This window comes from Streptomyces sp. NPDC111802 (genome assembly GCF_055634335.1).
In genome coordinates, this window is the sequence record NZ_JBVKCZ010000012.1 from 1 (window position 1) to 56,346 (window position 56,346).

Annotated in this window: 53 protein-coding genes and 1 pseudogene (1 of these 54 only partly in view); 36 read left to right on the forward strand and 18 right to left on the reverse strand. The window is 70.7% G+C overall.

What is annotated here, in order from left to right:
• Positions 1–164: 164 nt before the first annotated feature.
• Positions 165–398 (reverse strand): annotated as a pseudogene (locus ACZ7NC_RS14995) (VOC family protein); the annotation flags it as partial.
• Positions 399–668: 270 nt separating this feature from the next.
• Here ACZ7NC_RS14995 and ACZ7NC_RS15000 point away from each other — a divergent pair.
• On the forward strand, positions 669–923 hold the full coding sequence (locus ACZ7NC_RS15000) for a WhiB family transcriptional regulator (RefSeq protein WP_471488305.1): 255 nt from the start codon (positions 669–671) through the stop codon (positions 921–923).
• A gap of 141 nt (positions 924–1,064) precedes the next feature.
• Here the strand turns inward: ACZ7NC_RS15000 and ACZ7NC_RS15005 are convergent, their stop codons facing one another.
• The 5 genes from ACZ7NC_RS15005 to ssgD form a co-directional block, all read right to left on the reverse strand.
• Entirely contained in the window at positions 1,065–2,039 is a 975-nt protein-coding gene (locus tag ACZ7NC_RS15005; protein ID WP_471488306.1) for an acyl-ACP desaturase, read from the reverse strand.
• Positions 2,040–2,256: 217 nt separating this feature from the next.
• A complete protein-coding gene (gene ddaH / locus ACZ7NC_RS15010) occupies positions 2,257–3,033 on the reverse strand; it encodes a dimethylargininase (RefSeq protein WP_471488308.1) in 777 nt (258 codons plus the stop codon).
• A 218-nt stretch (positions 3,034–3,251) separates the two neighbouring features.
• The gene (locus ACZ7NC_RS15015) at positions 3,252–4,142 is read right to left on the reverse strand and encodes a LysR family transcriptional regulator (protein ID WP_471488652.1); all 891 of its coding nucleotides are present in this window, start codon (positions 4,140–4,142) and stop codon (positions 3,252–3,254) included.
• Positions 4,143–4,358: 216 nt separating this feature from the next.
• On the reverse strand, positions 4,359–5,996 hold the full coding sequence (locus ACZ7NC_RS15020; protein ID WP_471488309.1) for an ABC-F family ATP-binding cassette domain-containing protein: 1,638 nt from the start codon (positions 5,994–5,996) through the stop codon (positions 4,359–4,361).
• A gap of 371 nt (positions 5,997–6,367) precedes the next feature.
• A complete protein-coding gene (gene ssgD / locus ACZ7NC_RS15025) occupies positions 6,368–6,784 on the reverse strand; it encodes a spore wall synthesis regulator SsgD (protein WP_471488311.1) in 417 nt (138 codons plus the stop codon).
• 239 nt (positions 6,785–7,023) lie between these two features.
• Between ssgD and ACZ7NC_RS15030 the strand changes: the two genes are divergently transcribed.
• Positions 7,024–8,109, forward strand: a complete 1,086-nt coding sequence (locus ACZ7NC_RS15030) for a WD40/YVTN/BNR-like repeat-containing protein (RefSeq protein ID WP_471488654.1) — start codon at positions 7,024–7,026, stop codon at positions 8,107–8,109.
• Between the two features lie 47 nt (positions 8,110–8,156).
• The gene (locus ACZ7NC_RS15035; protein ID WP_471488312.1) at positions 8,157–8,480 is read left to right on the forward strand and encodes a plasmid stabilization protein; all 324 of its coding nucleotides are present in this window, start codon (positions 8,157–8,159) and stop codon (positions 8,478–8,480) included.
• A 12-nt stretch (positions 8,481–8,492) separates the two neighbouring features.
• Here ACZ7NC_RS15035 and ACZ7NC_RS15040 read toward each other — a convergent pair whose 3' ends face one another.
• Entirely contained in the window at positions 8,493–8,789 is a 297-nt protein-coding gene (locus ACZ7NC_RS15040; protein ID WP_471488313.1) for a YciI family protein, read from the reverse strand.
• Between the two features lie 62 nt (positions 8,790–8,851).
• Here ACZ7NC_RS15040 and ACZ7NC_RS15045 point away from each other — a divergent pair, with 62 nt between their 5' ends.
• The 3 genes from ACZ7NC_RS15045 (at position 8,852) to mmpA (ending at position 10,166) form a co-directional block, all read left to right on the forward strand.
• On the forward strand, positions 8,852–9,589 hold the full coding sequence (locus ACZ7NC_RS15045; protein ID WP_471488315.1) for an endonuclease V: 738 nt from the start codon (positions 8,852–8,854) through the stop codon (positions 9,587–9,589).
• A 14-nt stretch (positions 9,590–9,603) separates the two neighbouring features.
• Positions 9,604–9,957 (forward strand): hypothetical protein, encoded by a 354-nt coding sequence (locus ACZ7NC_RS15050; RefSeq protein ID WP_471488316.1) that lies wholly within the window; start codon positions 9,604–9,606, stop codon positions 9,955–9,957.
• 62 nt (positions 9,958–10,019) lie between these two features.
• On the forward strand, positions 10,020–10,166 hold the full coding sequence (gene mmpA / locus ACZ7NC_RS15055; protein ID WP_471488317.1) for a morphogenic membrane protein MmpA: 147 nt from the start codon (positions 10,020–10,022) through the stop codon (positions 10,164–10,166).
• A 20-nt stretch (positions 10,167–10,186) separates the two neighbouring features.
• Here mmpA and ACZ7NC_RS15060 read toward each other — a convergent pair whose 3' ends face one another.
• Complete coding sequence (locus ACZ7NC_RS15060; RefSeq protein WP_471488318.1) at positions 10,187–11,365, reverse strand: saccharopine dehydrogenase family protein; 1,179 nt, start codon at positions 11,363–11,365, stop codon at positions 10,187–10,189.
• A 91-nt stretch (positions 11,366–11,456) separates the two neighbouring features.
• Here ACZ7NC_RS15060 and ACZ7NC_RS15065 point away from each other — a divergent pair, with 91 nt between their 5' ends.
• From ACZ7NC_RS15065 to ACZ7NC_RS15085, 5 genes are all read left to right on the forward strand, one after another.
• A complete protein-coding gene (locus ACZ7NC_RS15065) occupies positions 11,457–11,837 on the forward strand; it encodes an MmcQ/YjbR family DNA-binding protein (RefSeq protein WP_471488319.1) in 381 nt (126 codons plus the stop codon).
• Positions 11,838–11,966: 129 nt separating this feature from the next.
• Positions 11,967–13,121, forward strand: a complete 1,155-nt coding sequence (locus tag ACZ7NC_RS15070) for a CaiB/BaiF CoA transferase family protein (RefSeq protein ID WP_471488320.1) — start codon at positions 11,967–11,969, stop codon at positions 13,119–13,121.
• Positions 13,118–14,260, forward strand: coding sequence for an acyl-CoA dehydrogenase family protein (locus ACZ7NC_RS15075; protein WP_471488322.1), 1,143 nt, complete (start codon positions 13,118–13,120; stop codon positions 14,258–14,260). The genes ACZ7NC_RS15070 and ACZ7NC_RS15075 overlap by 4 nt, the downstream gene beginning before the upstream one ends.
• A gap of 23 nt (positions 14,261–14,283) precedes the next feature.
• Complete coding sequence (locus ACZ7NC_RS15080) at positions 14,284–15,498, forward strand: acetyl-CoA C-acetyltransferase (RefSeq protein WP_471488324.1); 1,215 nt, start codon at positions 14,284–14,286, stop codon at positions 15,496–15,498.
• 35 nt (positions 15,499–15,533) lie between these two features.
• Entirely contained in the window at positions 15,534–17,714 is a 2,181-nt protein-coding gene (locus ACZ7NC_RS15085) for a 3-hydroxyacyl-CoA dehydrogenase NAD-binding domain-containing protein (RefSeq protein ID WP_471488326.1), read from the forward strand.
• 164 nt (positions 17,715–17,878) lie between these two features.
• Here ACZ7NC_RS15085 and ACZ7NC_RS15090 read toward each other — a convergent pair whose 3' ends face one another.
• Positions 17,879–18,610, reverse strand: coding sequence for a MerR family transcriptional regulator (locus ACZ7NC_RS15090; RefSeq protein ID WP_471488327.1), 732 nt, complete (start codon positions 18,608–18,610; stop codon positions 17,879–17,881).
• A gap of 221 nt (positions 18,611–18,831) precedes the next feature.
• On the opposite strand from ACZ7NC_RS15090, the gene ACZ7NC_RS15095 reads away from it, so the two are divergent.
• From ACZ7NC_RS15095 to ACZ7NC_RS15105, 3 genes are read left to right on the forward strand one after another with little or no spacing between them, the layout of a single operon-like run.
• On the forward strand, positions 18,832–20,298 hold the full coding sequence (locus tag ACZ7NC_RS15095) for an amino acid permease (RefSeq protein WP_471488328.1): 1,467 nt from the start codon (positions 18,832–18,834) through the stop codon (positions 20,296–20,298).
• A gap of 40 nt (positions 20,299–20,338) precedes the next feature.
• Complete coding sequence (locus ACZ7NC_RS15100; protein ID WP_471488330.1) at positions 20,339–20,827, forward strand: macro domain-containing protein; 489 nt, start codon at positions 20,339–20,341, stop codon at positions 20,825–20,827.
• Positions 20,824–21,726 (forward strand): PfkB family carbohydrate kinase, encoded by a 903-nt coding sequence (locus ACZ7NC_RS15105; RefSeq protein ID WP_471488331.1) that lies wholly within the window; start codon positions 20,824–20,826, stop codon positions 21,724–21,726. Before ACZ7NC_RS15100 ends, ACZ7NC_RS15105 begins: the two co-directional genes overlap by 4 nt.
• Positions 21,727–21,735: 9 nt before the next feature.
• On the opposite strand, the gene ACZ7NC_RS15110 is transcribed toward ACZ7NC_RS15105, so the two are convergent.
• Entirely contained in the window at positions 21,736–23,235 is a 1,500-nt protein-coding gene (locus ACZ7NC_RS15110; RefSeq protein ID WP_471488333.1) for a M1 family metallopeptidase, read from the reverse strand.
• A gap of 226 nt (positions 23,236–23,461) precedes the next feature.
• On the opposite strand from ACZ7NC_RS15110, the gene ACZ7NC_RS15115 reads away from it, so the two are divergent.
• The 5 genes from ACZ7NC_RS15115 (at position 23,462) to ACZ7NC_RS15135 (ending at position 31,309) form a co-directional block, all read left to right on the forward strand.
• Positions 23,462–25,420, forward strand: a complete 1,959-nt coding sequence (locus ACZ7NC_RS15115) for a Xaa-Pro dipeptidyl-peptidase (RefSeq protein ID WP_471488334.1) — start codon at positions 23,462–23,464, stop codon at positions 25,418–25,420.
• Complete coding sequence (locus ACZ7NC_RS15120; RefSeq protein ID WP_471488335.1) at positions 25,417–26,676, forward strand: M14 family metallopeptidase; 1,260 nt, start codon at positions 25,417–25,419, stop codon at positions 26,674–26,676. Before ACZ7NC_RS15115 ends, ACZ7NC_RS15120 begins: the two co-directional genes overlap by 4 nt.
• Before the next feature lie 89 nt (positions 26,677–26,765).
• The gene (locus tag ACZ7NC_RS15125) at positions 26,766–28,469 is read left to right on the forward strand and encodes a BCCT family transporter (RefSeq protein ID WP_471488337.1); all 1,704 of its coding nucleotides are present in this window, start codon (positions 26,766–26,768) and stop codon (positions 28,467–28,469) included.
• A 91-nt stretch (positions 28,470–28,560) separates the two neighbouring features.
• The gene (locus ACZ7NC_RS15130; protein ID WP_471488338.1) at positions 28,561–29,583 is read left to right on the forward strand and encodes an oxidoreductase; all 1,023 of its coding nucleotides are present in this window, start codon (positions 28,561–28,563) and stop codon (positions 29,581–29,583) included.
• 85 nt (positions 29,584–29,668) lie between these two features.
• A complete protein-coding gene (locus ACZ7NC_RS15135) occupies positions 29,669–31,309 on the forward strand; it encodes an ABC-F family ATP-binding cassette domain-containing protein (protein ID WP_471488340.1) in 1,641 nt (546 codons plus the stop codon).
• A 21-nt stretch (positions 31,310–31,330) separates the two neighbouring features.
• Here ACZ7NC_RS15135 and ACZ7NC_RS15140 read toward each other — a convergent pair whose 3' ends face one another.
• From ACZ7NC_RS15140 to ACZ7NC_RS15155, 4 genes are all read right to left on the reverse strand, one after another.
• Positions 31,331–31,882 (reverse strand): putative glycolipid-binding domain-containing protein, encoded by a 552-nt coding sequence (locus ACZ7NC_RS15140; RefSeq protein ID WP_471488342.1) that lies wholly within the window; start codon positions 31,880–31,882, stop codon positions 31,331–31,333.
• 99 nt (positions 31,883–31,981) lie between these two features.
• A complete protein-coding gene (locus tag ACZ7NC_RS15145; protein ID WP_471488344.1) occupies positions 31,982–34,354 on the reverse strand; it encodes a Tex family protein in 2,373 nt (790 codons plus the stop codon).
• Between the two features lie 103 nt (positions 34,355–34,457).
• Entirely contained in the window at positions 34,458–34,589 is a 132-nt protein-coding gene (locus ACZ7NC_RS15150) for an LPFR motif small protein (RefSeq protein WP_010042827.1), read from the reverse strand.
• Between the two features lie 107 nt (positions 34,590–34,696).
• The gene (locus ACZ7NC_RS15155; RefSeq protein WP_471488346.1) at positions 34,697–35,566 is read right to left on the reverse strand and encodes an SCO6745 family protein; all 870 of its coding nucleotides are present in this window, start codon (positions 35,564–35,566) and stop codon (positions 34,697–34,699) included.
• Positions 35,567–35,678: 112 nt separating this feature from the next.
• Between ACZ7NC_RS15155 and ACZ7NC_RS15160 the strand changes: the two genes are divergently transcribed.
• Positions 35,679–36,638 (forward strand): GlxA family transcriptional regulator, encoded by a 960-nt coding sequence (locus ACZ7NC_RS15160; RefSeq protein ID WP_471488347.1) that lies wholly within the window; start codon positions 35,679–35,681, stop codon positions 36,636–36,638.
• A gap of 65 nt (positions 36,639–36,703) precedes the next feature.
• The gene (locus ACZ7NC_RS15165; protein ID WP_471488348.1) at positions 36,704–37,339 is read left to right on the forward strand and encodes a DJ-1/PfpI family protein; all 636 of its coding nucleotides are present in this window, start codon (positions 36,704–36,706) and stop codon (positions 37,337–37,339) included.
• Here ACZ7NC_RS15165 and ACZ7NC_RS15170 read toward each other — a convergent pair.
• The gene (locus ACZ7NC_RS15170; RefSeq protein WP_471488350.1) at positions 37,326–38,081 is read right to left on the reverse strand and encodes an enoyl-CoA hydratase/isomerase family protein; all 756 of its coding nucleotides are present in this window, start codon (positions 38,079–38,081) and stop codon (positions 37,326–37,328) included. The two genes, ACZ7NC_RS15165 and ACZ7NC_RS15170, sit on opposite strands and share 14 nt — an antisense overlap.
• Positions 38,082–38,342: 261 nt before the next feature.
• Here ACZ7NC_RS15170 and ACZ7NC_RS15175 point away from each other — a divergent pair, with 261 nt between their 5' ends.
• The gene (locus tag ACZ7NC_RS15175; RefSeq protein WP_471488656.1) at positions 38,343–38,852 is read left to right on the forward strand and encodes an ATP-binding protein; all 510 of its coding nucleotides are present in this window, start codon (positions 38,343–38,345) and stop codon (positions 38,850–38,852) included.
• Positions 38,853–38,882: 30 nt separating this feature from the next.
• Here ACZ7NC_RS15175 and idi read toward each other — a convergent pair whose 3' ends face one another.
• The 3 genes from idi to galE all read right to left on the reverse strand — a co-directional run bounded on the left by idi (position 38,883) and on the right by galE (position 41,761).
• Entirely contained in the window at positions 38,883–39,476 is a 594-nt protein-coding gene (idi, locus tag ACZ7NC_RS15180) for an isopentenyl-diphosphate Delta-isomerase (protein ID WP_471488352.1), read from the reverse strand.
• A 213-nt stretch (positions 39,477–39,689) separates the two neighbouring features.
• Complete coding sequence (locus tag ACZ7NC_RS15185; protein ID WP_471488658.1) at positions 39,690–40,625, reverse strand: cation diffusion facilitator family transporter; 936 nt, start codon at positions 40,623–40,625, stop codon at positions 39,690–39,692.
• A gap of 164 nt (positions 40,626–40,789) precedes the next feature.
• Positions 40,790–41,761, reverse strand: a complete 972-nt coding sequence (galE, locus tag ACZ7NC_RS15190) for a UDP-glucose 4-epimerase GalE (protein ID WP_471488354.1) — start codon at positions 41,759–41,761, stop codon at positions 40,790–40,792.
• A 315-nt stretch (positions 41,762–42,076) separates the two neighbouring features.
• Here galE and ACZ7NC_RS15195 point away from each other — a divergent pair, with 315 nt between their 5' ends.
• The 14 genes from ACZ7NC_RS15195 to ACZ7NC_RS15260 form a co-directional block, all read left to right on the forward strand.
• The gene (locus ACZ7NC_RS15195; protein ID WP_471488355.1) at positions 42,077–43,894 is read left to right on the forward strand and encodes a DUF5941 domain-containing protein; all 1,818 of its coding nucleotides are present in this window, start codon (positions 42,077–42,079) and stop codon (positions 43,892–43,894) included.
• Positions 43,891–44,643, forward strand: coding sequence for a phosphocholine cytidylyltransferase family protein (locus tag ACZ7NC_RS15200; protein WP_471488357.1), 753 nt, complete (start codon positions 43,891–43,893; stop codon positions 44,641–44,643). Before ACZ7NC_RS15195 ends, ACZ7NC_RS15200 begins: the two co-directional genes overlap by 4 nt.
• Entirely contained in the window at positions 44,631–45,692 is a 1,062-nt protein-coding gene (locus ACZ7NC_RS15205) for an iron-containing alcohol dehydrogenase family protein (protein ID WP_471488359.1), read from the forward strand. Before ACZ7NC_RS15200 ends, ACZ7NC_RS15205 begins: the two co-directional genes overlap by 13 nt.
• The gene (locus ACZ7NC_RS15210; RefSeq protein WP_471488361.1) at positions 45,670–46,449 is read left to right on the forward strand and encodes a CDP-alcohol phosphatidyltransferase family protein; all 780 of its coding nucleotides are present in this window, start codon (positions 45,670–45,672) and stop codon (positions 46,447–46,449) included. The genes ACZ7NC_RS15205 and ACZ7NC_RS15210 overlap by 23 nt, the downstream gene beginning before the upstream one ends.
• Before the next feature lie 32 nt (positions 46,450–46,481).
• Positions 46,482–47,327, forward strand: a complete 846-nt coding sequence (locus tag ACZ7NC_RS15215) for a glycosyltransferase family 2 protein (RefSeq protein ID WP_471488660.1) — start codon at positions 46,482–46,484, stop codon at positions 47,325–47,327.
• 96 nt (positions 47,328–47,423) lie between these two features.
• Complete coding sequence (locus ACZ7NC_RS15220) at positions 47,424–48,353, forward strand: ABC transporter permease (RefSeq protein ID WP_471488363.1); 930 nt, start codon at positions 47,424–47,426, stop codon at positions 48,351–48,353.
• On the forward strand, positions 48,346–49,134 hold the full coding sequence (locus ACZ7NC_RS15225; protein ID WP_471488365.1) for an ABC transporter ATP-binding protein: 789 nt from the start codon (positions 48,346–48,348) through the stop codon (positions 49,132–49,134). Before ACZ7NC_RS15220 ends, ACZ7NC_RS15225 begins: the two co-directional genes overlap by 8 nt.
• Positions 49,135–49,524: 390 nt before the next feature.
• Positions 49,525–50,424: a squalene synthase HpnC gene (hpnC, locus tag ACZ7NC_RS15230; RefSeq protein ID WP_471488367.1), complete on the forward strand. Its 900-nt coding sequence runs from the start codon at positions 49,525–49,527 to the stop codon at positions 50,422–50,424.
• The gene (hpnD, locus tag ACZ7NC_RS15235; RefSeq protein ID WP_471488369.1) at positions 50,421–51,371 is read left to right on the forward strand and encodes a presqualene diphosphate synthase HpnD; all 951 of its coding nucleotides are present in this window, start codon (positions 50,421–50,423) and stop codon (positions 51,369–51,371) included. Before hpnC ends, hpnD begins: the two co-directional genes overlap by 4 nt.
• Positions 51,371–51,514: a DUF6380 family protein gene (locus ACZ7NC_RS15240; RefSeq protein ID WP_471488371.1), complete on the forward strand. Its 144-nt coding sequence runs from the start codon at positions 51,371–51,373 to the stop codon at positions 51,512–51,514. The genes hpnD and ACZ7NC_RS15240 overlap by 1 nt, the downstream gene beginning before the upstream one ends.
• Positions 51,511–52,938 (forward strand): hydroxysqualene dehydroxylase HpnE, encoded by a 1,428-nt coding sequence (gene hpnE / locus ACZ7NC_RS15245; protein ID WP_471488372.1) that lies wholly within the window; start codon positions 51,511–51,513, stop codon positions 52,936–52,938. Before ACZ7NC_RS15240 ends, hpnE begins: the two co-directional genes overlap by 4 nt.
• Entirely contained in the window at positions 52,938–54,074 is a 1,137-nt protein-coding gene (locus tag ACZ7NC_RS15250; protein ID WP_471488374.1) for a polyprenyl synthetase family protein, read from the forward strand. Before hpnE ends, ACZ7NC_RS15250 begins: the two co-directional genes overlap by 1 nt.
• 143 nt (positions 54,075–54,217) lie before the next feature.
• Entirely contained in the window at positions 54,218–56,224 is a 2,007-nt protein-coding gene (gene shc, locus ACZ7NC_RS15255) for a squalene--hopene cyclase (protein WP_471488376.1), read from the forward strand.
• A protein-coding gene (locus tag ACZ7NC_RS15260; protein ID WP_471488378.1) for a phosphorylase family protein crosses the window boundary here: on the forward strand, positions 56,224–56,346 show its start. The gene runs 519 nt beyond the window's last position; 123 of the gene's 642 nt are visible here — the first part of the coding sequence; it begins with the start codon at positions 56,224–56,226; its stop codon lies off the right edge, out of view. The genes shc and ACZ7NC_RS15260 overlap by 1 nt, the downstream gene beginning before the upstream one ends.

The window sequence follows — 56,346 nt, forward strand, 5'->3', positions numbered from 1 at the left end:
CTGACCAATATCGACGCCCCGACGAGCACCGGGAGGAGGACACCCCGCAGTCCACCGGGTCCGTGGAACCCGGCGCCACCGGCACGACAGCCGACACGCGAACCTGCCGGACCAACGCCCCCGACAGGAACGAACACGACATCACGGGCGCACGATCAACCGCTCGGCGTCGTGAAACAACGAGGCCAGGAGGGCGGGCCCTGCTCCTCGGTGGTCTGCATACCGCCGGCCACCGTCTTCCCGTCGAGCTGGAAGAGGCCGTAACCGCCGGTCTCGGGCCCGCCCGGCTGGAACCGCCAGCCGAACAGACCGCCGTAGAAGGAACCGGCGCCCTCGATGTCGGGTGTGCCGACGTCGATCCAGTTCGGCGCGCCGGTGACGAAACGGGTGGTGAGCATCATCGCCCTCCTCGGAAGGGTCCCGCTGTCTGCACTGCCGAGTCTTGCACCGCCCACTGACAATCGCTGCCGGAACGCCGCCGTCCAGCGGGGCGACCGTCGCCATTACCGTGGGTGACCGACTCGGCCCTCCCTGTTTTCACGGGTTTCCGCGCGCCGCCGTGCGCCGCGGCACCCCGAGGGAGACGATCGAGTCGGCCGGGGGGCCTGCGGCGCGGCGTTGATCCCGCGTTGATCGAACGTTTTTCGCCGACCGGCACCATCCTGGGCATGCACACCGACACGATCACAACGATCACCTCGCCCGACCTGGCCTGGCAGGAGGGGGCGTTGTGCGCACAGACCGGGGCGGACTTCTTCTTCCCCGAACCAGGAAGTTCCGTCCGGGAGGCGAAGCGGATCTGCGGCATGTGCTCGATCCGCTCCGCCTGCCTGGAGTACGCCCTGGACAACGACGAACGCTTCGGCGTCTGGGGCGGTCTGTCGGAGAAGGAACGCCTGGAGCTCAGGCGTACGTCACACTGAACCGCCGGGTCCTGACCGAACGACGAACCGGTGAGGTCGGGTGGTCGGATACCGCAGCGGCCAGGAGAAGCCGGCCGCCTTCAAACGTACGGCCGGCCCGCGGACCCGCGGACCGGCTGCAGATCACCGTGAGAACCGCGGTCAGCCCGCGGCGCGAGCCGCCATCCGGGCCTTGCGGGCCGCCAGCTTCTCGTCGAACTTCAGGGCTTCCGCGTCCAGGCCGCCCATGAACAGCCCCAGTTCCTCCTGCGCCTTCTGCCCCTCCGGGCCGAGACCGTCGATCTCCAGGACCTTCAGGAAGCGCAGGACGGGCTGCAGGACGTCGTCGTGGTGGATGCGCATGTTGTAGACCTCGCCGATGGCCATCTGGGCCGCGGCGCGCTCGAAGCCGGGGATGCCGTGGCCGGGCATGCGGAAGTTGACCACCACGTCCCGCACGGCCTGCATGGTCAGGTCGGGGGCGAGCTCGAAGGCCGCCTTCAGCAGGTTCCGGTAGAAGACCATGTGGAGGTTCTCGTCGGTCGCGATGCGCGCCAGCATGCGGTCGCAGATCGGGTCACCGGACTGGTGGCCGGTGTTGCGGTGCGAGATGCGGGTCGCGAGCTCCTGGAAGGCGACGTAGGCGATCGAGTGCAGCATCGAGTGCCGGTTGTCCGACTCGAAGCCCTCGCTCATGTGGGACATGCGGAACTGCTCCAGCTTGTCCGGGTCCACCGCGCGCGAGGTGAGCAGATAGTCGCGCATCACGATGCCGTGCCGCCCCTCCTCCGCGGTCCAGCGGTGCACCCAGGTGCCCCAGGCGCCGTCACGGCCGAAGAGCGAGGCGATCTCGTGGTGGTAGCTGGGCAGGTTGTCCTCGGTGAGGAGGTTCACGACCAGGGCGATCCGGCCGATCTCGGTGACCTTGGACTGCTCCTTGTCCCAGGCCTCGCCGTCCTCGAAGAGGCCGGGGAAGTTACGGCCGTCCGTCCACGGCACGTACTCGTGCGGCATCCAGTCCTTCGCGACCTGCAGATGCCGGTTGAGTTCCTTCTCGACCACTTCCTCCAGCGCGTACAACAACCGGGCGTCGGTCCAGACGGCAGTGCTGCCGAGGTTGGGGGAAGTAATCGTCACGGGAACTCCAGGGGGACGCGCAACACAGAAACATGACCGGCGAGCGGTTGCCGGAACCTACGGAATCGTAGGCTACGAGTCCGTAGGTTACGAAGCCGTAGGTTAAGGACGCCGTAAAGACTGCTGATCAGCAGCCGTTTCGCCAGGAGTTCACCGGTATGCGAAAAGCCCCAGGACCCGCAGGTCCCGGGGCCGATAGCGCGATCCGTTCAGCCGGTCAGGCGTACAGCTCCCGCATCCGCACCGAGAGACATGTCACACATCCTTCCAGCTTCTCGAACTCGCTGATGTCCACCAGCACGGGTTCATGGCCGAGGTCGGTGAGCAGTTCCGCCGTCTTCGGCGCGCTCGCCGCCATGAGCAGCTTGTCCCCGCCGAGCAGCACCACATGCGCCCCCGACTCCTCCGGCACCGGCAGGAAGCGCGGGAACAGCGACGGGACGTCCAGCTGCGGGATACGGCCCAGAATCGTTCCGTCGGGCAGCGCCGTGATCGCCGACTTCAGGTGCAGCACCTTGCTCACCGGTACGGCGACGACCCGCGCCCCCAGCGGCTCGAAGGCGGCCCGCAGCTGCTGGACGCCGGCCCCGTTGGTACGGCCGCCCCGGCCGACGTAGATCGTGTCGCCGACCTTGAGGACGTCGCCGCCGTCGAGCGTGCCCGGCTCCCAGATCCAGTTCACGGAGCAGCCGAGCGAGGCGACGGCCTCCTCGACGCCCGCGGTCTCGTCGCGCCGCGACTCGGCGCCGGGCCGGGCGATCAGCGCGACGTTGCGGTACATGACGACCGTGTCCTCGACGAACACCGAGTCGGGGCAGTCGTCGGCCGGGTCCACCTCGATCGTCTCCCAGCCGTGCGTGCGCAGGGCCTCCGCGTACGCCTCCCACTGCTCGACCGCGAGATCGACGTCGACCTTCTCCCGCTCGATGTGCGTGACCAGCCCTTCGGCGAGGCGCGGGCTCGGGCGGCGGATGAGGGCCTTCTTGCTGGGCACGACGGGATCTCCGGATCGGTGGCAGTGTTCGGCGCCCATGATGCATGGGCCACCGACCCGCCATGATGCAGTGCCTACCCGCCCGTACAAAACCCTCGCGGTCAGGCTGTGGCCCTCCTGAGATGCGCCGCGGTGAAGGAGTCGCGGACATCGGGGAGGTCTCGGGGGGCTCCCTGTCGGCGTGCGCCACCACCCGGCGCTCATGCGCCCGTTGCACGTCAGGTCGACGCGCCGACCGCTGCGCTGTCGCGCAGGAAGCCCGCGAAAGCCTGGGCGGCAGGAGTGAGGACGTGGTCGCTCATGCGGACGAGGAGGATGCGGCGCACCGGGGCGGGGGGTTGCAGCGGCAGGACGCTGACCCCGCCTCGGATGCCTTCCAGGGCGAGCGTGGGGGCGAGGGCGACGCCGATGCCGGCGGCGACCATGGCCTGGGCCTCCTGGTAGTCGTGGGCCTCGTAGGCGATCTGCGGCTCGAACCCGGCCGCGTGGCAGCTGCGGGCCAGAGCCTCGGCCACCGGGTGGTTCTCGGCACGGGTGATCCAGGGGTCGTTCGCGAAGTCGGCGAGGGCGGCCAGGGGCCGGCCGGCGAGCGGGTGGTCGTTGCTGACGAGGAGGGCCGGTGGGTCGTCGGCGAGTGAGGTGACGACGATGTCCTCGCGGTCGATGCGGTTCCAGTCGTAGTCCCACATCAGGGACATCTCGACCTCCCGGTTCTCCAGCATCGCCCACAGGCCCGCGATACGTGCGCTGCGCACCGTCAGCCGTACGTCCGGGTGTGCTTCCCGGAAGGCGATCACGGCCCGCGGGAGGAGGGAGGCGCCGACGGTGGGGAAGGTGCCGACCCGGAGAGTGCCCGCACGCAGTCCCGCGAAGTCGGCGAGCTCGTTCTCCGCGGCCGTCAGCTCGCGCTCGATCCGCTCCCCGCGCTCGGCCAGGGCGCGTCCCGCGTCGGTGAGCGTGACACCCCGCGCGTGACGCTCGAGCAGGGGCTGCCCGGCCTCCGCCTCCAAGCGGCTGACCTGCTGGGAGACCGCTGACGGCGTGTAGTTGAGGGCCCGTGCGGTCGCGGTGACGGAGCCCCGGCGGGCGACCTCGGTGAAGAGCAGGATGCGCCGCCTCCGAGACCGACCGCGTCCATGAGGCGCAGGGTGATCCGAAGCCGCAGACCGCCCCCGCACCCGGCGCGAACCTCGAAGAGACCGAAGCGGCCGACCCGAAGTCAGCGGCCGAATCGGACCGCGCCCCCGTGCCCACCGCGGGCTGACGCCACACACACCCACGCAGCCGGTCCGGGGCCTGTGCTCCGGACCGGCCCCTTCTCGCGATCAGACACCAGCGGAGGGGGACGCCCTCGAGGCCTCGGGCGTGGTTTCCTTCAGCTCTCCGTCCTCCACCATCAGCCAGCGCGTGATGCCGATCGACTCCAGGAACGGCAGGTCGTGGCTGGCCACGATCAGCGCCCCCTCGTACGACTCCAGGGCCGTGGTGAGCTGCCGTACGCTCGCCATGTCCAGGTTGTTCGTCGGCTCGTCCAGCATCAGCAACTGGGGCGCGGGTTCCGCCAGCATCAGCGCGGCCAGCGCCGCCCGGAAGCGCTCGCCGCCGGACAGCGTCGCCGCCTTCTGGTCGGCGCGGGCGCCCCGGAACAGGAAGCGGGCCAGCCGCGCCCGGATCCGGTTGTTGGTGGCACCCGGCGCGAATCGGGCCACGTTCTCGGCGACCGACAGCTCGCCGTCGAGGACGTCCAGCCGCTGCGGCAGGAACCGCAGCGGGACATGCGCCGTCGCCTCGCCCGCCACCGGCTCCAGCTCCCCGGCGATCGTCCGCAGCAGCGTCGTCTTGCCCGCGCCGTTGCGCCCGATCAGCGCGATCCGCTCCGGACCGTGCAGATCGAGGCCACGGGCCACGCGTGCGCCGTACGCCAGTTCCAGGTCGCGCAGCGTAAGCACGCTACGGCCCGGCGGTACGGCCGTGTACGGCAGGTCGACGCGGATCTCGTCGTCGTCCCGTACGGCCTCCACCGCCTCGTCGAGCCGGCCCTTGGCCTCGGCGAGCTTCTCCTCGTGCATGATCCGGTGCTTGCCCGCCGACTCCTGCGCCGCCCGTTTGCGCGCACCCATGACGATCTTCGGCTCACGCTTCTGGTCCCACATCTTCTGCCCGTACCGCTTGCGGCGGGCCAACTTGGCCTGGGCATCGACGAGGTCGCGCTTCTGCTTCCTCAGGTCGGCCTCGGCGACCCGCACCATGCGCTCGGCCGCCTCCTGCTCGGTGGCGAGCGCCTCCTCGTAGGCCGAGTAGTTGCCGCCGTACCAGGTGATCTCCCCCGAACGCAGATCGGCGATCTGGTCGACGAGGTCGAGGAGTTCACGGTCGTGACTGATGATGACCATCATCCCGGGCCAGGATTCGACGGCCGAGTACAGCCGCCTGCGTGCGTACAGGTCGAGGTTGTTGGTGGGCTCGTCCAGCAGCAGGACGTCCGGGCGGCGCAGCAGCAGCGCGGCGAGGCGCAGCAGCACGGACTCGCCGCCCGACACCTCGCCGATCGTGCGGTCCAACTCGATGTGGCCGAGCCCGAGTTCGCCGAGGGTGGCGAGGGCTCGCTCCTCCACGTCCCAGTCGTCGCCGACGGTCTCGAAGTGCTCCTCCGCCGGGTCGCCCGCCTCGATGGCGTGCAGCGCGGCTCGCTGGGCGGCGATGCCGAGGGCCTCGTCGACCTTCAGGTCGGTGTCGAGAGTGACGTTCTGCGGGAGACAGCCGACCTCGCCCATGACGCGCAGCTCGCCGTCGGACGGGGTGAGCTCACCGGCGATGAGCTTCAACAGGGTTGATTTTCCTGACCCGTTGACGCCGACGAGCCCGGTCCTGCCGGGGCCGAACGCGACGTCCAGGTCCTCGAAGACGGCACTGCCGTCGGGCCAGGTGAAGGAAAGGGAGGTACAGGTGATGGAAGTAGGCATGAAGGCGCCTCCGCGGTTGCTCGAAACGATCAGGGGCAAACGCGTATCGAGACACCGGGCGACCGGCGCGGAGGCATCGAGAGGCACGGGGGCATGAGAAAAGCCCTGCACCGTAGGGCGGCTCGAACGCCGAGGTCGCACGCAGCGCACACACACTTCAGGTGTGACGCGGTGTCTCAGGACCTCAGACGAGCAACGTCCTTCTCCAATCGGCGGCAACAGGACCGCCGTCAAACGTACGGGAGGAGTGGGAGGGCGTCAACGTAATTTGTCGTGGCTGCGGCCGGGCGGGCGGACATGACTACGGCGAGCTCAACTCGCTGCTGGGGCAGGCGCGTTGGCGGAACGCGACCGTGGCCGTGCGGGACGCTTCAGCAGGCGTCCCGCATCAGTTCCGCCAGGTCGCGGTCCAGGTCGAGCTGGAGGTGCTCCAGGCCGAGGGGCACCAGCTCGCTCGTGGACTGCAGGAAGCGGCGGACCTCGCCCGAGCGGATGTGCACGACGGCGGTGCCCTCGGGGGCGTGGAACTCCAGGACCGTACGGTCGAAACCGTACGGCCGCACCCGGACGTCGCCATGGCCCTCGGGACCCTCCAGGCCGGCGAGGAGCAGCTCGCGGCTGAAGGTCCAGCAGACCTCGACGCCCTCCAGGGTGGCCGCGGCCGGGAAGGTCATCCGGACGGCGAACGGGTCGCTCCGGTCGTAGTGAAGGGCCGCGGGAATGCTCGGCATCCGCGGCGCCGCGGCGACGAGACGGGCCTCAACGGGCTGCTCGATGACGGTGGACAACGCCTTGCTCCCTTGTGACGGCTGGACGAACATCCGGGTGGACGAGACCGGGCACTGATAGAGACGACGGAATCGGCCAATCCGTGCACACGGATGCCGAGTGACCTCTGTCACCGCCTTCATGCACGGGAGTGGGGCGTTCGTCCTCCCGTGACCGGATGGTCACCTGTGGTCGGCGGGCATCTGGACGGCACGGGGGCGGTGGACTAGCTTCGCCCGCCATGAGGCGTTCGGGGAGCATGCGACGGGCGGGGCATACGTTTCGGACACTGGCCGCGGGGGTGGCGTGCGGCGCGGCGCTGGTCGCGCTGACGGCCGTACCCGCGCAGGCGCACGAGCCGGAGCGGCGGGTGCCGCACTGGGAGGCGAAGGACAGCGGCACGCCCGACGTGCGGTTCCGGGGTCTGGCGGCGGTCAGCCGGCACACGGCGTGGCTCGCCGGAACCAAGGGCACCGTGCTGCGGACCACCGACGGCGGGGCGAGCTGGCGTAACGTCTCGCCGCCCGGCGCCGCCGGGCTGGAGTTCCGCGATGTCGAGGCGTTCGACGCGCGGCGGGCCGTGGTGCTGGCGATCGGCGAGGGCGAGGCCTCGCGCGTGTACCGCACCGAGGACGGCGGCGCGACCTGGGCCGAGTCCTTCCGCAACACCGACGCGCGTGCCTTCTACGACTGCCTCACCTTCTTCGACCGCCGCCACGGCCTGGCGATGAGCGACCCGGTCGACGGCAGGTTCCGCATCCTGTCGACCAGTGACGGCGGGCGTTCCTGGAAGGTGCTGCCCAGCGACGGGATGCCCGCCGCACAGGAGGGCGAGGCCGGTTTCGCGGCGAGCGGGCAGTGCCTGGTCGCCGCCGGACCGAAGGACGTCTGGCTGGCCACCGGCGGGGCGGCACGCGCGCGTGTCCTGCACTCCGCCGACCGGGGGCTGACCTGGACGGCCACCGACACGCCGATCCCGGCGGGCGACCCGGCCCGCGGTGTCTTCGCGCTCGCCTTCCGGGACCGTACGCACGGCCTCGCGGTCGGCGGCGACTACCGCGCCGACCAGACCTCGCCGCGGGCGGCGGCACGCACGGTCGACGCGGGGCGCGGCTGGACGCCGGCCAACACACCGCCACCCGCCTACCGCTCCGGCGTCGCCTGGCTCCCGCACAGCCGCACCGCCGCCCTGGCGGTCGGACCCACCGGGACCGACCTGACGACCGACGGCGGACGTACCTGGCGGACGGTCGACAACGGTTCGTACGACACGGTGGACTGCGCGCGTGATCTGGGCTGCTGGGCCGCGGGGGAGAAGGGCAGGGTCGCGCGGTCGGAGAGGTGAACCGGAATGTGGGTACTCGGACGCCGACTGCGAGAGGAGTGACTCACATGCCAGCCGGTTCCAGCCCGAAGAGGGAACGCCAGTACGAGCACATCAAGAAGAGCGCCCAGGACCGGGGCGAGAGCGCCTCGCGCGCCAAGGAGATCGCGTCCCGGACGGTGAACAAGGAACGCGCCCGGTCCGGCGAGTCGAAGTCCGCCAGCCGTACGTCCACCCAGGACATGTCCTCGGGCAAGCGGGGCGGGCAGCGGTCGGGTCAGGGCTCCCAGGGCCCCACCAAGGATCAGCTGTACGAGGAGGCCAAGAAGCGCAACATCCACGGGCGTTCGGACATGAGCAAGAGCGAGCTCAAGCAGGCGCTGGGCAAGTGACCGACGCCTTCCTCAGCCGAGGGTCTCGCGGTACCGCTCCAGCGCCGGTGCCGTCTTCGTCGCGATGAACTCGGTGACGCGGTACACACAGACCCCGGCCCGCACGAACGGATCCCCCGCGGCGATCTCCTCGATGTGTCTCCGGTCCCCCGCGACGGCGAGGATCACCCCGCCGTCGCGGGGGTTCTTACGTCCGGACGCGAGAAAGATCCCCTTCTCGTACTGCTCGTCGAGCCACGCCACATGCGCCTCCAGCACGGCGTCGACGTCCTCGATCGGTGCGGTGTAGGTCAGCTCCAGCACGAACATGATCGCGAGCCTACCCCTGGCCCGTCGCTGAACAGTCGTATCCCCGTACGCTCGTCCTCACCATGACGACCGTACGCATCCCGGCGGGCTGGCCCGCGACCGAGGAAGAGGCCCGCGCCGTCCAGGACGAACTGCGCGAGCGGGTGGTGCTCGACGAACCAGGGCCCCCGCCCGGTTCCGGGCATGTGACCGGCGTGGACGTGGCCTACGACGACGAGCGGGACGTGGTCGCGGCCGCGGCGGTCGTGCTGGACGAGGCGACCCTCGCGGTCGTCGCCGAGGCCACGGCCGTCGGCCGGATCTCCTTCCCGTACGTCCCCGGGCTCCTCGCCTTCCGCGAGATCCCCACCGTCCTGGCCGCCCTCGACGCCCTGCCCTGCCCACCCGGCCTGGTCGTCTGCGACGGCTACGGCAGGGCCCACCCCCGCCGCTTCGGCCTCGCCAGCCACCTCGGCGTCCTCACCGGCCTGCCCACGATCGGCGTCGCCAAGAACCCGTTCACCTTCACCTACGACGCCCCCGCCCAGCCCCGCGGCTCGTCCACGCCACTCATGGCCGGCGACGAGGAGGTCGGCCGAGCCGTGCGCACCCGGGACGCCGTGAAGCCGGTGTTCGTCTCGGTCGGCCACCGGGTGAGCTTGGACAACGCCTGCGCGCAGACGCTGGCGTTGACCCCGGAGTACCGGCTGCCCGAGACCACACGGCGTGCGGATTCCCTGTGCCGACAGGCGCTGAGGGACGCGACCGGTCCGAGACCGGAGCCGGCCGACCGGGCGGCGACGGACCCCACGCGTACCTGAGGACGGCCCCTGTCATGGAGCGCACGCAGGGGATCGAAGTCGTCCTGGAACTGGCCGCCGATCGCGATCGGTGGTGCCGGGGGCGCGAGGTGTTCGACCAGGTCCGCGGGAGCGGGACCGCGGACAGGGACGAGGTCACCGAGGAGCGGACCGCGCTGCTCCGCCTCGGTGAACTCGTCGCCAAGCTGGCCCACAACGCGGCCGGCCCGGCGCCGTACTTCGACCACCACAGGGGCTGGCAGGTCGGGCCCCTTGCCGTCCGCCTCGCCGCAGTCGCGCGCGATCCCGCCGCACGGCACCGGATCGCCGGCGCGCTGGGGGAGTGCCACCGGCCGGGGCCGACGACGCGCCCTGAACGGGCGGACTGAGTACGTCGGCTGAGTATCCGTACGGATGCGGCCGCTTCCCGGTGATCGGCAGGCTGGGCCGCATGACATCGCACCGTTCCCCCAAGCCCCTCGCCGACCCCGACCGCCCCGTCGAGCGTGCCGTGACGGCCGCGCTGATTGTCGCCACGCTCGCGGGGCTCGGCTGGATAGTCGGGATGATCTACACCATTGCGGGCTGGCCGCTCTAGGCAGCCGCTTCACCGACCTCTCAGCGAGTGGCGGCCACCCGGAAGGTGATGCCCGCCGTGCGCAGGCGGTCGATCAGGGCGTCGCCCATCGCGACCGCCGTGGTGACCTGGCCTGCCGTGTCCGGCAGGTCGTCGAAGGCCAGGGAGAGGGCCGACTCGGCGAACATCTTGGCCGTCTCGCCGTAGCCGGGGTCGCCGCCGGCCACCTCGGTGAACACCCGTCGGCCGCCGCCCTCGCCGACGAAGCGGACGGAGAACCAGCTCCGCGCGCGCTTCTCCGGGCCGGGGCCCTCGCCGGGCTTGAACCGGCCGGACAACCAGCGGCGGGCCGGCGGCAGTTGGGCGGCCGAGAAGAGCGCGCCCATCGCCGCGACCCCGCCGACCGCGACGGGAAGGTGCCGTACGGCGGCGTAGTGGCGGTAGCGGAAGTCGGGGCCGTAGCGCTGAAGGGCCCGCGCGGAGCGCTTGACGATCTGCGGGTCGATGGTCGGCAGCGGCAGCGCCCAGGCGCCGACCTCCTTGGCGAACCGGGGCACGCCCGTCGGCGCGGTCGCCCGGCGTCCCATCAGCCGAGGCTCGTGGCGCGCGCGGTCGCGCCCGGCGGCCAGCATCTGGCGCCCGCGCGCGAACTGGTTGAGCGCCGACGCGAACGTACCGCCCGAGAAGGTGGCGTCGGCCGTCACGAACCCGTCCACCGTCAGCGGCACGCCCTCGGGCAGCTGCTGAACGGTGAAGTACGCGCCCAGGTCGTGCGGGATCGAGTCGAAGCCGCACGCGTGCACCAGCCGCGCGCCCGTCTCACGCGCGCGTGCGTCGTGCCGGACGTACGTCAGGTCCACGAACTCCGGCTCACCGGAGAGGTCCAGATAGTCGGCGCCGGTGTCCGCGCAGGCCGCGACGAGATCCTCGCCGTACATCACATAGGGGCCCACCGTCGTGGCCACCACGCGCGCCTGTTCCGCGAGCCGGCGCATCGACGCCGGGTCGGCGACGTCCGCCTCCAGCACCCCGACCGCCTCACCACCGGGCAGCGACTCGCGCAGGCGCTCCAGTTTCCGCTTACTGCGGCCGGCGATCGCCCAGCGCAGCCCCTCGGGCGCGTGCTCGGCGAGATACTCCGCGGTGAGTACCCCGACGAAGCCCGTCGCTCCGAAGAGCACGATGTCGTACGGACGGTCCGTCCTGCTCAGCCTGCTCATGACACCCCTCGGTCCCGCACCACGCGCCGTTGTCGGTGGCCGAGGCTAGCGTGAGGTGTGCGGAGCCCGACGACGAGCCCGGAGGTATGCGGTGGCCGTGCCCAGGACTGCCCTGAAGAAGTGGGAAAAAGTACACGAGTTCGCCCTCGGGATGCCCGGTGCCGTCGAGGAGTTCCCCTGGGGTGAGACGGTCGCGAAGGTCAACAAGAAGGTGTTCGTCTTCCTCGGCGTCGACGACGGCAGCTACCCGATGGGCATCACCGTGAAGCTCAAGGACGAGTCGGCCCACGCGCACGCCCTGACCTGTCCGGGCGCCGAGCCCGCCGGATACGGCCTGGGCAAGTCGGGCTGGGTCGCCATCCCGCTGGAGCAGAAGGGCGCCCCGGCGGCGGAGCTGCTGTGCGACTGGGTGGAGGAGAGCTACCGCACGATCGCGCCGAAGCGGCTGATAGCGGAGCTGGACGTGCGCTGATTCCCTCTGCGCCGGTTCGCAGCCGGCCTTCCGGCGGGTAACTTTCCAAGCGCTTGCTCTTGTGTCCGCTGGAACACATTCTTAGCATCGCTGGTGTTACATCAGTTGTGTCACGCCAATGGGGGCTGGATGACAACGGCAACGACGCCCGGGCACGGCCCGCTCACCGGCGTGCGCGTGGTCGAGCTGGCCGGAATCGGGCCGGGCCCGTTCGCCGGCATGCTCCTCGCCGACCTCGGCGCCGACGTCGTCCGCGTGGACCGGCCCGGCGGCACGGGACTCGCCATCGACACCGCGTACGACGTCACCAACCGCAACAAGCGCTCGGTGATCGTCGACCTGAAGTCCCCCGACGGCCCCGCGCGCGTGCTCGACCTCGCCGCCCGCGCCGACATCCTCATCGAGGGCTACCGCCCCGGAGTCGCCGAGCGCCTAGGCGTCGGCCCCGGGGCCTGCCACGCCCGCAATCCCCGGCTCGTCTACGGCCGGATGACCGGCTGGGGCCAGGACGGACCGCTCGCCCACCGCGCCGGCCACGACATCGCGTACATCGCGCTCACCGGCACCCTCGGCATGATCGGCAGCCCCGACGAACCGCCCGCCGTCCCCGCCAACCTGGTCGGCGACTACGCCGGCGGCTCCCTCTACCTCGTCGTGGGCGTCCTCGCCGCCCTCCACCACGCCCGCGCCACCGGCACCGGCCAGGTCGTCGACGCCGCCATCGTCGACGGCACCTCCCATCTCTCCGCGATGATCCACGGCATGCTCGCCGCCGGCGGCTGGCAGGACCGGCGCGGCGCCAACCTCCTGGACGGCGGCTGCCCCTACTACGGCACCTATGAGACGGCCGACGGCAAGTACATGGCGGTCGGCGCCCTGGAACCGCAGTTCTACGACGAGTTCCTGGAGCTCCTCGGCATCGAGGACTTCGCGTCCGCCCGTAAGGACGTCTCGCGCTGGCGCGAGCTGCGCGAGCTGGTCGCGGCCCGCTTCAAGTCCCGTACGAGGGACGAGTGGACGGCCGTCTTCGAAGGCTCCGACGCCTGTGTGGCCCCCGTGCTGTCCCTGCGCGAGGCCCCGCGCCACCCGCACCTGGCCGCCCGCGGCACCTTCACCGACCACGGCGGCATCACCCAGCCCGCCCCGGCGCCCCGCTTCTCGGCGACCCCCACCGCCGTACGCGGCGGCCCCGCGCAACCGGGCGCCGACACCGCGGCGGTGGCCCGCGACTGGGGAGTACCCGACCTCGTGCAGCACCAGGAACCCACGAAGGGCCTCGCATGAAGCGGCAGATCTTCGCCCCCGAGCACGACGCGTTCCGCGCGACCGTGCGCAGCTTCCTGAAGCGGGAGGTGCTGCCGCACTACGAGCAGTGGGAGAAGGACGGCATCGTCTCCCGCGACGCCTGGCGCGCGGCCGGCAAGCAGGGCCTGCTCGGCATGGCGGTGTCCGAGGAGTACGGAGGTGGCGGCACCCCCGACTTCCGCTACAGCGCCGTCCTCGCCGAGGAGTTCACGCGCGCGGGTGCCCCGGGCCTCGCGCTCGGCCTGCACAACGACATCATCGGCCCGTATCTGACCGGCCTCGCCACCGACGAGCAGAAGCGCCGCTGGCTGCCCGGCTTCTGCGACGGTTCGCTGATCACCGCCATCGCGATGACCGAGCCCGGCGCCGGCTCCGACCTCCAGGGCGTCCGCACCCACGCCGAGGACCGCGGCGACCACTGGGTGCTGAACGGCTCCAAGACGTTCATCTCCAACGGCATCCTCGCCGACCTGGTGATCGTCGTCGCGCGGACGACCCCCGAGGGCGGCGCGCACGGGCTGTCGCTGCTCGTGGTCGAGCGCGGCATGGACGGCTTCGAACGCGGCCGCAACCTCCACAAGATCGGCCAGAAGGCGCAGGACACGGCCGAGCTGTTCTTCCACGACGTCCGCGTGCCCAAGAAGAACCTCCTCGGCGACCTCAACGGCGCCTTCGTGCACCTGATGACGAACCTCGCGCAGGAGCGCCTGAGCATCGCGGTCTCCGCCATAGCGGCGGCCGAGCACCTGCTGGAGATCACTACCGATTACGTCAAGGAGCGCGAGGCCTTCGGCCGGCCGCTGGCGACCAAGCAGCACATCCGCTTCGAGGTGGCCGAGATGGCCACCGAGTGCGCCGTCACCCGCACGTTCCTCGACCGCTGCATCGAGGATCACTCGAACGGGGAGCTCGACGCCGTCCACGCGTCGATGGCCAAGTGGTGGGCGACCGAGTTGCAGAAGCGGGTGGCGGACCGCTGTCTGCAACTGCACGGCGGGTACGGCTACATGAGCGAATACCCGGTCGCCCGTGCCTTCACCGACGGCCGTATCCAGACCATCTACGGCGGGACGACCGAGATCATGAAGGAGATCATCGGCCGTTCCCTGCTGGGCTGACCCTCACCTCGAAAGGCTTACCAGTGAGCACCGAAGCGTATGTGTACGACGCGATCCGCACCCCGCGCGGCCGCGGCAAGGCGAACGGCGCCCTGCACGGCACCAAGCCGATCGACCTGGTCGTCGGCCTCATCCACGAGCTCCGCGACCGCTTCCCCGGCCTCGACCCGGCCGCCATCGACGACATCGTGCTCGGCGTCGTCGGCCCGGTCGGCGACCAGGGCTCCGACATCGCGCGGATCGCGGCGATCGCCGCCGGGCTGCCGGACACCGTGGCGGGCGTGCAGGAGAACCGCTTCTGTGCGTCCGGCCTGGAGGCCGTCAACATGGCCGCCGCCAAGGTCCGCTCGGGATTCGAGGACCTCGTCCTCGCGGGCGGCGTGGAGTCCATGTCCCGGGTGCCGATGGCCTCGGACGGCGGCGCCTGGTTCAACGACCCGATGACCAACCTCGCCGTCAACTTCGTGCCGCAGGGCATCGGCGCCGACCTGATCGCCACCATCGAGGGCTTCTCCCGCCGCGACGTCGACGAGTACGCGGCGCTCTCGCAGGAGCGGGCGGCGACGGCCTGGAAGGAGGGCCGCTTCGACCGCTCCGTCGTCCCGGTCAAGGACCGCAGCGGCCTCGTCGTCCTCGACCACGACGAGCACATGCGCCCCGGCACCACCGCCGACTCCCTCGCCAAGCTGAAGGCGTCCTTCGCCGACATCGGCGACCTGGGCGGCTTCGATGCCGTCGCGCTGCAGAAGTACCACTGGGTCGAGAAGATCGACCACGTCCACCACGCGGGCAACTCCTCCGGCATCGTCGACGGCGCCTCCCTGGTCGCCATCGGCAACAAGGAGGTCGGCGAGCGCCACGGACTCACCCCGCGCGCCCGCATCATCTCGGCCGCCGTCTCCGGCTCCGAGCCCACCATCATGCTCACCGGCCCCGCGCCCGCCACCCGCAAGGCGCTCGCCAAGGCCGGACTGACCATCGACGACATCGACCTCGTCGAGATCAACGAGGCGTTCGCGGCGGTCGTGCTGCGCTTCGTACGGGACATGGGCCTGTCCCTGGACAAGGTCAACGTCAACGGCGGCGCCATCGCCCTCGGCCACCCCCTCGGCGCGACCGGCGCGATGATCCTCGGCTCGCTCGTCGACGAACTGGAGCGCCAGGACAGGCGGTACGGCCTCGCCACGCTGTGCGTGGGCGGCGGCATGGGCATCGCCACCATCGTCGAGCGCATCTGACCCCCCTCCCGACGGATCACACGGAGCACCTCCACATGAGCACTGAGTCCACCACCATCCGCTGGGAACAGGACCGCGAAGGCGTCGTCACCCTTGTCATCGACGACCCCGACCAGTCCGCGAACACCATGAACCAGGCGTTCCGCGACTCCCTCGCCGTGATCACCGACCGCCTGGAGGCCGAGAAGGACACCATCCGCGGTGTCATCATCACCTCCGCCAAGAAGACCTTCTTCGCGGGTGGCGACCTGCGCGACCTCATCCGCGTCACGCCGGAGACCGCGATGGAGCTGTTCGAGGGCGGCATGGCGATCAAGCGCCAGCTGCGCCGCATCGAGACCCTCGGCAAGCCGGTCGTCGCCGCGCTGAACGGCGCGGCCCTGGGCGGCGGCTACGAGATCGCGCTCGCCTGCCACCACCGCATCGCCCTCGACGCGCCCGGCTCGAAGATCGGCTGCCCCGAGGTCACCCTCGGCCTGCTGCCGGGCGGCGGCGGTGTCGTCCGCACCGTACGGCTCCTCGGGATCGCCGACGCCCTGCTGAAGGTGCTGCTCCAGGGCACCCAGTACAACCCGCGGCGCGCCCTGGACAACGGTCTGATCGACGACATCGCCACCACCCAGGAGGAGCTGCTCGCCAAGGCCCGCGCCTTCATCGAGGCCCACCCCGAGTCCCAGCAGCCCTGGGACCGGCCGGGCTACAGGATCCCCGGCGGCACGCCCGCCAACCCCAAGTTCGCGGCGAACCTGCCGGCCTTCCCGGCCGGCCTGCGCAAGCAGACGGGCGGCGCCCCCTACCCGGCCCCGCGCAACATCCTCGCGGCCGCTGTCGAGGGCGCCCAGGTCGACTTCGAGACCGCGCAGGTCATCGAGGCGCGCTACTTCGTGGAGCTGGCGGCGGGCCAGACGTCCAAGAACATGATCCAGGCGTTCTTCTTCGACCTCCAGGCCGTCAACTCCGGCGCGAACCGCCCCAAGGGCATCGAGCCGCGGAGGGTCCGCAAGGTCGCCGTGCTGGGCGCCGGGATGATGGGCGCGGGCATCGCCTACTCGTGCGCCCGCGCCGGCATCGAGGTCGTCCTGAAGGACGTGTCGCTCGAAGCCGCCCTCAAGGGCAAGGGCTACTCGGAGAAACTGTGCGCGAAGGCGGTCTCCCGGGGCCGTACGACCCAGGAGAAGGCCGACGCGCTGCTCGCCCGCATCACGCCGGCGGCGGACCCGCAGGACGTGGCCGGCTGCGACGCGGTCATCGAGGCCGTCTTCGAGAACCCCGAGCTCAAGCACAAGGTCTTCCAGGAGATCGAGTCCATCGTCGAGCCGGACGCGCTGCTGTGCTCCAACACCTCGACGCTGCCGATCACCGCCCTCGCCGAAGGCGTGGAGCGCCAGGCCGACTTCATCGGACTGCACTTCTTCTCACCGGTCGACAAGATGCCGCTCGTCGAGATCATCAAGGGCGAGCGGACGGGGGAGGAGGCGCTGGCCCGCGCCTTCGACCTGGTCCGGCAGATCAACAAGACGCCGATCGTCGTGAACGACTCGCGCGGCTTCTTCACCTCACGGGTCATCGGTCACTTCATCAACGAGGGCGTCGCGATGGTCGGCGAGGGCATCGAGCCCGCATCGGTGGAGCAGGCGGCCGCGCAGGCGGGCTACCCGGCGAAGGTCCTGTCCCTGATGGACGAACTGACCCTGACGCTCCCGCGCAAGATCCGCAACGAGTCGAAGCGGGCCGTGGAGGAGGCGGGCGGCACCTGGGCCGGGCACCCGGCCGAGGCCGTCATCGACCGCATGGTCGACGAGTTCGACCGCCCCGGGCGCAGTGGCGGCGCGGGCTTCTACGACTACGACGAGGACGGCAAGCGGACGACCCTGTGGCCGGGGCTGCGCGAGCACTTCACGCGTGAGGGCGCCGAGATCCCGTTCCGTGACATGCAGGAACGCATGCTGTTCTCCGAGGCGCTGGACACCGTCCGGCTGCTGGAGGAGGGCGTCCTGACGTCGGTCGCGGACGCCAACATCGGCTCCATCTTGGGCATCGGCTTCCCCGGCTGGACGGGCGGTGTCCTCCAGTACATCAACGGCTACGAGGGCGGTGTCGCCGGATTCGTGGCACGCGCGCGTGAGCTGGCGCAGACGTACGGGGAGCGGTTCGCGCCGCCCGCGCTGCTGGTCGAGAAGGCCGAGAAGGGGGAGACGTTCACGGACGGCCGCTGACGTATCCCTGAGCGACACACGGCTCTTGCCCTCCCGGGGCGGGGGCACCGACGCTGACCGGGCAAGCCGGCAGCCCGGCCCCCGCCCCACGAGGAACCCCGACGGATACGCGCGCGGCACCGGCCGCCCGCGTGACGGCAGGCGGGGGGCGGACCCTGAACGTGTCAGGCGGATCCGCCTTCATCTGACGCCGATGACTCCGGCATGGCGCTCAGCCACTCCCGCAGGTCCTCGCGCAGGGAGCGCTGAAACGTCGTCAGCAGGGCCTGCACCACCAGGGGTTGCATGTACGCGGAGAGTGATTTCACGTCCTGCGCCGCCCGCTCGGACACCTCGCCGCGGAAGAGCCGCGACAGTTCGTGCGCGGCGGAGCGCGAGTGGTCGATGAGGACGTTGCGCGCCGCGAGGATCGCCTCGTGCGACAGCGGTACGTCCAGCAGCCCTACCCCGAGCCGCAGCAGTCCGAGGTCGACGCGGTATCCGCCTTCGACGGCCCCGACGACACCCATCGCGACCAGCCGCGCCACGTCGTCGTCGCCGAGCGCCCGCCCCGCCCGTCGCTCCAGCTCCCCGCGCGTCACCGTCTCGACGGCGTCCGGCGCCCAGGAGGCCACCACGGCCCGGTGAACGGCGAGGTCATGGGCGTCCAGATCAGGCGGCAGCTGCTGCAGATACCGCTCGATGGCCGCCAGCGTCATGCCCTGCTGCTGAAGTTCCTCGATCAGCGCGAGCCGGGCCAGGTGCTCGCGCCCGTAGTGCCCCACCCGGCGCGGACCGATGACCGGAGGTGGCAGCAGCCCCTTGGTGCCGTAGAAGCGCACCGTGCGGACCGTCATCCCCGCCCGCGCGGCCAGCTCGTCGATCGTGAGGGTGGGTTCGTCGGTGCCGGTCGTCATGTGCAGCAGTATCGCTGTCCCACCACTGCTGTGACACCTTCCGCGACCGATGTGACGGCCGTGTGAGAAGTAACGCTCTGTGACGCACGCCACCGCATGGGCCGCATGCCGTGGGGGAAGGTGGCCCCTTGGTCTGTGCCTTTTACGGAGGGCGCAGGCCATACGTTCGTCCGGACACCCGAGCGCGACCCGCTCGGGCGCACCAGAGAGTGGTACCACCCGTGAGCAAGGACGCCGTGAACACGGCAGTGGCCGCATCCCGTACCGACGCGGCCCAGGTGCCCGCGGACGCGGGCGACGCCGGTTACAGCAAGGACCTCAAGGCCCGCCACGTCAACATGATCGCCATCGGCGGTGCCATCGGCACCGGCCTCTTCCTCGGCGCCGGCGGTCGCCTCCACGACGCGGGCCCCGCGCTGGCGATCGCCTATCTGGTCTGCGGCATCTTCGCCTTCTTCGTGGTCAGAGCCCTCGGTGAGCTGGTTCTCTACCGCCCCTCGTCCGGCTCCTTCGTGTCGTACGCGCGCGAGTTCCTCGGCGAGAAGGGCGCGTACGTCGCGGGCTGGATGTACTTCCTGAACTGGTCGACGACCGGTATCGCCGACATCACCGCGATCGCGCTCTACACGCACTACTGGAGCCTGTTCACCGACATCCCGCAGTGGACGCTCGCGCTGATCGCGCTGGCCGTGGTGCTGGCGGTGAACCTGATCTCGGTGAAGATCTTCGGCGAGATGGAGTTCTGGTTCGCGATCATCAAGGTCGCCACGCTCGTCGGCTTCATGTTCGTCGGCATCTTCCTGCTCGCCACCCAGCACGAGGTCGGCGGCCAGACCCCCGGGCTGAGCGTCATCACCGACAACGGCGGAGTGTTCCCGCACGGTCTGATGCCCGTCGTCCTGGTCATGCAGGGCGTGATCTTCGCGTACGCCGCGCTGGAGCTGGTCGGTGTCGCCGCGGGCGAGACCGCGGAGCCGGAGAAGGTCGTCCCGCGCGCGGTGAACTCGATCATGTGGCGCGTCGGCCTGTTCTACGTCGGCTCGGTCGTCCTCCTCGCCCTTCTGCTCCCCGGCTCGGTCTACTCGGCCGACCAGAGCCCCTTCGTCACGGTCCTGTCGAAGATCGGCGTCCCGGCGGCCGGCGACGTGATGAACCTGGTGGTCCTGACGGCCGCGATGTCCTCCCTCAACTCCGGCCTGTACTCCACGGGCCGCATCCTGCGCTCGATGGCGATGGCGGGCTCGGCCCCGAAGTTCACGGCCCGTATGAACCGCAGCCAGGTCCCCTACGGCGGCATCCTGCTCACCTGCGCGGTGTGTGTGCTCGGTGTCGGCCTGAACTACCTGATGCCCAGCCAGGCCTTCGAGATCGTGCTGAACGTGGCCTCCCTCGGCATCATCTCGACCTGGGTGATCATCATGGTCTGCCATCTGATCTTCGTCCGCCGCGCCAGGGCGGGCCTGGTGGACCGCCCCTCCTTCCGCCTCCCCGGCAGCCCGGTCACGGAGATCGCCACGATCGTCTTCCTGCTGGCCTGCCTCGGCATGATGTGGAACGACCCCGAGGTCGGCCGCAAGACGCTGCTGCTCATCCCGGCCATCGCCGTGATGCTGGTCGCCGGCTGGTACGCGGTCCGGCGCCGGGTCGCCCGGACGGAGGACCGGGAGCTGACCGAGCTCACGAAGTAATCAGCGGGCCGTTGTCAGTGGCGGCCTCTACGGTGGCGTCATGTCGGAGATCACTTACATCCGGGGTGACGCCACCGTTCCGTCGGTCAAGGGCGTCAAGGTGATCGCCCATGTCTGCAACGACATCGGGGGATGGGGGAAGGGCTTTGTCCTGGCCATATCGCGCCGCTGGCCGGAGCCGGAGAAGTCCTACCGGGCCTGGCACCGCGAGCGCGCGTTGAACGACTTCGCCCTGGGCGCGGTGCAGCTCGTCCAGGTCGAGCCCTGTGTCTGGGTGGCCAACATGGTCGGGCAGCGCGGCATCCGCACCGGCAGCAAGGGCGTTCCCGTGCGCTACGAGGCGATCGATGCCGCGCTGGAGAGCCTGGCGGAGAAGGCCGCCGACCTCGGCGCGTCGGTCCACATGCCCCGGATAGGGTGCGGACTGGCCGGTGGGAAGTGGTCCCGGGTGGAGCCGCTGGTCACTGAGCGGCTGGTGCGACACGGAATTGCCGTCACGGTCTACGACCATGGGGAGGCCGGGAGTTGAACCGCGACATCGACGTGCTCGTGCTGGGCGGCGCGGGCGTGGACACCATCGTGTACGTGCCGGAGCTACCGCTGCCGTACGCCGACAGCTACATGATCGACTCGGGGATCCGCACCCGCGCCGGTCAGACCGGCGACTTCGTGGCCGTCGCTCTGAGCGCCCTCGGCCTGCGCACCCACCATCTCGACATGCTCGGCGACGACCCGGAGGGCGACCTGGTCCGGGCCCTGCACAGCGAGAAGGGCATCGCGCTCACCGCGATCCCGCAGCCCGCGGGAACGAAGCGCGCCGTCAACCTCGTCGGCCCCGACGGCAGGCGGCTGTCTCTGTACGACACCAGCCGCGCCCACGCCGACGACCGCTTCCCGGAGGCCACGGTGCGTGCCCTGGCCGGGGCGAGCCGCCACGTCCACATCACCATCACCCAGCCCTGCGCCCATTCCCTGCCGCTCCTGCGGGAGTCCGGCGCGACACTGTCCACAGACCTGCACGACTGGGACGGCGAGAACGGGTACCACGAGCCGTTCGCGCACGCGGCGGACGTCGTCTTCCTGTCCGCTGCCGCCCTGGCCGACCCCGAGCGCACGATGCGCGGCATCGCCGATCGGGGCCGGGCCGAGGTGGTCGTGGCCACGGCAGGCGCGAAGGGCGCGTACGTACTGGCCGACGACGAGCTGACCCACGTACCCGCCGCGACACCGCCCGCGCCGGTGGTGGATTCCAACGGCGCGGGCGACGCCTTCGCCGCCGCGTTCCTCTACGCCTGGCTGAACCGCGAGACACCCCCGCGCAGCGCCTTGTACGGCACCATCGCCGGCGCCCACGCCTGCACGGTGCCTTCGACGGAGACGGATGCGATAGGGCGGGACGAACTGCTCCGGCTCGCTGCAACGCCCTGACGCGCGCGCCTAGTGCTCGTGCCCGTGCACATCGTTGGTCGCGGCGATCTTCTTCCACGACTTCGGCTGCGCGGGAGCCCCGGACACCTTCGCGATCGAAGCCGCCCGCGCAGTGGGCGCGCCCGGCTTCGACGGCTGGAACAGCCACGTGTCGAACAGCGCCGCCAGCGGCTTGCCGGACACCTCCTCGGCGTACCGCTCGAAGTCGGCGACCGACGCGTTGCCGTAGGAGTACTTCTGCGGCCAGCCCTTCAGAATGGCGAAGAACGCGTCGTCCCCGATCTCGTTGCGCAACGCCTGAAGGGCCAGCGCACCCCGGTCGTAGACGGCGATGTGGAACTGGTTGTCCGGCCCGGGGTCACCCGGCTCGACCGTCCAGAACGGATCGTCGGCCGACCGCGAGGCGTACACGTAGTCGGCGATCTCCTGCGCCGTCCCCTCGCCCTCGTGCTCGGACCACAGCCACTGCGCGTACCGCGCGAAGCCCTCGTTGATCCAGATGTCCTTCCACTCCTTGACGGACACCTGGTCGCCCCACCACTGATGGGCCAGCTCATGCACGACGACTGAGGTGTTCGACCCGTTCGCGAAGTTGGCGGGGCTGTAGAACGGCCGGGTCTGCGTCTCCAGCGCGTACCCCGTCTTCGTGTTCGGCACATACCCGCCGAGCGCGTTGTACGGATACGGCCCGAAGTACTCGCTCAGCCAGTCGGCGATCTCCCCGGTCCGCTCGATGCTCGCCCGCGCCGCCCCCGCGCGGTCGCCGAGATCCTTGCTGTAGGCGTTGATGACCGGAATTCCACTCTCGGACGTCCCCGTGGTGACGTCGAAGCGTCCCGCCGCGAACGTGGCCAGATATGTGGCCTGCGGCTTGTTGGAGCGCCAGTTGTAGCGGGTCCAACCCAATCGCGAACTCGTCGACTGGAGCGTTCCGTTGGAGATGAACTGCGTGCCGTCCGGCACCTGCACCGACACGTCGTAGGTCGCCTTGTCGAGCGGGTGGTCATTGCTCGGGTACCACCACCAGGACCCCTCGGGCTCTCCCGCGGCGACCCCGCCGTCCGGGGTGCGCAGCCAAGCGCTGAAGCCGTACGCCTTCTTGCTCGACGGCACGCCCCGGTAGCGCACGACGACGGTGACGGACGTGCCCTTGGCCAGCGGCTTCGTCGGCGTGATCTCCAGCTCGTGCTCGCCGGAGGTCGCGAACGAGGCCTTCGCGCCATTGACCCGGACCTCGCTGACATCCAGCAGGAAGTCCAGGTTGAAGCGGGACAGGTCCTGCGTGGTCTTCGCCAGCAGGGTCGCCGTACCCTCCAGCTGGTCCGTGGCCGGCTGGTACTTCAGCCGGAGGTCGTAGTGGGAGACGTCGTAGCCGCCGTTGCCGTAGGCCGGGTAGTAGGGGTCGCCGATGCCCGGAGCGCCGGGGGAGTAACTCGCCGCCGAAGCCGGGATCGCCAGCAACAGGGAGGCGGCCACGAGTGCGCCCGGCGCCATGATTCTGCGGTGCACGAAAGCTCCAAGTCGTAGGGGCCGAAGTCTGTCCGGAGCCTATTGAGTACCTGTGCCCTCTGCGTGTCCATGACCACCCCTGTCACACGATCGCCATTCGGCCGACATGAGTGGATCCGCCGCAAGAGTGTTTGTCGGCCACACGACACCTCATCGGCCACACGACACTTCATGTGCCGTCAGCCGCCCTCTTCTGCACGGGAGTTGACCGATGTACCGTCCGCGCATGCCGAACCGCATGCGCTTCACGATCTGGAGACCGCTCGCGACAGCGGCCGTGGCCGTCCTGATGGCCACGTTCCTCGCACCCGCGACGGCCCACGCCGGCCCACGGGAGAGCAAGCCCGTCTACTCCTACGACAACGCCGTCCGCGAGGCCGTATGGGTGGACACCGGACTCGACCTCGACCGCGACGGCGAGCACGACCGCGTCGCCGTCGACATCGTCCGGCCCCGCGAAGCGGCCGCACAGGGCCGCAAGGTGCCCGTCATCATGGACGCCAGCCCGTACTACTCCTGCTGCGGGCGCGGCAACGAGAGCCAGAAGAAGACGTACGACGCCGACGGCGACGTCGTCCAGATGCCGCTGTTCTACGACAACTACTTCGTGCCCCGCGGCTACGCCTTCGTAGGCGTCGACCTCGCCGGCACCAACCGCTCCGACGGCTGCGTCGACGTCGGCGGGCGCTCCGACATCCTCTCCGCGAAGGCCGTCATCGACTGGCTGAACGGCCGCGCCAAGGCGTACACCACCCGTACCGGCACCACCAGGGCCACCGCGAAGTGGACCAACGGCCGCACCGGAATGATCGGCAAGAGCTGGGACGGCACCATCGCCAACGGCGTCGCCGCGACCGGCGTCGAGGGCCTGAGGACCATCGTGCCGATCAGCGCCATCTCCTCCTGGTACGACTACTACTTCCAGCAGGGCGCCCCGCTGTATGACTCCGGCCCCGACTGGCTGTCGAACTACGTCGACAGCCCCGACGCCCGCGCCAACTGCGGCGCGGTCCAGCAGATGCTGGTCGACGGGGCCCCGCGCACCGGCGACTGGACGCCGCTGTGGACCGAACGTGACTATGTGAAGGACGCGCGCAAGGTGCGTGCCAGCGTCTTCGCGATCCACGGCATGCAGGACCTCAACGTTCGGATGAAGCACCTCGGCCAATGGTGGGACGCCCTCGCGAAGAACGGTGTCGAGCGCAAGATCTGGCTCTCCCAGACCGGTCACGTCGACCCCTTCGACTTCCGGCGCGCGGACTGGGTCGAGACCCTGCACCGCTGGTTCGACCACGAACTCCTCGGCTACGACAACGGCATCGACCGCGAGCCGATGGCCGACATCGAACGCCACCCCGACCAGTGGGCGACCTCGAAGGTCTGGCCGCCGCGCGGCACCGACACCACCACCCTGCGCCCGGCCAAGGGCACCGAGGCGGGCGTCGGCACCCTCGGCCTGAGCAAGGGCAAGGGCACCGAGACCTTCACCGACGACCCACAGCACAGCGAGACCGACTGGGCCGCGCACATCGACCGGTCCACCCCCGACAAGGCGGGCTTCGTGACCAAGCCGCTCGCCCGCGACCTGCGTCTGTCCGGCTCCTCCGAGGTCACCGTCACCGCCACCCCGACCACCTCGACGGCCCACCTCTCCGCCGTTCTGGTCGACCTCGGCCCCGACACCATCCGCGACTACGCGGTGAGCGGCGAGGGCATCAGCACCCTCACCGACCGCACCTGCTGGGGCGTCAGCACCACGGGTGACAGCGCCTGCTTCAAGGAGACGAAGGCCAGGACCACCGACGTCGACTACACCGTCGTCAGCCGCGGCTGGGCGGACCTCGGCAACCACGCCTCGGATCTGACGGGCCGACCGCTCACCCCGGGCAAGCCGTACACGATCACCCTCGACCTGGCGGCGACCGACCACGTCGTCCCGGCCGGCCACCGCCTCGCCCTGATCATCGCGGGCACGGACAAGGACCTGATCGATCCACCGTCGACCAAGCCGACGCTCACCCTCGACCTCTCCCGTACGAAGGCACGCGTCCCGCTGGTCGGCGGCGCCCCGGCCTTCGCTCGCGCCACGGCCGACGCGCCGTCAGCCGCCCCCGCGGCGGGGCTCCTCGACGGCGTGACGACCGCACCGCGCCCCGCTCACCGCATCCCGGAGGCAGGCCAGTGACCCGCATCCGAACCCTCACCGTGACCGCGGCGGCCCTCGCCGCGTCCCTCGTGTCCATACCCGCCCAGGCCGCCGACGCCCCGCCCCGCACCGGCTTCGAGGAGTCCAACGGCGCCCGCTGGACCAGCCGGCCCGAGGAGCAGCGGTTCCTCGCCGCAGTCGACAAGGCGAGCGACCGGGTGTCCGTCGCCGATATCGGGACGACGAAACAGGGCCGCCCACTCCAGCTCGTCCGCATCGGCACCCGGCCCACCCCGAACAAGGTGCTGCTCGTGTGCAGCCAGCACGGCGACGAACCCTCCGGCCGCGAGGCCTGTCTGTCCACGGTCCGCGACCTGGCCCACGCCAAGGACCCGCAGACCCTGCGCTTCCTGGAGCGCACCACCCTGCTCGTCGTACCCACCGCCAACCCCGACGGCCGGGCCGCCGACACCCGCGGCAACAGCGACGGGGTGGACATCAACCGCGACCACATCACGCTGGCGACCGCCGAAGGGCGTGCCATGGCCGCGGTCATCCGCGACCAGCGCCCCGACGTCATCTACGACCTGCACGAGTACGGCGCCACACCGCCGTACTACGACAAGGACCTGTTCGACCTGTGGCCGCGCAACCTCAACACCGACACGCATGTCCACGACGCCGCGCAGTCCCTGTCCCAGTCGTATGTGCGGCCCGCCGCTACGAACGCCGGCTACTCGACCGGTACGTACGGCATCTGGACCGATCCGGAGACGGGCGACCCGATCCGGCAGGTCGCCGGTGACGGCCAGGAGCGCATCCTGCGGAACATGTCCGGCGTCAAGCACTCGGTGGGCCTGCTCATCGAGAGCCGCGTCGACCCGCTCACCGACGCGGAGAAGGCGGACGAGGCCTTCAACAACCGGCGCCGGGTGCACTCCCAACTCGCCGCGCTGAAGGGCCTGTTCGACTTCACCGACGCCCGGCGCGGCCAGGTCGAGGCGGCGACCGGCCTGGCCCGTCTCACGGGCTACGCCGACACCGGCCCGGTCTACCTCGGCGGCGCCGACAACGACCCGCCCGAACCGGCCGAGGTGATCCAGGACCCGCCCTGCGGCTACCGGCTCACCGCGGAGCAGTACGCGCGGGTGAAGGACGAACTCGCCCTGCACGGGGTGCGGACCCACGGCACCTACGTCCCGCTCCGCCAGTCACTACGCGCGCTCGTCCCGCTGCTCCTCGACGAACGCGCTCCGTACCACCTCGCGGCAGGTGAGCCCGACACCGACTGCTGAAGCGGCTGCGATCGGCGGGATCTGTGGTAGGTCCTGGGAAACGACGTGGATACCGGCGTACCCACCGTTTCCAGGGGAAGGTGCCGCAGATGACTGACGATCTGAAGCAGAGGGGTGGCGGCCCGGAACATCCAGCGGATGCTTCCGGCCGCCACACCGACCAAGTCGTGTTCGGGGTCACCGCCGCCATCACGGTGGCCTTCGTGATCTGGGGCTGGGCGGCCACGGACTCGCTGGAGAGCGTGTCCACGAAGATGCTCAACGGCCTGATCCACAACGGCGGCTGGGCCTTCATGCTGGCCGCCTCGGGCTTCGTGGTCTTCGCGTTGTGGCTCGCCATCAGCCGCTACGGCCGTATCCACCTCGGCGCCGAGGGCGAGGAGCCCGAGTTCAAGACGGTGTCCTGGGTCGCGATGATGTTCAGCGCCGGCATGGGCATCGGCCTGATGTTCTACGGCGTGAGCGAGCCGCTCGCGCACTACACGACCCCGCCACCGGGCACGAACCCCGCCAACTCCGGCGAACGCATGGAGACGGCGATGGCCACCACCCTCTTCCACTGGACGCTGCACCCCTGGGCGATCTACGCGGTGGTCGGGCTCGGCATCGCCTACAGCACCTTCCGCAAACGCCGGCGCCAGACCATCAGCGCGGTCTTCACCCCGCTGATCGGGGAGAAGCACGCGAACGGCACCGCGGGCCGGGTGATCGACATCCTCGCGATCATCGCCACCGTCTTCGGCTCCGCGGCCTCCCTGGGCCTCGGCGCGCTCCAGATCGGCTCCGGTTTCCAGGAACTGGACTGGATGGACGACGTGAGCACCGGTCTGCTCGTCGCGATCATCGCCGTACTGACCCTTGCCTTCGTCGCCTCGGCCATCTCCGGCATCGAGCGGGGCATCCAGTGGCTGTCCAACATCAACATGGTGCTGGCCCTGGTCCTCGCGGTCTTCGTGTTCATCGCGGGCCCCACGATCATCGTCCTCGACCTGCTGCCCACCTCGGTCTTCGCCTACCTCGGCGACCTGCCCCAGCTCGCCGGCCGCACCGAGGCCAGCGGCGGCGAGGGCGTCGCGGACTGGCTCGGCAGCTGGACCGTCTTCTACTGGGCCTGGTGGATCTCCTGGACGCCCTTCGTCGGCATGTTCATCGCCCGCATCAGCCGGGGCCGCACCATCCGGCAGTTCGTCGGCGGCGTCATCCTCGTGCCCAGCACCGTCAGCCTCGTCTGGTTCGCGATCTTCGGCGGTACGGCGATGAAGGTGAAGGAAGGCGGCGGGCTCGGCGGCGAGGACACCCCCGAGGGCCAGCTCTTCGGCCTCCTCCAGGAGTACCCCGTCCCCACCGCCACCAGCCTGCTCGTGATGATCCTGGTCGGCATCTTCTTCGTGTCGGGAGCCGACGCCGCCTCCATCGTGATGGGCACGCTCTCCCAGAAGGGCGCCCTGGAACCCGGCCGCTTCGTCGTCGTGTTCTGGGGTGTGGTGACCGGAGCGGTCGCCGCCATCATGCTGCTGGTCGGCAGCGGCCAGGGCGACGCGCTCACCGGCCTGCAGAACCTCACGATCCTGGCCGCCGCGCCCTTCGTCCTGGTGATGATCGGGGCGTGCGTCGCCCTCATGCGCGACCTGCGCCGGGACCCGGTCATCGTGCGCGGCGAGATGGGCTCCGAGGCCGTCGAACTCGCCGTGATCGAAGGCCACAAGAAGTACGACGGCGAATTCGAGATCAGGATCGGACCGGGCGCCGGCACCGAGGCGGAGGGCGACCCGCTCGGCCACGACCACGCCTGAGCTTCGGTCATCTGTTCGCCGGCCAGGGCGGGACGTAGCGGAATATGTCATGCCGCGCTCATATCGGTCCCGCTCTGGGGATACTCACAGCATGTCTGCCGAGTACGCGACCTTCGGCCTGGCACCGGCGATGCGTGCCGGTGGCGTCCTCGCCAACGGTGACTACCAGGTGCACCGGGACTTCGTGGACTTCATCGTCGACGGACGCCCGCTGCTGTTCCAGCTGTCCGACCTCGACGCCGTCTCCCCGCTCGCCTCCGACGTCCCGCCCGCCATCTTCACCGCACAGGTCCGCAGCCTGCTCCTGGAAGCGGAAGCCCCGCTTCCAGGAGGCCGGTATGTCATCTACGGCTGCCCCGAGTGCGCCGACCTCGCCTGCGGCGCCGTCACCGCGGTCATCGACAAGGAGGGTGACGACTACATCTGGCGTGACTTCGCCTGGCAGACCGACGAACACGCCGACCTGGAGCTCAACGGCTACCACGGCATCGGGCCCTTCCGCTTCCACGGCACCGGGTACCGCGCGGCGCTGGGCTCCCTGCTCGGCCACGACGCCGATCCCCCACGCCGCCGGGTGCTCCTCATCGGCGCCCGCGTCGCCCTCCTGGCCAAGCTCGCCGCCGCGCTGCGCACCATCGGCGTCGGCGCCGAGATCACCGACGACGTCGACGGCGTCCTCGCCGACGAGCTGCGCACCTACGGCGCCGTCGCCTTCGGCCGCGGGGTCGGCGAGGACCAGCGTGCCGCCGTACGCCGCGCCTTCGACGAAGCCGGAGTCGATGTGACGTACGTCGACGGTCTCGCGCCGATCGTGCCGCTGCTGGTGGCGCAGATCGAACACGCCCTGGACCGCAGCCCGACCGAACAGCGCCGGCTGACCCGGCTGGTCGCCGCCGACGGCGAGGCGGGCGTCGAGGTCACCTCGCCCTGCCGGGTGCGCCTGACCGCGTACCGCCTCGACCGCCTGTACCGCACCCACACCCACGAGGTCTTCGACGGCATCCTGGAGGCGGGCCGCCATCGCATCGCGCTGGACGCGAAGGCGGTGAAGGGGGAGTCGTTCGTGGTGGCGCGGACTTCGGGGAGTGTGCTGGTGGAGCCGATGGCACGGTGATGACGGAGACTCCCGTGCCCGTGGCGGCGATGGCAGGCCGAACGGAGGTGCTCGCGACCTGGTACGGCCACTAGGATCGCCCTCTGTGACTGCCACCCTCGTCGTCAAGAACCTCGCCGCCGGCCACGGCGACCGTTCCCTGTTCAGCGGGCTCGACCTCGTCGTGGCCCCCGGAGACGTGATCGGCCTGGTCGGGGCGAACGGCGCGGGCAAGTCCACGCTGCTGCGCCTGCTCGCCGGGCTGATCGCGCCCGAGGAGGGCGAGCTGCGACTGTCCCCGCCGACGGCGACCGTCGGTCACCTCCCGCAGGAGCCCGAGCGGCGCCCCGGCGAGACCGTACGGGAGTTCCTGGCCCGCCGTACCGGAGTCGCCGAGGCCCAGCGGGTGATGGACGACGCGACACAGGCCCTCGTCGACGGGGCACCGGGCGCGGACGACGCCTACGCGACCAGCCTGGAGCGCTGGCTGGACCTGGGCGGCGCCGACCTCGACGAGCGAGCGGAGGAGATCGCCGACTCGCTCGGCCTGGCCGTGGACCTGGACCAGCCGATGACGTCCCTGTCCGGCGGACAGGCGGCCCGCGCCGGACTGGCCTCCCTGCTGCTCTCGCGCTACGACGTGTTCCTGCTGGACGAGCCGACGAACGACCTGGACCTCGACGGCCTGGAGCGCCTGGAACGCTTCGTCGGCGGCCTGCGCGCCGGCACCGTCGTCGTCAGCCACGACCGCGAGTTCCTCACCCGCACGGTCACCAAGGTCCTCGAACTCGACCTCGCCCAGCAGCAGATCAATCTGTACGGCGGCGGGTACCAGGCCTATCTGGAGGAGCGCGAGGTGGCCCGCCGGCACGCCCGCGACGACTACGAGGAGTACGCCGACAAGAAGTCCGCCCTCCAGGACCGCGCGCAGATGCAGCGCTCCTGGATGGACAAGGGCGTCAAGAACGCCCGCCGCAAGGCGAGCAACGACAACGACAAGATCGGCCGCAAGTTCCGCAGCGAGGCCAGCGAGAAGCAGGCCGCGAAGGCCCGTCAGACCCAGCGCATGATCGAGCGCCTGGACGTCGTCGAGGAACCGCGCAAGGAGTGGGAACTGCGCATGGAGATCGGCTCGGCGCCCCGCTCGGGCGCGGTGGTGTCGACCCTGCGGGACGCGGAGGTCCGACGCGGCGACTTCACCCTCGGCCCGGTGTCCCTCCAGATCGACTGGGCCGACCGCGTGGCCGTCACCGGCGCCAACGGCGCGGGCAAGTCCACGCTGCTGGGCGCCCTGCTGGGCCGCGTCCCGCTGAGCGGGGGCCAGGCAACGCTCGGCTCCGGCGTCCTGATCGGAGAGGTCGACCAGGCCCGCAAGCTGTTCCACGGCGAGGAATCCCTGCTGGACGCCTTCTGCGCGGCCGTCCCGGACACCGAACCGGCCGAAGTCCGCACCCTCCTGGCCAAGTTCGGCCTGAAGGCGGACCACGTCCTGCGCTCCGCCGCAACCCTCTCCCCGGGCGAACGCACCCGCGCCGCCCTCGCTCTCCTCCAGGGCAGGGGCGTCAACCTCCTGGTCCTGGACGAGCCCACCAACCACCTCGACCTGCCGGCCATCGAGCAACTGGAGTCGGCCCTGGACTCCTACGAGGGCACCCTCCTCCTGGTCACCCACGACCGGCGCATGCTCGACGCGGTGCACGTCACCCGCCGCCTGGAGGTCGCGGACGGCAAGGTCACCGAACGCTAGGCGCGCCGGGCAGACTCGGGCTCACGCGATCCGCCGCGCCAGCCCCGGGTAGTCGACGACGAGGCCGTCCTCGTCGAACTCGATGTCCCTGCGGAAGTCGCCGGAGACAAAGCGAACCCGGCCGGTACCGAGATGCGTGTACGTCTGCCGGGAGGCGACGACGGTCAGCTCCGGCACCGACACCCATGCCATCAGGAACTCCCGTTCCCCGGGCGCCCGATGGAGCCCGTGTCGCAGCACCGGCATCGTGTTGGTGAGCGGGCACAGGCCGAGATCGCAGTCCAGGGCGCCGTCGACCTCGGGCAGATGCGCACCGTAGGCCGTCCACCGCCCCGCCCCGTCGTGCCGTAGATCCAGCGTGCGCACTCCGGCCGCGGACTCCGCGGTGACATGCAGCCGACGCGTCACGAAGGCGTCGGCCGTGTCGAGTTCGTACGAGATCCAGTACGGCTCCGGATCCGTACCGACCGCTCGGCCTCGCCCCCGCAGGGCGTCGCCGTCGAGCTCGGTCCAGGCGGTCTCGATGCCCTTGCTCCCGGACACTTCCCAGGTGATGACTCGCGACGTCGGCATGCCGCCACCCTAGGGGCGAAGCGGGCCCGGACCCTCCGAGTCGTACCGGAGGGTCCGGGCCCGCGTGTCTCGTTGTCGACGGCCCTTGTCGGGGTCGGCTCAGCGCTTGCGCTGCTTCGGGTCCACCAGACCCGCCCGCCGCAGTGCGTCGGCCATCGCGCTGTTGGCCGGCGGCGGTGCCTGACGCGAACCGCCGCCACCACCGCCACGGCCCTGCCGCTGCTGCGGCGGACGCCCGCCGCGCTGCCGGCGCTCGCCGCCGCCCCCGCCCTGCTGGCCGCCCTGCGCGGCGGCCTCGTCGTCGAGCCGCAGCGTCAGGGAGATCCGCTTGCGCGGGATGTCGACGTCGAGGACCTTCACCTTGACGATGTCACCGGGCTTCACCACGTCGCGCGGGTCCTTGACGAAGGTCTTCGACATCGCGGAGACATGGACCAGCCCGTCCTGGTGGACACCGACGTCCACGAACGCGCCGAACGCCGCCACGTTCGTCACGACGCCCTCCAGGACCATGCCCGACGCCAGGTCGGAGATCTTCTCGACGCCCTCCTTGAAGGTGGCCGTCTTGAAGGCGGGACGAGGGTCGCGGCCCGGCTTCTCCAGCTCCTTCAGGATGTCCGTGACGGTCGGCAGACCGAATGTCTCGTCCACGAAGTCGTCCGGCTTCAGGGAGCGCAGCACGCTCGTGTTGCCGACGAGCGAGGCCACCTCCTGGCCCGACGTCTTCACCATCCGCCGGACGACCGGATAGGCCTCCGGGTGCACGCTGGACGCGTCCAGCGGGTCGTCGCCGCCGCGGATGCGCAGGAAGCCCGCGCACTGCTCGTAGGCCTTCGGGCCGAGCCGCGCGACGTTCTTCAGCTGCGAGCGGGACGTGAACGGGCCGTTGGCGTCCCGGTGGGACACGATGTTCTCGGCGAGGCCGGAGGTGATGCCGGAGACGCGCGCGAGCAGCGGCGCGGAGGCGGTGTTGACGTCGACACCGACGCCGTTCACACAGTCCTCGACCACCGCGTCCAGCGAGCGCGACAGCTTCACCTCGGACAGGTCGTGCTGGTACTGGCCGACGCCGATCGACTTCGGGTCGATCTTCACCAGCTCGGCCAGCGGGTCCTGCAGGCGGCGGGCGATCGACACCGCGCCGCGCAGCGACACGTCCATGTCGGGCAGCTCCTGCGAGGCGAAGGCGGAGGCCGAGTACACGGAGGCGCCGGCCTCGGACACCATCACCTTGGTGAGCTTCAACTCCGGGTGCTTGGTGATGAGTTCACCGGCGAGCTTGTCGGTCTCGCGGGACGCCGTGCCGTTGCCGATCGCGACCAGGTCGACCGAGTGGTCCTTCGCCAGCCGGGCCAGCTTGGCGATCGCCTCGTCCCACTTGTTCGCCGGGACGTGCGGATAGATGACATCGGTGGCGACGACCTTGCCGGTGGCGTCGACCACCGCGACCTTCACACCCGTACGGAACCCGGGGTCCAGGCCGAGCGTCGCGCGTGTGCCGGCCGGCGCGGCGAGCAGCAGGTCGCGCAGGTTGGCCGCGAAGACGCCCACGGCCTCGTCCTCGGCGGCCGTGCGCAGGCGCAGCCGCAGGTCGATGCCGAGGTGGACGAGGATGCGGGTGCGCCAGGCCCACCGGACCGTGTCCGTCAGCCACTTGTCGGCGGGGCGGCCGCGGTCGGCGATCTGGAACTTGTGGGCGACGATCCCCTCGTAGGAGGACGGGCCGTCCACCGGCTCCTCCGGCTCCAGGACGAGGTCGAGGACCTCCTCCTTCTCGCCGCGCAGCATCGCCAGGATCCGGTGCGAGGGGAGCTCGGTGAACGGCTCGGCGAAGTCGAAGTAGTCGGCGAACTTCGCGCCCGCCTCCTCCTTGCCCTCGCGCACCTTGGCGGCCAGCCGGCCGCGCACCCACATGCGCTCACGCAGCTCGCCGATCAGGTCGGCGTCCTCCGAGAACCGCTCCGTGAGGATCGCGCGGGCGCCCTCCAGGGCGGCCTGCGGATCGGCCACGCCCTTGTCGGCGTCCACGAACGCGGCGGCAGCGGCGAGCGGATCGGTGCCCGGGTCACCGAGCAGCCCCTCGGCGAGCGGCTCAAGACCCGCCTCGCGGGCGATCTGCGCCTTGGTCCGGCGCTTGGGCTTGTACGGCAGATAGATGTCCTCGAGCCGCGCCTTGGTCTCGGCGCCGCGGATCTGAGCCTGAAGCTCCTCGGTCAGCTTGCCCTGCTCACGCACCGAGTCGAGGATCGCCGCCCGCCGCTCCTCCAGCTCGCGCAGATAGCGCAGCCGCTCCTCGAGCGTGCGCAGCTGCGCGTCGTCGAGCATCTCGGTCGCTTCCTTGCGGTACCGGGCGATGAAGGGCACCGTCGAACCGCCGTCGAGCAGCTCCACGGCAGCCTTCACCTGCCGCTCCCGTACGCCGAGTTCCGCGGCGATCCTGCCTTCGATGGACCCTACGAGGGGTGTCGTCACGATCCCGTCCCGCCTTCTCACTGAGGTTGCGCGGCAATTGTGGCAGGTGACACCGACAACCGGGGATCAGGGCGGCCCCCCGGCCCGTCGCGGCGGTACGGAATCAGACCCGGCGGCTGCGTGTGCTGCTCGACGCGCCGCCGAACAGCCTGGCGAGCGCCCGGAAGGGCAACGTCACCACAGTGGCGATCGCGCCACCGATCTGCCGCAGAACATCTGCGATTGCACGGAACACGTGTTTCACCCTTTCCTCTCCCGGCCACAAGGGCCGACTGAGGTTCCGGGTACCGCGGTCCGGGCCCGCCATGCATCGCGGGCCCTTCGCAGGGGGTGCGGTGGATCTCAGGCCTTGCCGAGCAGATCCGCCGGGAACGCCCCCGCCGCCACCGCGGCCCGCGCGAATCCGGCACCGAGCTCCGTCAGCCGGGCGACTCCCTCCGTCCCGAGGTGCTCGTACGGCGCCCGGTCCAGGCGGTCCGTCTCGGCCTCCATCTCGTCGCGCAGGGCGGCACCCTTCGCCGTGAGGTCGCCCGAGCCGTCCAGGAGACCGCGCCCACGCAGCCGTTCGCAGGCCGCGTCCCAGTCCTCCTGGGCCCAGCCGCGCGTGGAGAAAACCCACTTCGGGGTCATGCCCTTGCCGGTCGCGGTGTGGGTCACCACCGCCTCGAGACCGTCGAGCCCCGCGGCCATCAGCACGGTGAGATGCCCGTCACCGCGGTGCTCGCGCAGCAGCGTCGTGGCGTGGAAGTACGCCAGGTGCGGCTCCTCGGGGACCGGCAGGTCCGCATGTGCCGAGTACAGCGGCCGGCCGCTGCGCGAACAGGCCTCGGTCGCCCGGAGCGCGAGCTGTGCGGCCTCCGCCATCTCCGCGGACGTCACCGCCTCCTCGCCGAGCAGCCGCCGCAGCGCCGCGTCGACCGCACGCGCGCGTGCCGCCAGCACGTCCTCGGGCGAGGCGATCGCCCAGACCGCGGGGACGTGCCGGGCGACCAGCTCGTGCTTGTAGTTGTAGAACGTCGCCGTCACCGCTCCCGCGCCCACCGGACCCAGCGCGGCGGCTCGTACCGCGAAGTTGACCGCCCTGGGGTGCGTGATCCCGACAGCGGCCAGTTCCCTGCCCAGCTCGGGTGCGAAGTAGGACGTCGAGTGCAGGGAGTTGAGCATGTTGTGGCAGCGGCGGCCGGCACGGGGCTCAAGGGCGGCAGTAGTCATGCCCGGCAGGTTACCAACCGCTTGGTACGCCGCCCATGCCCTTGCGGGCCATGGCAGGAAAGGTGGGGAGCTCGTCATTGCGGTCGTCCCGGCGGCCTCGAAGAATCGGAGCATGGCGCAGCGAACCGTTCTCTTCGTACTCTTCGACGCGGTGCAGAGCCTCGATGTCACCGGGCCGCTGGAGGTCTTCACGGGGGCCGAGGCGCACGCTCCGGGCACGTATCGCATCCGCACGGCCTCCCTGGACGGCGCTCCCGTACGCACCTCCAGCGGCCTGACCGTCGTACCGGACCGGGCCCTGGGCGACGGGCCCGCCGCGCACACCCTCGTCGTCCCGGGCGGCCAGGGCACCCGCACCCCGGACCCCGACCTGGTCGAGTGGCTGCGTGAGCACGGTCCGCGTGCCGAGCGACTGGTCTCCGTCTGCACCGGAGCGATCCTGCTCGCCGCGGCCGGCCTGCTGGACGGCCGCCGCGCCACGACCCACTGGGCGTACTGCGACAAGCTCGCCCGCGACCACCCGGCCGTCGAGGTCGACCCGGACCCGATCTATGTGCGCGACGGACATGTCGCCACCTCCGCCGGTGTGACCTCGGGCATCGACCTCGCCCTCGCCCTGGTCGAGGAGGACCTGGGCCGGGACGTGGCCCTCGGTATCGCCCGCCACCTGGTCGTCTTCCTGCGCCGACCCGGGAACCAGGCCCAGTTCAGCGCCCAGCTCGCCGCCCAGACCGCCCAGCGCGAGCCCCTGAGGGAAGTCCAGCGCTGGATCACCGAGCACCCCGACGCCGACCTGACCGTCGAGGCGCTCGCCGCCCGCGCGAGCCTCTCCCCGCGCCACTTCGCCCGTGCCTTCCAGACCGAGACCGGCATGACCCCCGGCCGCTACGTCGACCGGATCCGCCTCGAACACGCCCGGCGCCTCCTGGAGGACACCACCGACGGCGTCGAGGAGATCTCCCGGGCCAGCGGCTACGGCACTCCGGAGGCCATGCGGCGCGCCTTCGTCAAGGCACTCGGGGCGGCCCCGGCCGAGTACCGCCGCCGCTTCCGCCCCGCACCGGTCCGCTGACCGGACGACCGACCGGAACACGGAAGACCGACCGGGACACAGAAGACCGACCTGAAAGGAAGCCCATGCAGATCGCGATGGTCCTCTACGACCGCTTCACCGCCCTCGACATCGTGGGACCCTACGAGGCCCTGAGCCGCATCCCGGACGCGCGCGTCGACTTCGTAGCCGAGACCGCGGGACCCGTGCGCGCCGACACGGGGTTCCTGGCCCTCATGGCGGACAGAACCCTGGCCGACGTACCGCATCCCGACATCGTGGTGGTGCCCGGCGGGCCCGGAACCTTCGCCCAGATCGAGAACGAGGTCCTTCTGGACTGGCTCAGGACCGCCGACATCACGAGCACCTGGACGACCTCCGTGTGCAGCGGCTCGCTGCTGCTGGCCGCCGCGGGCCTCCTCGACGGCCGCCGCGCCACGACCCACTGGCTCACCCTGGACTTCCTGCCGCAGTACGGCGCCGAGCCCACGGGCGAGCGGGTCGTGTCCGACGGCAAGTACATCACCGCCGCCGGGGTCTCCTCCGGTATCGACATGGGTCTGACCCTGGTCGGGAAGATCGCCGGCGACGAACACGCACAGGCCGTACAGCTGCTGACCGAGTACGATCCGCAGCCGCCCTACGACGCCGGATCCCCGCAGAAGGCGCCCGCGCACCTGGTCGAGGAGTTCCGCACCAACAGCCGCTTCAGTCTGACGTAGGTACGTTCCAGGTGAAGCGCGGCTGCCTGCGCTCCAGGAACGCGGCGACCCCCTCCGCGGTGTCGCCGCTTCCGCGCGCCTGCTCCGCCCAGTGATCGTCACGGTCGGCGCGTCCGTTCGCGAACTCCTTCGCCGCGGCCTGCGTCAGCTGTGAGCGCGACGCCAGGATCCGGGTGAACTCCGTGACCCGCTTGCCGAGTTCGCCCTCGGGCAGCACCTCGTCCACCAGCCCCGTACGCAGCGCCCGCTCCGCGTCGATCAACTCGCCCGAGAACAGCAGGTACTTGGCGGCCGCCGGTCCCACCAGCGACACCAACCGCCGCGTGGAGGACGCCCCATACACGATCCCGAGCTTCGCCGGCGTCACCCCGAACAGCGACCCCTCCTCGGCGAACCGCAGATCGCAGGCCGCCGCCAGCTGCGACCCGCCACCCACACAGTGCCCCCGGACCGCCGCCAGCGTCGGCTTCGGGAAGGCGGCCAGCGCCTCCTCGGCGGCCACGGCCAGCGACTGCGCCTCCTGCGGCGACCCCTGGAGCGTGGAGATGTCGGCGCCCGCGCAGAACGTCCCGCCCTCGCCGGTCAGCACCAGCACCCGTACGGCGGGATCGGCGGCCAGCGTCTCCAGCAGCGGCGGCAGCGCGCGCCACATCGCGGCCGTCATGGCGTTGCGCTTGGCCGGATGGTGTATGACGACGGTGGCGACCGAGTCGGTGACACCGTGCAGCAGCTGGGGCTCCATGCGGCGGATGCTATCCGCTCGCGCCGAACGGCCGATCAGGAAGGTCCGCGTGATCGATGACGACGGCGCCCGTACAACCCGAATAGTTCGCCAAGTCGGCACGAGCGGGCACAGGACCGGTCTCACAACTGACCGTGTCATACGCCAACGATCAGAATCGCTCGATACCAGCTGACTTCTGTTCAGTTCTACGGCCCGGACCTGCGCGTTACCAACACTCGACATGTGGTGACAATCGAGCGCGAGGGTGGCGACCGGACGATGGAGAACCACGGGCGCGGGTCCGGCCCACGCCCAGCAGGCGGCGCGGACGAGTCCGTCGATCCACGGCCGCCGAGTCCACTGCCTTACGAGGGGGTCTGGCGGTTCACCGCCCCCGCCGTCGACGCGTCGGTCCCGCAGGCCCGGCACGCCGTCCGGGACCTGCTGTACCGCCAGGGCGTGCCGGTCTCGGACGACCTGGTGCAGGGCGTGCTGCTGATCGTGTCGGAGCTGGTGACGAACGCCGTACGGCACGCGGCGCTGCTGTCGCCGATGCTCGCCGTGGAGGTCGCCGTCGGGGCCGAGTGGCTGCGGGTGTCCGTGGAGGACAACCACCCCTACCGCCCCACCGCCCTGGAGGCCGACCACGGCCAGACCGGCGGCCGGGGGCTGCTCCTGGTGCGCGAGATCGCCAGGGAGGCGGGCGGTGTGTGCGACGTCGAGCACACGGCGAGCGGGGGCAAGGTGATCTGGGCCGCCGTCCCGCTCAAATCCGTGCACGTGCCGTAGGGCACGTCCGGCGGAGCGGGCCCGGGCCCGTCACCAGCCGGCCGACGGGCCCGTCAGCTCCCGCACGGCGGGACGTGCGGCGTCCAGCACGGTCATGAACCAGGACGAGAAGGTGTCCTTCGCGTGCCGCTCGGCCAGCTCGGCCGGGGTCACGAACGCCGTCTCGCCGACCTCCTCCGGGTCCGGCCGCAGCGGCGACTGCACCATGCCGACGAAGAGGTGGTTGTACTCCTGCTCCACCAGGCCCGAGTCCGGGTCCGGATGGTTGTAGCGGACCGTGCCCGCCTCGGCGAGCAGCGACGGGGAGACACCGAGCTCCTCGTACGTCCGCCGGGCCGCGGCCGCGAAGGGGGCCTCACCGGGGTAGGGATGGCCGCAGCAGGTGTTGGACCAGACGCCGGGGGAGTGGTACTTGCCGAGGGCACGCTGCTGGAGCAGCAGCCGACCCTGCTCGTCGAAGAGGAACACGGAGAACGCCCGGTGCAGCTGTCCCGGCGGCTGGTGGGCGGCGAGCTTCTCAGCGGTGCCGATCGTCACACCGTTCTCGTCGACGAGTTCCAGCAAAATCGCGTCAGCGGTGCCGTTCGACGGACTGTGCGTCGTGGTGGCAGGTGTGATCGGCATACCCATCCTTCACATCGGTCTTGCGCCCCAAGTGTGCCGTACGAATCCGGCACTCCCGGCAGTTGATCGTGCCCGGCGCGGCGGGCGCGGAACCGTCGGCGGGAGGGCTGTGAGCATGAGGACGCCATGGACCACCGGATCGCTGCATTCCGTCCGTACTGACGTCTTATCGGACCGTACGGTTGTTTCATTGACGCCGGTCCGGCCCCCGCTTCAGTGGCAGAGCCGCGCCTCGTGCTCGGCGTGTCCGACCGGCTCCAGCTGGAACGTGCAGTGCTCCACGTCGAAGTGGTCGCCGAGGCAGCCCTGGAGCTCGTGCAGCATCTTCTCGTGGCCGATCGCGTTCAGGACGTCGGAGCGCACCACCACATGGGCGGACAGCACCGGCATGCCGGACGTGATCGTCCAGGCGTGCAGATCGTGGACGTCCTCGACCCCGTCCAGGGCGAGTACGTGGGCCCGCACCTGGTTCATGTCGACGTCCTTGGGGGCCGACTCCAGCAGGACGTCGAGGGTCTCGCGCAGCAGCTTGAGGGTGCGCGGCACGATCATCAGGCCGATCACCAGCGAGGCGATCGGGTCGGCGGCCTGCCAGCCGGTGGTCAGGATCACCGCCGCCGAGATCAGCACCGTGAGCGAGCCCAGTGTGTCCGCGGCCACCTCCAGGAACGCGGCGCGCACGTTCAGGCTCTCCTTCTGGCCCCGCATCAGCAGCGTCAGCGAGATCATGTTGGCGACCAGACCGATCGCACCGAACACGATCATCAGGCCGCCCTCGGTCGCCGCGGGCGTGAAGAACCGCTCGATCGCCTCGTACAGGACATAGCCGCCGACGCCCAGCAGAAGCAGACAGTTGGCGAGGGCGGCGAGGATCTCCGCGCGGGCGAAGCCGAAGGTGCGTGTCATGCTCGGCGGCCGGTTCGCGAAGTGGATCGCGAGCAGGGCCATGCCGAGACCCACCGCGTCCGTCGCCATGTGCGCGGCGTCCGCGACCAGGGCGAGCGAGTCCGCGACCACACCGCCGACGATCTGGACCACCATGACGCCGAGCGTGATCGACAGCGCGACGCGCAGCCTCCCGCGATACGCGGCGGCCGCCGTACCGGTCGTGGGCGCGTGCGCGTGCCCGTGATCGTGCCCAGCCCCCATGAAGCGCCGCCCTTCTGTCCGCGTCATCCGCCGGACGATCGGAATCTCCGTCCCGGGATCACAGTGAACTACGGGTGGGGGGTATCGGGCAACGCGGCACTGAACACCGTTGTCATGTGCCCTGACCTGCGGAAACGATCCGCAGGTCAGGGTGTTGCGCATGATCAGCGGCCGTGGTGCAGCTGCCAACCCCGCCATGCCGACTCGACCATCTCGCGTACCCCGCGCCGAGCCGTCCAGCCGAGTTCCTCGGCGGCCAGCGCGGCCGAGGCGACCGCGCGCGGGGCGTCCCCGGGGCGCCGGGGCTCGACGAGGGCGGGGCGGCGGTCGCCGGTCACCTCGGCGATGACCGTGATCAGCTCACGCACGGACACGCCCTCACCGCGGCCGATGTTGACGGTCAGATCACCGCTCGTACCGGGTTGCCCGAGCCGCCGGGCCGCCGCCACATGGGCCTCGGCGAGATCGGCGACATGGATGTAGTCACGGATACAGGTGCCGTCCGGCGTCGGATGGTCGTCGCCGAAGATCCGCGGGGCCTCGCCCCGGGTGAGCCGGTCGAAGACCATGGGGACGATGTTGAAGACGCCCGTGTCCGCCAGCTCGGGCGAGGCGGCGCCCGCGACGTTGAAATAGCGCAGACATACGGTGGAGATGTTGTGCGCCCGGCCCGCCGCCCGCACCAGCCATTCCCCGGCGAGCTTGCTCTCGCCGTACGGGTTCACCGGAGCGCACGGAGTGTCCTCCGTGATGAGATCCACATCAGGGTTGCCGTAGACGGCGGCGGACGACGAGAACACCAGCCGCTCGATCCCCGCCTCCGCGACCGCCTCCAGGAGCGTGGCGAGACCGCCCACGTTCTCCCGGTAGTAGCGCGTCGGCTGCGCCATGGACTCGCCGACCTGCTTGCGCGCGGCGAGATGCACCACACCCGTCACCGCGTGCTCGGCGAACACCCGCTTCAGCAGGTCACCGTCCAGGGAAGAGCCCTCGACCAGGGTGACGTCCACGGGCAGCCGCGTGGGAACGCCGGCCGAGAGGTCGTCCAGTACGAGGACCCGCTCCCCGGCGTCGGTCATCGCCCGCGCCACATGTGCCCCGATGTAGCCGGCTCCGCCTGTGATCAGCCATGTCATGGTCGCCCACCCTATGTCCCGCCTTCGACCCGGTACGCAATGTCGCCGATGCCCCGGTCTGGGGCCACGAGTTTGTGGGCGGACCCCGCAATCCCTGATGATGATCGTGGTGGGGCTCCGGGCAAACCACGTTGATCGCTTCGCCAAACGGCCGGTGAACGTTGGCTTCCGTTCATCCGATAGCCTCTGCCGACACGCCGCCCGGCCCGGCCCTCGGGCGGACGACGTCCCTTGACGACAGGGGCCCCGGCACGGGGCGCCCCGACCATGTACACGACCGGCGCGGGCGCGCCGGTACCCAGGGAGTGAGTTCGGTTGCCGACCGCCATCCTCACCGGTCAGCCGGTCCCCGGATCGTCGATCGAGGGCGATCTGCGATCCCTCGGCTACGACGTGCGGTCCGCCGACGACCCGGCCGACGCCGAGACGCTCCTCGCCCAGGTGCCCGGCGACCAGCGGGTCGCCGTGGTCGACGCCCGCTTCGTCGGCCACCCGCACGCGCTGCGCCTCGGCCTGACCGACCCCCGCTTCCCGCTGGCCGCGATCCCGGGCGCCGTGACCGCCCAGCCGGCCGGCCGCCAGGCCCTGACCCGTGCGATGGCCCGCGAGACCTCCGCGGGCGGCGGTTCCGCGGTGGCCGTGGACAGCCTCGCCGACCGTATCGTCACCGCCCTCGACGACGACGGCACCGACGTGCACCGCCCCGAACTCGGCAGCCTGGTCGCCGCCGTACCGGCCGACCCGCAGGCCCGCAACGAGGCGCGGCAGGCGGTCGCGGCCGTCGATGACGAGGCCATACGCCTGAAGTCGGCGGTCAAGTCCCGCGACGGCTTCTTCACGACCTTCTTCATCAGCCCGTACTCCCGCTACATCGCCCGCTGGTGCGCCCGCCGGGGCCTGACCCCCAACCAGGTCACCACCGCCTCCCTGCTCACCGCGCTCATCGCGGCGGGCTGCGCGGCCACCGGCACCCGAGGCGGCTTCATAGCGGCCGGCCTGCTGCTGATCTTCTCGTTCGTCCTGGACTGCACCGACGGCCAGCTCGCCCGCTACTCGCTCCAGTACTCCACGCTCGGCGCCTGGCTCGACGCCACCTTCGACCGGGCCAAGGAGTACGCCTACTACGCCGGCCTCGCCCTCGGCGCGGCCCGTGGCGGCGACGACGTCTGGGCGCTCGCCCTCGGCGCGATGGTTCTGCAGACCTGCCGGCACGTGGTCGACTTCTCCTTCAACGAGGCCAATCACGACGCCACCGCCAACACCAGCCCCACGGCCGCCCTCTCCGACAAGCTCGACAGCGTCGGCTGGACGGTGTGGGTGCGCCGGATGATCGTCCTGCCGATCGGCGAACGCTGGGCGATGATCGCGATCCTCACGGCGGCCACCACTCCTCGTATCACCTTCTACGCGCTGCTCATCGGCTGCGCCTTCGCCGCCACCTACACCACGGCAGGCCGTGTGCTGCGCTCGCTGACCCGCAGGGCCCGCCGCACCGACCGCGCCGCCGAGGCCCTGGCCGACCTCGCGGACTCCGGGCCGCTCGCGCAGGGCTTCGCGGAGGCGTTCAAGAACCCCGCTCGGCGGCTGCCCGGCTTCGCCGTCCCCGCCGTGGCCCTGCTCGGCGGCCTCGCGGTCGTCGGCACGGCCGCGCTCACCGACTTCGGCGGACCGTGGCCGGTCGTCGCCGCGCTGGTGTACGCCGTGACCTCGGGTCTCGCCGTCGCCCGGCCCCTCAAGGGCGCCCTCGACTGGCTGGTTCCGCCGTTCTTCCGGGCGGCCGAATACGGCACCGTCCTCGCCCTCGCGGTTAAAGCTGAGGTAAACGGAGCCCTTCCTGCGGCTTTCGGCCTGGTGGCCGCTGTCGCCTACCATCACTACGACACGGTGTACCGCATCCGCGGCGACGCCGGGGCGCCGCCGGCCTGGCTGGTTCGCGTCATCGGGGGGCATGAGGGACGGACGCTGCTCGTCACCGTCCTGGCCGCCGCGCTCGCCGTCTCGCAGTTCAAGGTCGCTCTCACGGCACTCGCCGTGACCGTCGCCCTCGTGGTGCTCGTCGAGAGCATCCGCTTCTGGGTGGCCGCTCATTTGGGCGGCGCACCCGCCGTACACGATGAAGGAGAACCCGCATGATCGGCCTCGTGCTGGCGGCCGGCGCCGGACGGCGTCTGCGCCCCTACACCGACAGCCTTCCCAAGGCTCTGGTGCCGGTGGGGCCCGCGGGCATAGAGGGCGAGCCCACGGTCCTGGACCTGACCCTCGGCAACTTCGCCGAGATCGGTCTGACCGAGGTCGCGGTCATCGTCGGCTACCGCAAGGAGGCCGTGTACGCGCGCAAGGAAGCCCTGGAGGCGAAGTACGGCCTCAAGCTCACCCTCATCGACAACGACAAGGCCGAGGAGTGGAACAACGCCTACTCCCTGTGGTGCGGGCGTGACGCCCTCAAGGACGGTGTGATCCTCGCCAACGGCGACACCGTCCACCCGGTCTCCGTCGAGAAGACGCTGCTCGCCGCCCGCGGCGAGGGCCGTCGCATCATCCTTGCCCTGGACACGGTCAAGGACCTGGCCGACGAGGAGATGAAGGTCGTCGTCGACCCCGCGAAGGGCATGACGAAGATCACCAAGCTGATGGACCCCGCCGAGGCCACCGGCGAGTACATCGGCGTGACCCTCATCGAGGGCGACGCCGCCCCCGAGCTGGCCGACGCCCTCAAGGCGGTGTGGGAGACCGACCCGCAGCAGTTCTACGAGCACGGCTACCAGGAACTCGTGAACCGCGGCTTCCGCATCGACGTGGCGCCGATCGGTGACGTCAAGTGGGTGGAGATCGACAACCACGACGATCTCGCCCGCGGACGGGAGATCGCATGCCAGTACTGACCCGGCTGATTCCCTCGCCGGTCGTCGTCGACATCCGCCCGGGTGCCCTCGACGACCTGGCCGGTGTCCTCGCCGACGAGCGCATCTCGCACTCCGGCAAGCTCGCCGTCGCCGTCAGCAACGGTTCCGGCTCCAAGCTCAGGGAGCGGCTCGCTCCCGCGCTGCCCGGCGCCACCTGGTACGAGGTCGGCGGCGGCACCCTCGACGACGCGGTCCGGCTGGCCGGTGCCATAAGGGCCGGCCACTACGACGCCGTCGTCGGGCTCGGCGGCGGCAAGATCATCGACTGCGCCAAGTTCGCCGCGGCGCGCGTCGGCCTGCCCCTGGTCGCCGTACCGACGAACCTCGCGCACGACGGCCTGTGCTCGCCGGTCGCCACCCTCGACAACGACGCCGGGCGCGGCTCCTACGGTGTGCCGAACCCGATCGCGGTCGTGATCGACCTGGACGTGATCCACGAGGCCCCGGCCCGCTTCGTCCGTGCCGGCATCGGCGACGCCATCTCCAACATCTCCGCGATCGCGGACTGGGAGCTGGCGAACCGCGTCAAGGGGGAGAAGATCGACGGCCTCGCCGCCGCGATCGCCCGGCAGGCGGGTGAGGCGGTCCTGCGGCACCCCGGCGGTATAGGGGACACCGACTTCCTGCAGGTGCTGGCCGAGGCGCTGGTGCTCAGCGGTATCGCCATGTCGGTGTCGGGCGACTCCCGCCCCTGCTCCGGCGCGTGCCATGAGATCAACCACGCCTTCGACCTGCTGTACCCGAGGCGCGCCGCCGCCCATGGCGAGCAGTGCGGACTGGGTGCGGCCTTTGCGATGTACCTGCGCGGAGCCCACGAGGAGTCGGCCTACATGGCCGAGGTGCTGCGTCGGCACGGGCTGCCGGTACTGCCGGAGGAGATCGGCTTCACGGACGACGAGTTCGTCCGCGCCGTCGAGTTCGCTCCGCAGACCCGGCCCGGCCGCTACACGATCCTCGAACACCTCGACCTGACAACCGACCAGATCAAGGACATCTACGCCGACTATGTCAAGGCCATCGGTAGCTGAACTCCGCCCCGTCGTTCACCCCGCGGGGGTGAAGGACCGGCGCAGCGGTGAGCACTGGATGGGACGCCTCTACATGCGTGAGGTGTCCCTGCGGGTCGACCGCTACCTGGTGAACACCAGGGTCACGCCCAACCAGCTCACGTACCTGATGACCGTCTGTGGTGTCCTCGCGGCCCCGGCACTTCTGGTGCCGGGGATCTGGGGGGCGGTGCTCGGCGTGGTCATGGTCCAGCTCTACCTGCTGCTGGACTGCGTCGACGGCGAGATCGCGCGCTGGAAGAAGCAGTACTCGCTGAACGGCGTCTACCTGGACCGCGTCGGCGCCTACCTCACCGACGCCGCCGTGCTCGTCGGCTTCGGCCTGCGCGCGGCCGACCTGTGGGGCAGTGGCCGTATCGACTGGCTGTGGGCCTTCCTCGGCACGCTGGCCGCGCTCGGCGCGATCCTGATCAAGGCCGAGACCGACCTCGTCGGCGTCGCCCGGCACCAGGCCGGCAAGCCGCCGGTCAAGGAGGCCGCCGCCGAGATGCGCTCCTCCGGCATGGCGCTGGCCCGCCGTGCCGCGGCCGCGCTCAAGTTCCACCGGCTTGTCCTCGGCATCGAGGCGTCCCTGCTGATCCTGGTCCTGGCGATCGCCGACCAAGTCCGCGGTGACCTGTTCTTCTCCCGGCTCGGCGTCGCGGTGCTCGCCGGCATCGCGCTGCTGCAGACCCTGCTGCACCTCGTGTCCATCCTCGCCTCGAGCAGGCTGAAGTGAACGGCCTGAAGGTCGGCGCGGTCGTCATCACCATGGGCAACCGTCCCGACGAGCTCCGCTCCCTCCTCGACTCGGTCGCCAAGCAGGACGGCGACCCGGTCGAGGTCGTCGTCGTCGGCAACGGCTCCCCGGTCCCCGAGGTCCCGGAAGGCGTGCGCACCGTCGAGCTGCCCGAGAACCTCGGCATCCCCGGCGGCCGCAACGCCGGCATCGAGGCCTTCGGCCCCAGCGGCCGGGACGTCGACATACTGCTCTTCCTCGACGACGACGGCCTCCTCGCCCTCCACGACACCGCCGAGCTGTGCCGCAACGCCTTCGCGACCGACCCAAGGCTCGGCATCGTCAGCTTCCGCGTCGCCGACCCGGACACGGGCGTCACCCAGCGCCGCCATGTGCCCCGGCTGCGGGCCTCCGACCCGATGCGCTCCTCCCGGGTCACCACCTTCCTCGGCGGCGCCAACGCCGTACGCACCAAGGTCTTCGCCGAAGTCGGCGGGCTGCCGGACGAATTCTTCTACGCACATGAGGAAACCGATCTGGCATGGCGGGCCCTCGACGCGGGCTGGATGATCGACTACCGGTCCGACATGGTGCTGTTCCACCCGACGACCGCGCCCTCGCGGCACGCGGTCTACCACCGCATGGTCGCCCGCAATCGCGTCTGGCTCGCCCGCCGCAACCTCCCCGCCCCCCTCGTCCCGGTCTATCTGGGCGTGTGGATGCTGCTCACCCTCGCCCGGCGCCCCTCCCGCCCCGCCCTGAGAGCATGGTTCGGTGGATTCAGGGAAGGGTGGACCACTCCGTGCGGTCCCCGCAGGCCCATGAAGTGGCGTACGGTGTGGCGGCTGACTCGACTGGGCCGACCTCCTGTCATCTGACAGGCTCGACCCTGAGAGCGACCAGGCCGTACCCCGGCCTCAGGCTCATGCCATGCCCGCACAGGCTGCGCATCTCGAAGACGAAAGTTTCAACCGGTGAGTGAGACAACGCACGACGGCTCCGTCGCGGTGAGCGCGCCGCCGTCGCCCGACGAGGGACTCACGGCGGCCCAGCTGGCCGCCAAGTACGGGCTGTCCGTGAGCGGCGCCCGGCCCTCGCTGTCCGAGTACGTCCGCCAGCTGTGGGACCGGCGGCACTTCATCCTCGCGTTCTCGCGGGCGAAGCTGACCGCCCAGTACAGCCAGGCGAAGCTCGGCCAGCTCTGGCAGGTGGCCACCCCGCTGCTGAACGCGGCCGTGTACTTCTTCATCTTCGGCCTGATCCTCGAGGCCGACCGGGGCATGCCCCGCGAGGTGTACATCCCGTTCCTGGTCACGGGCGTCTTCGTGTTCACCTTCACCCAGAGCTCGGTGATGGCGGGCGTACGCGCGATCTCCGGCAACCTCGGCCTGGTGCGGGCCCTGCACTTCCCGCGCGCCTCGCTGCCCATCTCCTTCGCGCTCCAGCAGCTCCAGCAGCTGCTGTTCTCGATGATCGTGCTGTTCGCCGTGGCGATCGGCTTCGGCAGCTATCCGAAGCTGAGCTGGGTGCTGATCCTGCCGGTGCTGGTCCTGCAGTTCCTGTTCAACACCGGACTCGCCCTGATCATGGCCCGCGCCGGCGCCAAGACCCCGGACCTGGCACAGCTCATGCCGTTCGTGATGCGTACGTGGATGTACGCGTCCGGCGTGATGTTCTCCATCCCGGTCATGCTGGCCAACAAGCCGCAGTGGATCGCCACCGTCCTGCAGTGGAACCCGGCCGCGGTCTACATGGACCTGATGCGCTTCGCCCTCATCGACGGCTACGGCTCCTCGAACCTGCCCGACCACGTCTGGGCGGCCGCGGTCGGCTGGGCCGTGCTGTTCGCGGTCGGTGGCTTCGTGTACTTCTGGAAGGCGGAGGAGAGGTACGGCCGTGGCTGAGCAGAACACCGACGCACAGATCCCCACCGTCATCGCGGACGAGCTGCACATCGTCTACCGCGTCAACGGCGCCAAGTCCGGCAAGGGCAGCGCCACCGCCGCCCTCAGCCGCATCCTCAAGCGCGGCTCCGACGACGCGGCGCGCGGCGTACGCAAGGTGCACGCCGTCCGCGGTGTCTCCTTCGTCGCCTACCGCGGCGAGGCCATCGGCCTGATCGGCTCCAACGGCTCCGGCAAGTCCACCCTGCTGCGCGCCATCGCCGGCCTCCTCCCGCCGGAGAGGGGCAAGGTCTACACCGACGGCCAGCCCTCGCTGCTCGGCGTGAACGCGGCTCTGATGAACGACCTCACCGGCGAGCGCAACGTCATATTGGGCGGGCTCGCCATGGGCATGTCCCGCGAGCAGATCAAGGAGCGCTACGAGGGGATCGTCGACTTCTCCGGCATCAACGAGAAGGGCGACTTCATCACGCTCCCAATGCGCACCTACTCGTCCGGCATGGCGGCCCGGCTGCGCTTCTCCATCGCGGCGGCCAAGGACCACGACGTCCTCATGATCGACGAGGCGCTGGCCACCGGCGACCGCAAGTTCCAGAAGCGCTCCGAGGACCGCATCCGCGAGCTGCGCAAGGAAGCCGGCACCGTGTTCCTCGTCAGCCACAACAACAAGTCGATCCGGGACACCTGCAACCGCGTGCTGTGGCTGGAACGCGGCGAGCTGCGCATGGACGGACCGACGGACGAGGTCCTCAAGGAGTACGAGAAGTTCACGGGCAAGTAGTCCACCCTGGCATGGGCCAAGCGGCCCAGAGCCTTTCCCGGAGCCCCGCCGGAACTGCCCCGGCGGGGCCCGCGTCTGCAAAGGAAACGTCAACTCCGGCTGGCACTAGGAATCTTGACGCCAATCGGTGTGTTGTTGTGATGTGCAGGACACCCACACGGGCCACGCCGCGTTGTACAACGTAAGCTGTACCGGTACCGAAACGCGGCAAGTGGGGCGATAAGGCCCGACACCCCTCTCTCCGGGCTGCGGCGCGGACGGCCGGGCGGCGTGTCCGAAATAGTGTGCATTGGGTCGGCGGTGTAGAACGGGAGATGTGACGGCAATGGCTACGGAAACTCCCCAGCTCAACGCATCCGCCTGCGCCGTCCCCGCCCCGGGCAGTCCACGGTGACGGCACCCGGCACGCAGGCGGACGATCCGGAGCGCGGCACGCTCGACAAGGCGGCCGCGGAGAACTTCCCCGTGGCCCCGTTCTTCCTGCCCAGGGCCTGGCGTGCCGACCTCATGGCCGTCTACGGCTTCGCCCGCCTCATCGACGACATCGGTGACGGTGACCTCGCCCCCGGTGGCGCCGACGCCCGCCTGCTCGGCGTGTCGGACGAGGAGGCCGATGACCGGCTGGTCCTGCTCGACGCCTTCGAGGCCGATCTGCGCCGCGTCTTCGACGGCACCCCGCGCCATCCCCTGCTGCGCCGCCTGCAGCAGACGGTCCGCCGCCGCTCGCTGACCCCCGAGCCCTTCCTCCGCCTGATCGCCGCCAACCGCCAGGACCAGCTCGTGGCGCGCTACGAGACCTACGACGATCTCCTTGCCTACTGCGAACTGTCCGCCAACCCCGTCGGCCGGCTCGTCCTCGCCGTCACCGGCACCGGGACGCCCGAGCGGATCCGCCGCTCCGACGCGGTGTGCACCGCGCTCCAGATCGTCGAGCACCTCCAGGACGTCGCCGAGGACGTCGGCCGTGACCGGATCTATCTGCCCGCGGCGGACATGAAGCGTTTTCACGTCCAGGAAACCGATCTGACGGTAGGAACAGCGGGCGCATCGGTGCGCGCACTGGTTGCATACGAAGCCGAACGTGCCCGGAACCTCCTGAATGAAGGCACCCCCCTGGTGGGTAGCGTCCACGGCAGGCTCAAGCTACTGCTCGCGGGTTTCGTGGCGGGGGGAAGGGCGGCGATCCGTGCGATCGCCGCCGCCGAATACGACGTACTTCCCGGCCCGCCCAAGGCCAGCAAGCTCCAGCTGCTGCGTGAGGTGGGCGTGACTCTGCGAGGAGAGGGGTGATCCGGACCGTGGAGTCTGCACCACAACACGCGTCCGCACCGGTACTCGCCGCCTACAGCTACTGCGAGGCCGTCACCGGACAGCAGGCCCGTAACTTCGCCTACGGCATCAGGCTGCTACCCACGCCCAAGCGCCGCGCCATGTCCGCGCTGTACGCGTTCTCGCGCCGCGTCGACGACATCGGCGACGGCGCTCTGACGGCCGACGTCAAGGTCGCCCGACTCGAGGACACCCGTCAGCTGCTGACCCGGATCCGTGACCGGGGCGTCGACGAGGACGACGTCGATCCCGTGGCCGTTGCCCTCGCCCACGCGGCCGACGCCTTCCCGATCCCGCTCGGCGGACTGGACGAGCTGATCGACGGTGTCCTGATGGACGTACGCGGCGAGACGTATGAGACCTGGGACGACCTGAAGGTCTACTGCCGCTGTGTGGCGGGCGCCATCGGGCGGCTCTCGCTCGGTGTGTTCGGTACGGAACAGGGGGCGCGCGGCGCCGAGCGCGCTTCCGAGTACGCCGACACGCTCGGACTCGCACTGCAACTCACCAACATCCTGCGGGACGTCCGCGAGGACGCCGAAGGCGGGCGCACCTATCTGCCCTCCGACGACCTCGCCAAATTCGGCTGCTCGGCCGGCTTCAGTGGGCCGACCCCACCGGAGGGCTCCGACTTCGCGGGCCTCGTGCACTTCGAAGTGCGTCGGGCCCGCGCCCTTTTCGCCGAGGGCTACCGGCTGCTCCCCATGCTCGACCGGCGCAGCGGCGCCTGCGTCGCCGCCATGGCCGGCATCTACCGCCGTCTCCTGGATCGCATCGAGCGCGACCCGGAGGCGGTGCTGCGCGGCCGGGTCTCGCTGCCCGGCCGCGAGAAGGCCTATGTCGCTGTGCGGGGCCTGTCGGGTCTAGACACCCGGCATGTGACCCGAACCGTCAGGAGGCGCGCCTGATGGACATTTCGGCCCAAGGTGATGCCATCGGGGAAAAGCGGCGGGCAACCCTCCGCCGCCGATCGGCGTCCCTGACTGAGACGACCGGCCGTGCACCGTTCAAGCAACGGCACGGCGGCCGTGCAGGGGAGGGTGCACGATGACCGACGGCACGCGGCCCGAGGGGTCGCTCGCGGACATCCCGAAACGCGCCGGGAGGGACGCCGTCGTGATCGGCGGCGGGCTCGCCGGGATCACCGCCGCGCTCGCGCTCGCCGACGCCGGAGTGCGCGTCACCCTGATCGAGGGCAGACCGAGGCTCGGTGGCCTGGCCTTCTCCTTCCAGCGCGGCGATCTGACCGTCGACAACGGACAGCATGTGTACCTGCGCTGCTGCACCGCCTACCGCTGGTTCCTCGACCGGATCGAGGCAGCGGCGCTGGCGCCGCTGCAGGATCGTCTCGACGTGCCCGTACTCGACGTCGCTCGCCCCGAGGGCCGTCGGCTCGGCAGGCTGCGGCGCGACGCGCTGCCCGTACCCCTGCACCTGGGCCGGAGCCTGGCGACCTATCCGCATCTGTCACTCGCCGAGCGTGCCAACGTCGGGCGTGCCGCGCTCGCGCTCAAGGGGCTCGACCTCGCCGATCCGACCCTGGACACCCAGGACTTCGGCAGCTGGCTGACCGCGCACGGTCAGTCGGCGCGTGCCGTCGAGGCCCTGTGGGACCTGGTCGGGGTCGCCACTCTCAACGCGGTCGCGGGCGACGCCTCGCTGGGGCTCGCCGCGATGGTGTTCAAGACCGGTCTGCTGTCCGACCCGGGCGCGGCCGACATCGGATGGGCGCGCGTCCCGCTGGGCGAACTGCATGACCGGCTGGCCCGCAAGGCGCTCGACACCGCGGGCGTCCGTACCGAGATCCGTACACGCGTCACCTCCATCTCTACTGACGAGAACGGCCGTTGGAGGGTTCAGGTTCCCGGCGAGACGTTCCAGGCCGACGCGGTCGTGCTCGCGGTCGCCCAGCGCGAGGCGTACGACCTGCTGCCCCAGGGTGCCCTCGACGCCCCGGAACAGCTCCTTGAGATCGGTACCGCGCCGATCCTCAACGTCCATGTCGTCTACGACCGCAAGGTGCTGAGCAGGCCGTTCTTCACGGCCCTCGGTACCCCGGTGCAGTGGGTGTTCGACCGTACCGAGGCCTCCGGGCTCCGGGACGGCCAGTACCTCGCCCTGTCTCAGTCGGCCGCGCAGGACGAGATCGACGAACCGGTCGCCGCTCTGCGCGAGCGGTATCTGCCCGAGCTGGAGCGGCTGTTGCCGCGGGCGCGCCGCGCGGAAGTGAAGGACTTCTTCGTGACCCGGGAGCGCACGGCGACGTTCGCTCCCACCCCCGGCGTCGGGCGGCTGCGGCCCGGCGCCCGTACCAAGGCACCCGGCCTCTACCTGGCCGGAGCGTGGACCGCCACAGGGTGGCCCGCGACCATGGAGAGTGCGGTCCGCAGTGGCGTGAGTGCGGCCGGCGCCGCGCTGAGCGCCCTGGGCCGGCCCCGCCCCAGCCACCTCTTCGACGTCGAGGAGGCGGCGTGATGCTGAACCAGCGCACGGCGGCAGGCCCCCGCACCCCCGGTACCGCAACAAGAGGAGAGACTGTGCCCACTGTGCCCCCGGCCGAGAAGGCCGCTCGAGCGACCGCGGTGGACGTGACCGCGCTCCTGGAGCGCGGTAGGACCCTGACCACACCGGTACTGCGGGCTGCGGTCGACCGTCTGGCCCCTCCCATGGACACCGTTTCCGCCTACCACTTCGGCTGGATCGACGCCGACGGCAACCCCACCGCCGGCGACGGCGGCAAGGCCGTACGCCCCGCCCTCGCGCTGCTCTCGGCCGAGGTCACCGGTGCCGCGCCCGAGGTCGGCATCCCCGGCGGCGTCGCCGTCGAGCTGGTCCACAACTTCTCACTGCTGCACGACGACCTGATGGACGGCGACGAGCAGCGCCGCCACCGCGACACGGTGTGGAAGGTGCACGGCCCGGCCCAGGCCATCCTCGTCGGCGACGCCCTGTTCGCCCTCGCCAACGAGGTCCTGCTGGAGCTCGGCACCGTCGAGGCGGGCCGCGCCACCCGCCGCCTCATCACCGCCACCCGCGCCCTCATCGACGGTCAGGCGCAGGACATCTCCTACGAGCACCGCGACCGCGTCGGCGTCGAGGAGTGCCTGGAGATGGAGGGCAACAAGACCGGCGCCCTGATCGCCTGCGCCAGCTCCATCGGCGCGGTGCTCGCCGGTGCCGACGACCACACCGCCGACACCCTGGAGAAGTACGGCTACCACCTGGGCCTCGCCTTCCAGGCCGTCGACGACCTGCTCGGCATCTGGGGCGACCCGGTCTCCACCGGCAAGCAGACCTGGAGCGACCTGCGCCAGCGCAAGAAGTCCCTGCCGGTCGTGGCCGCTCTCGCGGCGGGCGGCTCGGCCTCCGAGCGGCTCGGCGAGATCCTCGCCGCCGACGCCAAGAGCAGCGACTTCGAGAACTTCTCCGAGGAGGAGTTCGCCGCCCGCGCCGCCCTCATCGAGGAGGCCGGCGGCCGCGAGTGGACCGCCGAGGAAGCGCGCCGTCAGCACACCATCGCCGTCGAGGCCCTCGACGCCGTCGACATGCCCGAGCAGGTGCGGGAGAGGTTCACGGCGCTGGCCGACTTCGTCGTCGTACGAAAGAGATGATCACCACCGGGCGAAAAGAGATGATCACTATCGGTCGAATAGCCCTCGCGTAGTCGCCGGCCGGTGCCGCTGCAACCAGCGCACCGGCCGACGGCGGACCCACAGCAGACGCACTACCTGTAGCACTGCACGAAGGGGAAGCCATGACAGCGACGACCGACGGAAGCACCGGGGCGCTGCCGCCCCGGGCAGCCGCGGCCAGCGACACCGACACAGAGACCCCCGTGGCGGCCGGGGTGCACGAGGCCGCCGTGCGCGCGGTGCGGCGCGCCACCGACTTCCTGCTGGCGCAGCAGGACGCCCAGGGCTGGTGGAAGGGCGACCTCGAGACGAACGTCACCATGGACGCCGAGGACCTGCTGCTCCGTCAGTTCCTCGGGATCCGGGACGAGAAGACCACGCAGGCCGCCGCGCTCTTCATCCGCGGTGAGCAGCGTGCGGACGGCACCTGGGGCACCTTCTACGGCGCGCCGGGCGAACTCTCCGCCACCATCGAGGCGTACGTCGCCCTCCGCCTCGCCGGCGACGCGCCGGACGCCCCGCACATGGCCAAGGCCTCCGCCTGGATCCGGGAGCAGGGCGGCATCGCCGCCTCCCGGGTCTTCACCCGGATCTGGCTGGCCCTGTTCGGCTGGTGGAAGTGGGAGGACCTGCCCGAACTCCCGCCGGAGCTCATCTACTTCCCCAAGTGGTTCCCGCTCAACATCTACGACTTCGGCTGCTGGGCCCGGCAGACCATCGTCCCGCTGACGATCGTCTCCGCGAAGCGCCCGGTACGGCCCGCGCCCTTCCCGCTCGACGAACTGCACATCAACCCGCACAACCCCAACCCGCCCAAGCCCCTTGCCCCGGCGGCCAGTTGGGACGGTGCCTTCCAGCGGCTCGACAAGGCCCTGCACCAGCTGCGCAAGGTCGCACCGCGCAGGCTGCGCAGAGCCGCGATGAACAGCGCCGCCCGCTGGATCATCGAGCGGCAGGAGAACGACGGCTGCTGGGGCGGCATCCAGCCGCCGGCGGTGTACTCGATCATCGCGCTGCGGCTGCTGGGCTACGACCTCGAACACCCGGTGATGCGCGAGGGGTTGGCGTCGCTCGACCGCTTCGCCGTCTGGCGCGAGGACGGGGCCCGGATGATCGAGGCCTGCCAGTCGCCGGTCTGGGACACCTGCCTCGCGACCATCGCGCTCGTGGACGCGGGCGTCCCCGCCGATCACCCGCAACTCGTCAAGGCCGCCGACTGGATGCTGGGCGAGGAGATCGTCCGGCCCGGCGACTGGGCCGTCAAGCGGCCCCAACTGCCTCCGGGCGGCTGGGCGTTCGAGTTCCACAACGACAACTACCCCGACATCGACGACACCGCCGAAGTGGTCCTCGCGCTGCGCCGGGTCAGGCATCACGACCCGGAGCGGGTGGAGAAGGCGATCGGCCGGGGCGTGCGCTGGAACCTCGGGATGCAGTCGAGGAACGGGGCCTGGGGCGCCTTCGACGTCGACAACACCAGCCCCTTCCCCAACCGGCTGCCGTTCTGCGACTTCGGGGAGGTCATCGACCCGCCGTCGGCCGACGTCACCGCGCACGTCGTCGAGATGCTCGCGGTCGAGGGCCTCGCCCACGACCCGCGCACCCGACGCGGCATCCAGTGGCTGCTCGCCGAGCAGGAGCCCGACGGCTCGTGGTTCGGGCGCTGGGGCGTGAACTACGTCTACGGCACCGGGTCGGTCGTACCCGCCCTGGTGGCCGCCGGTATGCCGGGCTCGCACCCGGCGATCCGCCGCGCCGTGACCTGGCTGGAGTCCGTCCAGAACGACGACGGCGGCTGGGGCGAGGACCTGCGCTCCTACAAGTACGCCAAGGAATGGAGCGGCAAGGGCGCCTCCACCGCCTCGCAGACCGCGTGGGCGCTGATGGCGCTGCTCGCGGCCGGGGAGAAGGACTCCAAGGCCGTCGAACGCGGTGTCGAGTGGCTCGCGGCCACCCAGCTGGAGGACGGCTCCTGGGACGAGCCGTACTTCACCGGCACCGGGTTCCCCTGGGACTTCTCCATCAACTATCACCTCTACCGGCAGGTCTTCCCGCTGACCGCGCTCGGCCGGTACGTCCACGGTGAGCCCTTCGCCGAGAAGTCGCTCGCCGAGGCCAAGGGGAGCTGATGAGCCCACAGCCCGCCCCGGCCCCGCTGCTGATCGCCTGCGCGCTCGGCATCGAGCAGTTCGCCCTGCGCACGAGCGAGCGCGGCGGGGCGGGCGGGCCGGTCACCGTGCTCCGTACGGGC

What these genes read in the sequence shown, in the direction of transcription:
- ACZ7NC_RS15000 (WP_471488305.1), top strand. Translation starts at nt 669, where the DNA reads ATGCACACCGACACGATCACAACGATCACCTCGCCCGACCTGGCCTGG.
- ACZ7NC_RS15020 (WP_471488309.1), bottom strand. Translation starts at nt 5,996, where the DNA reads ATGCCTACTTCCATCACCTGTACCTCCCTTTCCTTCACCTGGCCCGAC.
- ACZ7NC_RS15030 (WP_471488654.1), top strand. Translation starts at nt 7,024, where the DNA reads ATGCGACGGGCGGGGCATACGTTTCGGACACTGGCCGCGGGGGTGGCG.
- ACZ7NC_RS15035 (WP_471488312.1), top strand. Translation starts at nt 8,157, where the DNA reads ATGCCAGCCGGTTCCAGCCCGAAGAGGGAACGCCAGTACGAGCACATC.
- ACZ7NC_RS15040 (WP_471488313.1), bottom strand. Translation starts at nt 8,789, where the DNA reads ATGTTCGTGCTGGAGCTGACCTACACCGCACCGATCGAGGACGTCGAC.
- ACZ7NC_RS15045 (WP_471488315.1), top strand. Translation starts at nt 8,852, where the DNA reads ATGACGACCGTACGCATCCCGGCGGGCTGGCCCGCGACCGAGGAAGAG.
- ACZ7NC_RS15050 (WP_471488316.1), top strand. Translation starts at nt 9,604, where the DNA reads ATGGAGCGCACGCAGGGGATCGAAGTCGTCCTGGAACTGGCCGCCGAT.
- mmpA (WP_471488317.1), top strand. Translation starts at nt 10,020, where the DNA reads ATGACATCGCACCGTTCCCCCAAGCCCCTCGCCGACCCCGACCGCCCC.
- ACZ7NC_RS15060 (WP_471488318.1), bottom strand. Translation starts at nt 11,365, where the DNA reads ATGAGCAGGCTGAGCAGGACGGACCGTCCGTACGACATCGTGCTCTTC.
- ACZ7NC_RS15070 (WP_471488320.1), top strand. Translation starts at nt 11,967, where the DNA reads ATGACAACGGCAACGACGCCCGGGCACGGCCCGCTCACCGGCGTGCGC.
- ACZ7NC_RS15075 (WP_471488322.1), top strand. Translation starts at nt 13,118, where the DNA reads ATGAAGCGGCAGATCTTCGCCCCCGAGCACGACGCGTTCCGCGCGACC.
- ACZ7NC_RS15085 (WP_471488326.1), top strand. Translation starts at nt 15,534, where the DNA reads ATGAGCACTGAGTCCACCACCATCCGCTGGGAACAGGACCGCGAAGGC.
- ACZ7NC_RS15090 (WP_471488327.1), bottom strand. Translation starts at nt 18,610, where the DNA reads ATGACGACCGGCACCGACGAACCCACCCTCACGATCGACGAGCTGGCC.
- ACZ7NC_RS15100 (WP_471488330.1), top strand. Translation starts at nt 20,339, where the DNA reads ATGTCGGAGATCACTTACATCCGGGGTGACGCCACCGTTCCGTCGGTC.
- ACZ7NC_RS15115 (WP_471488334.1), top strand. Translation starts at nt 23,462, where the DNA reads ATGCCGAACCGCATGCGCTTCACGATCTGGAGACCGCTCGCGACAGCG.
- ACZ7NC_RS15125 (WP_471488337.1), top strand. Translation starts at nt 26,766, where the DNA reads ATGACTGACGATCTGAAGCAGAGGGGTGGCGGCCCGGAACATCCAGCG.
- ACZ7NC_RS15130 (WP_471488338.1), top strand. Translation starts at nt 28,561, where the DNA reads ATGTCTGCCGAGTACGCGACCTTCGGCCTGGCACCGGCGATGCGTGCC.
- ACZ7NC_RS15140 (WP_471488342.1), bottom strand. Translation starts at nt 31,882, where the DNA reads ATGCCGACGTCGCGAGTCATCACCTGGGAAGTGTCCGGGAGCAAGGGC.
- ACZ7NC_RS15155 (WP_471488346.1), bottom strand. Translation starts at nt 35,566, where the DNA reads ATGACTACTGCCGCCCTTGAGCCCCGTGCCGGCCGCCGCTGCCACAAC.
- ACZ7NC_RS15160 (WP_471488347.1), top strand. Translation starts at nt 35,679, where the DNA reads ATGGCGCAGCGAACCGTTCTCTTCGTACTCTTCGACGCGGTGCAGAGC.
- ACZ7NC_RS15165 (WP_471488348.1), top strand. Translation starts at nt 36,704, where the DNA reads ATGCAGATCGCGATGGTCCTCTACGACCGCTTCACCGCCCTCGACATC.
- ACZ7NC_RS15170 (WP_471488350.1), bottom strand. Translation starts at nt 38,081, where the DNA reads ATGGAGCCCCAGCTGCTGCACGGTGTCACCGACTCGGTCGCCACCGTC.
- ACZ7NC_RS15175 (WP_471488656.1), top strand. Translation starts at nt 38,343, where the DNA reads ATGGAGAACCACGGGCGCGGGTCCGGCCCACGCCCAGCAGGCGGCGCG.
- idi (WP_471488352.1), bottom strand. Translation starts at nt 39,476, where the DNA reads ATGCCGATCACACCTGCCACCACGACGCACAGTCCGTCGAACGGCACC.
- ACZ7NC_RS15185 (WP_471488658.1), bottom strand. Translation starts at nt 40,625, where the DNA reads ATGGGGGCTGGGCACGATCACGGGCACGCGCACGCGCCCACGACCGGT.
- galE (WP_471488354.1), bottom strand. Translation starts at nt 41,761, where the DNA reads ATGACATGGCTGATCACAGGCGGAGCCGGCTACATCGGGGCACATGTG.
- ACZ7NC_RS15200 (WP_471488357.1), top strand. Translation starts at nt 43,891, where the DNA reads ATGATCGGCCTCGTGCTGGCGGCCGGCGCCGGACGGCGTCTGCGCCCC.
- ACZ7NC_RS15205 (WP_471488359.1), top strand. Translation starts at nt 44,631, where the DNA reads ATGCCAGTACTGACCCGGCTGATTCCCTCGCCGGTCGTCGTCGACATC.
- ACZ7NC_RS15210 (WP_471488361.1), top strand. Translation starts at nt 45,670, where the DNA reads ATGTCAAGGCCATCGGTAGCTGAACTCCGCCCCGTCGTTCACCCCGCG.
- ACZ7NC_RS15215 (WP_471488660.1), top strand. Translation starts at nt 46,482, where the DNA reads ATGGGCAACCGTCCCGACGAGCTCCGCTCCCTCCTCGACTCGGTCGCC.
- ACZ7NC_RS15240 (WP_471488371.1), top strand. Translation starts at nt 51,371, where the DNA reads ATGGACATTTCGGCCCAAGGTGATGCCATCGGGGAAAAGCGGCGGGCA.
- hpnE (WP_471488372.1), top strand. Translation starts at nt 51,511, where the DNA reads ATGACCGACGGCACGCGGCCCGAGGGGTCGCTCGCGGACATCCCGAAA.
- ACZ7NC_RS15250 (WP_471488374.1), top strand. Translation starts at nt 52,938, where the DNA reads ATGCTGAACCAGCGCACGGCGGCAGGCCCCCGCACCCCCGGTACCGCA.
- shc (WP_471488376.1), top strand. Translation starts at nt 54,218, where the DNA reads ATGACAGCGACGACCGACGGAAGCACCGGGGCGCTGCCGCCCCGGGCA.